This is a genomic window from Neorhizobium sp. T25_27 (genome assembly GCF_002968565.1).
GTDB lineage: Bacteria > Pseudomonadota > Alphaproteobacteria > Rhizobiales > Rhizobiaceae > Neorhizobium > Neorhizobium tomejilense.
In genome coordinates this window covers 221,156-277,775 of sequence record NZ_PVBJ01000001.1, presented here as the reverse complement: position 1 = coordinate 277,775, position 56,620 = coordinate 221,156, and the positions used below count along the sequence as shown (strand labels likewise).

The window sequence follows — 56,620 nt, the reverse complement described above, 5'->3', positions numbered from 1 at the left end:
GAGCCGTCGAGCGGCGGACGCTCGTCATCACCGGTCCGGTCAATCTGGTGCAAGGCGGCCAGGGGCTGATTGCCCGCTATCCGGTCTTCTCGCTTGCCAACGGCCGGTTCTGGGGTGTCGTTTCGGCTGTCATCGACCTCGACAGGCTCTACGCGGACAGCAACGTCAATACCCAGCGTCAAGCACTGGATATTACAATCTCGCAGCGGCCCATCCCCGCCGAGCGCGACATTTTCCTTGGAAAGGGCGCCATATTTTCGCAAGATCCCGTCAAGTCGAGGATCGAGCTCGGTTACGACACATGGTATCTCGCTGCAGTCCCGAAAGGTGGATGGCAGGGCTCGCCGCCGGACATGTTCAGCTTCCGGATCACCGCCCTTCTGATCGCCTTCTGCATCGCCGCCCCGCTCTTCTGGGCCGGATTGTTGATGAAACAGCGCCACGGCAACATCCTCACTCTGCAGCAGCGCGAGGAACAGCTGGAAACGCTGTCACAGCGCCTCGAACTGGCGCTTCAGGCCTCGGGCGTTGGCGTATGGGAATACGAACCTTCGACCGACACGCTGATCTGGGACCGGCGCATGCGCGAGCTCTACGACGCGCCGCCGGACAGCGATGTCCTCGAATACGTGGACTGGCGCGACGCGCTGCATCCCGACGACAGGGAAGCCGCCGAGATCTGCTTCCGCAAGGCGCTCAAGGATGAAACGGGCTACCGTACCGAGTTCCGCGTCGTCTCCCGGAGCGGCGAGATCCGCCACATCCGTGCGCACGGAGCCACCTACCGGACCGCAGGAGGCGTCAAGCGGGTGGTCGGTGCCAACTGGGACGTCACCAGGGACGTCACGTTGCATTCCGAACTGCGGCTGGCACAGACGAAGGCCGAATTGCAGAACGACGAACTGCGTTCGGCAAGGCGCACCCTCGAACACCGGTCGCTGCACGACGCCCTGACCGGCCTGCCGAACCGGCGCTTCCTCGACCAGTTCATGACCGCCGGAGAGAACCAGGCTGCGGGCCACCGGCTGGCATTCATCCACATCGATCTTGATCGCTTCAAGGAAGTCAACGACACGCTCGGCCATGCGGCGGGCGATGCGGTCCTGAAGGCTGCCACGTCCCGCCTGCTCGAACTGATCGACCACGACGAGTTCGCCTCGCGTATCGGCGGTGACGAATTCGTCGTCGTGACCGGCGGTGCGGAGCCGCAGCGACGGGCGGAATACCTCGCCCAGTCGATCGTCAACACCCTTGCCCGCCCCATCGATATCGGCGGGCATGAATGTCGCATCGGCTGCAGCGCCGGCATCGCCTGGCAGTCGGCAGCCGGCGAGGAGCTGAGCCAGTTGCTGATCAATGCCGATATCGCGCTCTATGAAGCCAAGAAACGCGGCCGCAACCGTGTCGAGGTTTTCTCGAAGGAACTGCGCTCGGCGGTCGTGCTGCGCAAGCGTATGTCCGACGAGTTCCTGAGCGCGCTCGAAGGCGACCAGATCATCCCGTTTTTCCAGCCCCAGTTCGATGCGCATTCGCTCGACATAGTCGGCGTCGAGGCGCTGGCCCGCTGGCTGCATCCCAAACGCGGCCTGCTGGCACCGGACAGTTTCCTGGCGATAGCCGAAAGCCTGCACCGGTCGGCCGATATCGATGCGATCATTCTCGAAAAGGCGCTCTTCCAATCGGTGAGATGGAGGGCGCTCGGCCTCGAGATCCCGCATCTTTCCGTCAACATCTCGGCCCAGCGCCTGAAGGACGAGAGACTGTTCAAACGGCTGGCCGAATTGCCGATCGCGCCCGGGACCCTGTCGTTCGAACTGCTCGAATCGATCTCCTTCGAAGATCAGGACAAGGAACTGAGGTCTGCCATTCTCGATCTCAAGGCGCTCGGGATCGATATCGAAATCGACGATTTCGGCACAGGCCATGCCTCGATCGTCAGCCTTCTCGAACTCGGACCCAAGCGGCTGAAGATCGACCGCAAGCTGATTGCACCGCTCGAAGCCGCCGGCTCGCAGCGCCGGCTGGTCGCCTCGATCATCGAGATCGGCCGCTCCCAGGGCATCGAGATTGTCGCCGAAGGGGTGGAGACGGCAGCGCATGTGGACATCCTGCGCAGCCTCGGCTGCCAGACCCTGCAGGGATACGTCTTCGCAAAACCGATGCCGGCCAACGAGTTCATCACTTTCGCGACGGACTGGCGGGCAGGCAACCACACGTGGTTCGCGCCATCGGTAGCGCTGGTCGACTGAGCGAACCGCCTTCGGAAAAAATCGAACATCGCAAGACAGAGCGACCGGCTCGACCACCAGACCGGCCTTTGAAACCTTCTGCAAGCTAATGTTATTGGTCAACCATTCGTCAAACCGGTAAGTTTGTGACAAACAGATGACACGGTAGAGCGATGAAAAACCTCAAAATTCGTGCCGAAGACATTGATGACGGTGCCACATCTACACCCTTGGATTTCCCCCATCTGCCTTCGCAGACCAGCCAACTTCGATGGCTCATATGGCCGTTGACGGTGGTCGCCCTCTGCACCGCTGGCAGTGCCTTGACGGCCGTTTTCGTACCAAGTGCCCGAGCCGTGCTTCTCGGGGAGGACGGCATCATCGAAACGGGTGGCGCCGTGTGCCTGGCAAGCGTTGTGCTGTTGGCGGGAGCAGCTACTGTCGTATCTGGCCCACGTGCGGCTCTGTCGTTGGGCGGCCTGCTTGGGCTCGCTGAGTTGATGGATGAGACAAGCTTCGGCGCTCGCATCCTTGGATTTCAACCGCCAGCTCTCTACGGTGGAGGCGAACTGGATGGATTCCATGATGTGCTGATCTTGGCCTACCGGCTTATGGACGAGCTCAGCCCGGGTCTTGGCTGGGCGTTCATTGGACTCATTCTTGCCATTTCCCTCGGCACATTGGTCTTTGCGTTGAGAGTTGTATGGAACATGCGCATTGATGCAGGATGGCCGTGGCTTTCGAACCACGTTCTGATTTTCCTTCACGTAGGACTGATCGGCATGGCGCAGGTCGTTGATGTAGCCACGACTTCCCGCACGCTCTCGGCGGTGGAGGAACTGCTGGAATTCAATGCCGCCGTCTTCCTGTTATTCTACCTCGCTCAGCAGGTCGTGGAGACCACCCGGCAATCGAGCTCGGCTTGATCGTACCGCTGCTCCCGTCGGCTCAATTTCAAGAAGGCCCCTGAACCATCGCGCCTAAATGAACACGCCGAAGGAAAAGTCCGCCGACTAAACCCTCTTTCCGTTGCGAACCGCCTTCGGAAAAAATCGAGCCTCGCAAAACAGATGTTGACCCGGCCCCTGGGGCTGCCCCGATAGGGGGAGCGGTCAACAACCGGCGAGGTGATTCCTTGAGTTCTTCCGCACGCTACCTGAACCCGTCCGACGCCGCCGAACGGCTCGGCATATCCCCGAAGGCGCTGCGCCTCTATGAACAACGCGGCCTGATCGCCCCGGTGCGCACCGCGGCCGGATGGCGGACCTACGGCCCGGTCGAAATGGCCCGCGCCGGCGAGATCGCCGCATTGCGAGCCCTTGGCCTCAGCCTCGCACAGGTGGCGCGGGTGCTGAAAGGCGAGGCGCAGGACCTTGCCACAGCGCTGGCCGCCCATCAGGCGCGGCTTGAAACGGAAGCCCGCCGGATCGCCGAGACGGTCGAAAAAGTCCGCGCTCTGCGCTCAGGCCTTGCCGGCGGCGAGCCGCCCCGGATGCACGAGTTGACGCGCCTGACGCGTCCGGCGGCCGAGATCGCCGCAGCGTTCGATCTCCCCTGGCCCTGGGGCGGCGAACGCTTCGAACTCAGGGATATAAGACCGCTCAACTACATCATCGGCCCGCTCGGCAGCGGCAAGACCCGGTTCGCCAGGGCGATCGCCGAACACCTCCCGGGCGCGGTCTTCGTCGACCTCGATCGCGCCGCCAACGATGCCGCCGAAGCCCGGGCACGAATGACAACCGATCCGGCGCTGAAGCTACGCGTCGAGCAGGCGCTCGCCTGGCTTGTCGAGGAGGGCGCTACGGCAACGCCTGCCCTTACCGCCCTCCTCGTCGCCATTGAAGCCGACGCGGACGGCATCCCGGTCATCGACATGATCGAGCAGGGTCTGGATCAGCCGTCGCAGGAAGCAGTCTCCGTCTATCTGCGCAATCGCGGTCCCGGCGCCCGTCCGCTCTTCATCATGACCCGCTCCTCGGCGATCCTCGATCTCGGCGCCGTCGGGCCGGACGAGGCGATCATCCTCTGCCCCGCCAACCACAGCCCGCCGAGCCGCGTAGCACCCATTCCGGGTGCACCGGGTTACGAGGCCGTCGCCACCTGCCTTGCCGCTCCCGACGTCCGCGCCCGCACGGAAGGCGTCATCGCCTGGCGTCCGCAGGTTGCCTGAACCGCATGGGCCCATCCGCGGGCAATGCGAGCCTGCAAACAACAAAAAGCCCCGCCGGCGGAACCGGCGGGGCTTTTTCAATTCAGATGGCGGAGAGCGATCAGATTTCGCTCTGCGACGTCACGATCCTCGAAACCAGGCCGTAGGTCTTGGCTTCTTCGGCCGACAGCCAATAGTCGCGGTCGGTGTCCTTGGCGATCTTCTCGACCGACTGGCCGGTTGCTTCCGCAAAGATCCTGTTCAGCCGCTCGTTCATCTTGATGATTTCGCGGGCCTGGATCTCGATGTCGGATGCCATGCCGCGGGTGCCACCGGACGGTTGATGAAGCAGGAAGCGGGTGTTCGGCAAGCAGATGCGGCGCTCCTTCGGAACGGACACGTAGATCAGCGCGCCGGCCGAGGCGACCCAGCCCGTACCGATCATCCAGACCTTCGGCTTGATGAACTTGATCATGTCATGGATCGAATCGCCCGATTCCACGTGGCCGCCGGGCGAGCTCACATAGACGCGGATGTCGTCGTCGCTGGCGGCGGCAAGCGCCACAAGCTGCGTGTTGACCTTCTGCGCCAGTTCCTGGGTAATCGTTCCATAGATGAAGATCGAACGCGACTTGAAAAGATTCGCTTCCGTTTCCTTGCCGAGCGGCAGTTCCTTGGTCTTGTCGTCCTTGTCGTCTTCGTCGTCGAGCACGCTGAGAGTCTCCTGCATCAGATTCATATACCGGACATAATGTGTTCGCCGCCGTAAAACAATGGAGCGCAGAGTCTAAGACGACACCTTCCACGGACTAAGGTGAATGACGTAGTACCGAGCCTCCTGCCGCGGCAATTGCCGATGGACAGCCACAAGGCGCTTGCCTATCTTCGCAGTCATTCCGCATGCACATAATTTCCAGGGGACCCAAATGCTGAAACGCCTTTCGCTCGCCGCCGCCATTCTTGCCGCCGCCACCGCACCCGCCTTCGCGCATCTCGACCCAGCCGCGCACGGCTCGTTTCTCGCCGGGTTTTCCCATCCGCTGTTCGGCGCCGACCATATCCTGGTCATGGTCGCCGTCGGCCTGTGGGCGGCACAGATCGCGAGCGGCAGCCGCCGCAATGCGCTGTGGATGATCCCCCTGGCCTTCGTCGGCACCATGGCGGCCGGCTTCCTGCTCGCGCTCGGCGGCGCCGGCCTCCCCTTCGTCGAACCGGCGATCCTCGCCTCGGTGATCGGCCTTGGCCTGCTCGTCGCAATGGCGGTGAAACTGCCGGTTTCGGCAGCAGCGGCCGTCGTCGGCGTCTTCGCCTTGTTCCACGGCCACGCCCATGGCGGCGAACTCGGCGCGGCAGGCGGGTTGCAGTTCGGCATCGGCTTCATGATCGCCACCGCGTTCCTGCATGCTGCCGGCATCGCGCTCGGCCTCGGCATTGCCCGCTTCAGCCCCTACATCGCCCGTATCCTCGGCGCCGCAACCGCGCTCCTCGGCCTTTCGCTGGCCTTCGCCTGAGCCCCCGGCCGCTGGCCAAGATTACCGAAATGTAAGGGATTCCGGCTTTGAAATGCCGGAATCCCTGCCTACCTTCCTGGTGACGGCAAACGCCTGCAAGGAGGCAAACATGTCACCGGAAGAACGCCAGCTCCTGACTGCCCTTTTCGACCGCATCCGCACCGCCGCCGCCACGCCGCGCGACGGAGATGCCGAGACCTTGATAGACCAGGCAACCCGCGAACAGCCCTACGCCACCTATTATCTGGCCCAGGCCGTGATCGTGCAGGAAAAGGGCCTGGAAGCCGCGGCCAACCATATCAAGGAACTGGAAGACCGCGTCCGCCAGCTCGAAGCGGAGACCAGCGATCATCACCGTGCCGAACAGAGCGGCGGGTTTCTGAGCTCGATCTTCGGCACCGGCCAGGCGCAGCACCCCGCCCCGCAGCCCGGTCTTCGAACCGGTCCCCAGGCGGGGCTCCAATCCGGCCCCCAGCCCGGCCCATGGGGTGCCGCCCCGCGTCAGAGCTACCGCACAGGCAGCGACTATGACGACGGTTATCGTGCGCCCCCGCCCTCGGCCGCCCCCTGGAGCGGCCAGACATCCGTCCCGTCAGCCGGCGGCAGCTTCCTGCGCGGCGCTTTGGGAACCGCTGCGGGCGTGGCGGGCGGCATGCTGCTCGCCAATTCGCTGTCGGGTATTTTCGGCACCCACATGAACTCGCTTGGCTGGGGCTCGCCGCTCGCCGGCAGCAACCCCTTCGGCAGCAGCAACGCCCCGGGCGAGGAAACCGTCATCAACAACAACTATTTCGGCGATGACGCGATCCGCCAGGCCTCGGATGACAAAAACACCGCCGCCAACACCAATGACGCAGCCAACAATTCCGGCCTGCAGCAAGCCGATTACGGCAACGACGACTTCTCCGACGACCAGGCGGATTTCGACAACAGCGATTTGGGCAGCGACGATTCGATGGACGTGTGAGCGGGGCGTTCTGCGGAGGCTAAAGCATCAAGCCTTTCGCGATGTGCGGGCGAAGGTCGAACTTCGACGTTAGAGTATGCCCGCCCCCTCTGCCCTGCCGGGCATCTCCCCCACGGGTGGGGAGATTGCCTGGGCGCTTGCTCCTCGCTTTACATGCGATGTCTCATCCTGCGCGCAGTCCGGCCGCACGACGTTTGCCGGGGAGCGGCGGTCGCGCCACTTGTAATCTCCCCACCCGTGGGGGAGATGCCCGGCAGGGCAGAGGGGGGCGGGCGGATTGCAACATCAAAGTCAGCCACGCGCCGCACTCGCTCGGTTTTGAAGCGATCGGATATGCTGAACCGCCCGGCGCTTCGCTTTGGCTCAGCGCGTTCGGCGCTCAAAACGCTCCACTGGAGCGTTTTGCCGGCAAGCCGTCGCGCCTCACCCACGTCCCCGATACGTCGCGACCCCCTGCTCCGGCAGCCATACGCCGGTCGGGGCCTCGCCCGTCTGCCAGAACACGTCGATCGGGATGCCGCCGCGCGGATACCAGTAGGCGCCGATCCTGAGCCACTTCGGGGCGAGCAGGTCGACGATCCGCTTGGCGATATAGATCGAGCAATCCTCATGGAACGCGCCGTGGTTCCGGAACGAATGCAGGAACAGCTTCAGCGACTTTGACTCCACCAGGAACCCGTCCGGAATATAGTCTATGACGATATGGGCGAAATCCGGCTGGCCTGTCATCGGGCAGAGCGAGGTGAATTCCGGCGCCGTGAAGCGCACCACGTAATCGGTGCCCTGGTTGCCGTTCGGCACCTTTTCCAGCACCGCGGTTTCGGGGCTCTGCGGAGCCTCCACCTGGGATCCGAGCTGCGAGAGCCCGGTGACATCGGTCATCGTCATTTGCCTGTTCCTTCAACGTCTACTTTCTGTCCATGGGCGCGCTCGCCTTCGGGCTCCACATGGATTGCCAATGTGGCGCCGGCAATACTCGCTTTGATCGCATCTTCCAAGCGGTCGCAGATCACATGCGCCTCTTCGACGGTCATGTCGGCCGGTACGACCAGATGAAAATCGATGAAGGCCGCAGCCCCGGCCCGGCGTGACTTGAGGTCATGGACGCCGAGCGCGCCGACCGAATGGGTGGCGATCGCCTCGCGCACTGCCGCCTCCTCGTCCGGCTCCAGCGCCCGGTCCATCAGCCCGCCGATCGAATGGGCGATCACCTTGTAGCCCTGCCAGAGGATGTTGATCGCGACCAGGATGGCGAGCACCGGGTCGAGGATCGCATAACCTGTTGCAATGGCCAGGATGAGGCCGGCGAACACCCCGGCCGAGGTGATCACGTCGGACATGATGTGCTGGCCATCGGCCGCCATTGCCGGAGAATAATGGGCGGAGCCGACCCGGATCAGGGTTGTTGCCCAGAATGCATTGATGACCGCCGCAAGCCCGTTGATCGCAAGGCCGAGCACCGGCGCATCCGGAAGTCTCGGCGCCAAAAGCCCGTCCCAGGCTTCGCTGATGATCAGGATCGCCGCAACGATGATCAGCCCGCCTTCGACCACCGCCGACATATATTCCGCCTTGTGATGGCCGAACTGATGGTCGTGGTCGGCCGGCCGCTGCGCATAACGGATGACGAAATAGGCGATGAAGGCGGCAACCACGTTGACGAAGGATTCCAGCCCGTCCGACAGCAGCGCGACGGAGCCCGTCACCCACCACGCCAGCATCTTCAAGGACATGACGCCGAGCGACAGCGGCATGCCCCACAAGGCCAGCCGCTCGACGATTTTGACTTCCCTCGGCACGGTGTCTTCCTTTTTGCGCGTGCGAATGATTTGCAGGACCGGAGGTCCAAAACGGCGAAACCGCCGGAGCGAGATGATTTCGCTCCGGCGGTTTCGAATAGCTGCATATCGCTCAGATGAGCGGGTTTGTCAAAGGGCCGGCTGGCCTAATCGCGCCTTGTCGGATTGCATCGCGGTGGCCACTTCCGCCTCCTCCTTGAGGTCCTCCACCCTCTCGCCTCCCCGCCCGAGGAAGAGGAACACCACCACTGCCGTCAGCGCCGTGATCCCGGTCAGCAGCCACAGGAGCGACGAAAACCCGTCGCCATACCCCTGCAGCAAAGCCGCCTGGTCGATCGACGGCAGAAGCTCCGCCGCATCCTGGAGGTCGCCGGTCACCAACCGCTGCGCGATCGCGCCCGCCTGGTCGCCGGTATCGCCGCCGAGGTTCGCGCTGGTGAGCGCCGAAAGTACCGCCGTGACCACCGCGAGTGCAACACCTTCGCCGGCCACGCGGGTGGTGCTGAAGATGCCGGTCGCCATGCCGGCCCTTTCCTTCGGCACGACGCTGACGGCAAGTCCGTCCATCAGGCCCCAGGGCAGGCTGATGCCGACCCCGATGGTCAAGAGCGGCGCAATCAGTGCCACTGGCTCGGAACCGACCGGAAACTGGCTGAGCCAGAACAGGCCGCTCGCCGAGATCGCCAGGCCCGCACCGCAGATCGTCGCCGGCGCGAACCAGCGGGTCAGCAGCCCGGCGGCGATCGGCAGGACGAGCAGCGGCCCGGACAGCGCGATCATCATCCGCCCGCCGGCGATCTCGTCCATGCCTTCGATACCGATGAACCGCACCGGCAGCAGGATGAGCAGCACCACGAACGCATAGGCCGGAGCGGCCGCCAGCAGTTGCACGCCAACGAAACGCGGATAACGGAACAGCGTGAGGTCGAGCATCGGCCGCGCCACACTCCGTTCGATCCGGCCGAAGGCCAGGAAGAACAGGACTGCCGCCAGCAGCATGACGATGACGAGCGGGTCGCCCCAGCCGCTTTCCGGCGCCTGCAGCACGCCGAAGGTCAGAGCGGTCAGCGCCGCCGTGAAGCTGAGCGCACCCTTCCAATCGAGGCCGGACGCGTCCGGATCGCGCGATTCCTGCATGAAGATCGCGCCGAGAACGAAGGCGATCACCGCAAGGGCGACCACCAATACGAAAATCGCCGGCCACCCGAACATGGCGATCATCCAGCCTGACGCGATCGGCCCGAAGGCGAGCCCGATGCCGAAACTGGCACCGACGATGCTGAATGCCCTGAGCCGCGCCGCGCCGTCGAATTCCTGGGCGAGCGAGGCCATGCCGCCGGAAAAGGCGGCTGCCGCGCCGATGCCCTGCAGCGCCCGCAGCACATCGAACCAGACGATATCACCCGCGAAGGCAAGACCTGTCGAGAACAGCGCGAAAATGCCGAGGCCGCTCAGGAAAATCCGCTTGCGCCCATAACTGTCGGCGAGCGCGCCGGCAGCCATCAGCGTGCTGCCGAAGGAAAGCATGAAGGCATTGGTGGCCCAGTTGAGGGCGATCGGGCTGCCGCCGAGCGCCCGGCTGATGGCGGGAAGGCCGACGGCCGTGCCGGTAAAGGTCAGCGGCATGGCAACCGCCGCGCAGCAGACTGCGATCAGAACGAACAGCCGTCCGGCTGCCGTTACAGCATGTGTGTTGTCTCTCATATCGGAGATTCCGCTGTGTTGGAGCAAAGGGGAAGGCGGGCGGCCCTTGGGAGAAGCCACCGCCTTGAACCCACCCGGCCGGAGGGCTTTATGTCACCAACACAAGATAAATCCGATACAATGCTTGGAAAATCCTCGACCTGTTCCTTATATGGCGGAAGAAAACGCTCGAATGGGAGACGCTATTGGATCGTCTGGGTGGACTGACGGCCTTCGTGCGCACCGCCGATCTCGGCAGTTTCGTCGCCGCAGGCCGCGTGCTCGGCCTGTCGGCTTCGGCGGTCGGCAAGGCGGTCACCAATCTGGAAAGGGAACTCGGCGTCCGGCTTTTCCAGCGCTCGACCCGCAGCCTGCGGTTGACGGAAGAAGGACGGCTTTTCCACGAACGGTGCCGCCGCGTGCTCGACGACCTAAACGATGCGGAAGCGTCGCTCGCGAGTGCCGTCGCCGTGCCGCGCGGAAAGCTCCGCGTCAGCGCCCCGATCGTCACCTATCATCTTCTGCTGCCGGTGCTGCCGGAATTCGTCGAGCGTTATCCTGAGATCGAACTCGATCTCGATTTCAACGACCGGATCGTCGACCTGATCGACGAGGAGGTGGACGTGGCGATCCGCAGCGGCAACCTGCCGGATTCGCGGCTGATGTCGCGGACGCTCAGGCCGTTCCGGATGCTCCTCTGTGCCGCCCCGACCTATCTCGACCGCCACGGCATCCCGCAATGCCCGCGAGAACTCGACGGCCATCTGGCGATCCTCTTTCGTTATCCGAACAGCCGCAAGCTGCAGGACTGGCCGATCACCCTGCCGCCCGAAGGCGCCGAGCCGCACCTGCGCACGGCGCTCACCTGCAACAACATGGAGGCGCTGCGCAGCACCGTCATCGCCGGCCTCGGCATCGGCTGCATGCCGGATTTCCTGGCAAGGGAACCGGTCGCGGACGGCCGGTTGCGGACCATCCTCGACGAACACCTCGACGCCCCCGGCCAGTTCCACCTCCTCTGGCCCTCCAGCCGCCATCTGTCGCCGAAAGTCCGGGTGCTGGTCGATTTTTTGAGCGAGAAACTGTTCGCGGAAACGTGCGAAAGGTTGCCGGCGGCGCCGGAAGCTTCGTTGCTCGCGGGTGCCGCTGAATAATGCCGAGTTAGCGAAACCGGCACGGTCTGCGAATGCCAAAGGCCACTATGCGGCCGCTTCGTATTCCGGAATATGCTCAAGTTCGTCCTTGAGGTTGTCGGCCTCGATCTTGAGATCGAAACTGTTCTGCAGATTCATCCAGAATTCCGGAGAGGTCTTGAAGAACTTGGCCAATCGCAACGCTGTATCCGAGGTGATTCCGGTCTTCTGCGCGACGATCCGCTCGATGCGGGTGCGTGGGACATTGAGTTTCTTGGCCAGCGCATAGGGCGTCATCTCCAGCGACTCCAGATAGAGATCACGCAGAATCTCGCCGGGATGGATCGGCGGAAGGTGGCTGATACTCATAGCGGTCTCCTGTGTGCCGAGCTGAACTTCTCAAAGCTATCACGGAGAGATACCAACGGAAATCGGCAGAGTTTCAGCCTCTTGATCCCGCCAGCTTGCGCCTGCCGGTCCTCTTAGGTTCGGTTTACCCGAAAACCACCGCCATCCCGATGCTGTCGATGTACCGCCCGTTGATCCTCACCGCATCGCGCGCCACGCCCTCGCGCACGAAACCGACCTTTTCATAGAGCGCGATCGCCCTCACGTTGTCGGCATGCACATGCAGCTCAATCCGGTGGAAACCGCGGTCTCGGGCCTGCCCGATTGCAGCACGGATCAGCCGCGTGCCGAGCCCCTTGTCGCGATAGCCGGGGATGATGCCCATGCCGAGCGTGCCGCAATGGGCGGCGGTCGGGCGGGGATGCCGGCGGATGTCGCACCAGCCGACTACTTCTCCATCGATGACGGCGACGACCTGCGGATGGCCGTTCTCGATGTTGTCGAGCACAAAGGGCCGCACGTCTTCAAGCGGCGGCGCCTCCAAGAAGCTCAGGTATTTTCGCTCCCGCGAGACCATGTCGAGCGCCTTGTGAAAGCTCTCGATATGCTCTTCGCGGATGGATTCGATCGGGATGGTCTCGGGCAACACCTTACGCCGCCTTGGTCTTTGCCCGCCGCGACAGATGCGCCACGACGTTTTCGATCATCCGCATGCCGGCATCGCCGCCGAGCGTCATGATCGATTCCGGGTGGAACTGCACCGCCGCCACCGGTTCCTTGACGTGCTCGATACCCATGATCGTGCCGTCTTCGCTTTCGGCGGTGATCATGAAATCCGGGTGCAGAGTCTTCGGATCGGCAAAGATTGAGTGGTAGCGCCCGACGGTGACTTCCCTGGCGAGCCCGGAGAAGACGATGCCTGGCTCCAGCACCCGAATGCGCGACGGCTTGCCGTGCATCGGCAGCGCCAGATGCCTCAATTCGCCGCCGTAGGCTTCGGCCAGCGCCTGCAGGCCGAGGCAGACGCCGAAGATCGGCAGGCCTTTCGAGCGCGCCATCTTGATGGTTGTCTTGCAGTCGAAATCCTTTGGATTTCCAGGCCCGGGCGAGAGCACGACGAGATCCGGATCGAAGCGGTCGAACACCTCTTCCGGCACCGGCGTACGCACGGTCGAAACCGTAGCCCCCGTCTGGCGAAAATAGTTGGCGAGCGTATGGACAAAACTGTCCTCGTGGTCGACGAGCAGGATCTTGACGCCCTGCCCCACCCGCGCCACGTCGCGGCCGGCCTTCGCCGCATTGCCGGCCTTTGCATCACGGATCGCTGTCAGCATCGCGGAGGCCTTCAGTTCGGTTTCGGCTTCTTCCTCGTTCGGATCGCTGTCGTTGAGCAGCGTCGCGCCGGCGCGCACCTCGGCAATGCCGTCCTTGATGCGGATGGTGCGCAGCGTAAGCCCGGTATTCATGTCACCGTTGAAACCGACCATTCCGATCGCCCCGCCATACCAGGCGCGCGGGCTCTTTTCATGGTTCTCGATGAACCGCATCGCCCACAGCTTTGGCGCACCGGTGACTGTGACGGCCCAGGCGTGGCTGAGAAAACCGTCGAACGCGTCCATGTCGGGCCGCAGACGCCCTTCGATATGGTCGACGGTGTGGATGAGCCGCGAATACATCTCGATCTGCCGGCGGCCGATCACCTTGACCGAACCCGGCTCGCAGACGCGGCTCTTGTCGTTGCGGTCGACATCCGAGCACATGGTGAGTTCGGACTCGTCCTTCTTGGAGTTCAGGAGCTTGAGGATCTGCTCGCTGTCGGCGATCGGGTCTTCGCCGCGCTTGATCGTGCCAGAAATCGGGCAGGTCTCGATACGCCGGCCCGACACCCGCACGAACATTTCCGGCGAGGCGCCGACCAGATATTCCTGATGGCCGAGATTGATGAAAAAGGAATAGGGCGACGGATTGATCGCCTTCAGCCGGTTGGAGATTTCCGAAGGCTTCGAGTCGCAGCGCTCCATGAACTTCTGCCCCGGCACCACTTCGAACAGGTCGCCGCGGCGGAAACTTTCCTTCGCCTTGGTGACGAGCGCCGCATATTCGCCGGGCCGATGGTCGCCCTTCGGCGGTATGGTATCGTTGCGCTGGAACGGGTCGGGCGCGATCTCCTGGTCCTTGCCTTCCGTCGTCACACCGTCCTTGGAAAAGTCGTAGCGGTCGATCCAGGCCTTGGCGGCATGATGGTCGACGACGAGAATCTCGTCGGGCAGGAACAGAACCATGTCGCGCTGGTCTTCCGGCCGCTGCATCGAAAGCTTGATCGCGTCGAACTGGAAGGCGATGTCGTAACCGAAGGCGCCGAACAGGCCGATCGCCGAATCCGCTTCCGAATGGAACAGGTCGACGATTGCCCGCAGCACGGAAAACACCGTCGGCATCTTCGAGCGCTCTTCCTCGGTGAACACGCGCGTCGGCTCGTTGACGGTGAGATCGAGACGCCGGGCCGTCCGCTCCCCGAGCGTCAGTTCGGCCACCGTCATCAGTTTGTCCGCGACGAAGCCGAGCAGCACCTCGCCGCGACCGTTGAAGGCCTCGATCCACACCCGGCGGCCATTCGAGGAAATCCCGAGCGGCGGATCGGCGATCGCGGTATCCCAGCGGGTATAGCGGCCAGGATATTCGTAGTTGGAGGAAAATACCGCGCCGCGCCGTTCGTCGAGCCTGTCGACATAGGAGGAGATCGCATCCGCATAGGGCGCTGCGCGCCGCTGGCGGCTGACCGCAATCCCGCCCCTCGTTTCGTAGACTTCCGAACCGTCATCCCGAATGATCGTTACCATTGTCCTGCCTCTCCAATGTCTTTGCCCGGGTGCCTGCGGCGGATAACAAAAAAGCCGCCTCGGGTTCCGGGCGGCTTGTGGTCTTGTCGATGGACATGACTGGTCAAGGCCGCGTTGAGCGAGCCGGCCACCAGTTAGCGATGTTCATCGAATTCATCATGGGCCGAATTGTTAGCTTGGGTTTTCGAGCCGCGCAAGCGAATTTCCATGACCGGGAAACGGAATTCTGGCGTCGGATGCGACCAAAACCGACGATCGGCGTTTATAGTCCCTCAAGGACCGAAGAAACGCATCCGAGAAGGATACGGCATGCAGCATTCGTGGATCGCAATTCTGGCAGGCCTGCCCCTGATCGTCGGGGCGGGTGTGCCGCCCGAAAGGCCGATACCGCAGGCGCAGCATTCCGGTGCTCCGGCGGGCGTCGTGGAGGTGAATTTCCTGACCCGCATTCTGCAGGACGGCGGATCGCGTGACCGCGCGGCTCGCCGCCGTGCGCCTTCGCGACAGCAGGGGCGCGGCGTAATACCCCAACCGCCGGCACTGGCTGACGTTCCCCTGCCGATCCCGAAGCCCGGGGGAGAGCTGGGGAAGACGACCGAGGCACCTCAGCCGGCGGAGCGCCCGGCCGACAAGCCGGTCGTCCCCGAAGCCCAGCCGCCCGTGGCCCCGAACCGGCTGAGTGAGAACCCGCAAAACCCGCCTCCCACTCCGCCCGTCGTCGAGCAGCCCGGCACCGCCTCCGAACCGGCTCATGAGGCGGAAGTTCCAACGCCACTGCCGAAACCGGGTACTGCGGCTGCCGACGCGCAGGCGGCCGACAAACCAAACCAGGCGGCCACCCCCGGAACGGATGCAGCCAAGCCGGAGGGGACCACGGAAGACGGCAAGCAACCGGACGAGCAGAAGGCCGAAGCCCCGCCACCGCCACCACCGCCTCCGCTTGTCAAGGAAGAGCCCGAAGAGCTGAAGGCCTGCCTTGCCGAACTCACTTCGCTCGGCGCGAAATTCGAACCCACCGATCCGATCGACGAGGGCAATGGCTGTGGCATCGAAAGCCCGATCGACGTCGCCGCAGTCCTGCCGGGGGTCGAGGTCGGCGGCGCGACGATGCGCTGCAAGACGGCGGTCAGCCTGGCGCATTGGCTGAAGGACACGGTTCAGCCGGCGCTCGACATCGCCATGCCGGGCCGCAGGATCACCGGGCTGGTGCCCGGCTCCACCTACGCCTGCCGCCTGCGCAACAGCGCCTCGACGGGCAAGATTTCCGAACACGCCCGCGGCAACGCCTTCGACGTCGCCGCGTTCAAGCTCGACAACGGCGAGAAGTTGGAGATGAAGCCTCGGGCCGAGGACTCGACCATGGAAGGCGCCTTCCAGCGCACCGCCACTGCCGGCGCCTGCCTCCACTTCACCACCGTCCTGTCACCGGGCAGCGACGCCGCCCACCAGAATCATCTGCATCTCGACGTACTGGAGCGGAAGGACGGGTATCGGTATTGCCGGTAGGCGGCATGCCGTCGTCAGGGCCGCCACCCCACCTCGATCATCACTCGGCCGGGCGCCAGGCAATAGAACAGGTACCCGCCGCGCATCTCGCGTGGCTCCCCAACCAGCTCGGCATCGCTCGCCTGGAGTTCCCCATAAAGTCTGTCGACCTCGGCTCTCTCGGGCTGGATGAAGCCGAGATGGTAGGTGACGACCCCGAGCGACCGCTGCTCGGCGCCGCCGAATTTTTCGACCGGGTGGCTGACGACGATTTCGAGGCCGGCATCGTCGTTGAGAATGGCAAGGCCGTTCGCGCCGCGCATCTCACGCAGAGTCAGGCCGAAATGCCGGACGAGGAAGGCAGTGGTTGCCGCAACGTCGGGCACGTGGATATCGATATGGTTCATACGCATCGTTTTCTCGCAAGGTTACCCCGGCGGAACGCGACGCTAAAAAGCCACGAGAATCCGCCGAGAGCGGCACGGGATGTGCCGTTTCTCGTCGCGGGTTCTCAACGGTGGACCGAAGGATCAGAGCTTCCTTGCGGAAGGGGCCGTGCTTACCATATCCGGCCCTGCCTTTTTCGACGGATGAGCTTTAACACAAGGCGGTTCGGGCGCTCAAGCCCTCAGAACAGCCCCTCCACGAAGCCATCTTCGTTCAGAAAGATGCGTTCCGCAGACGGCACGCGCGGCAGGCCAGGCATGGTCATGATCTCGCCGGTGATCGCGACGACGAAACCGGCGCCGGCGGAAAGCCGCACTTCGCGCACATGCACGATATGGCCCTCCGGCGCGCCACGCTGGGCGGGATCCGTCGAGAAGGAATATTGCGTCTTGGCGATGCAGATCGGCAGGTCGCCGTAACCCTGCTCCTCCCAGGCCTTCAGCTGGTCGCGCACGCCCCGGTCGGTGGTGACTTCGCCGGCATGATAGATCTTCGAGGCGATGATCTCGATCTTTTCGAGGAGCGGCAGGTGATCGGGATAAAGCGGCTGGAATTTCGCCTGGCCGCCCTCGGCAAGCTCGACCACCTTGAGGGCAAGCTCCTCGATGCCGGCGGACCCTTCCGCCCAATGCCGGCAGACGATGCCGTCCGCACCGTGCCGCGCCGCGTAGTCCTTGATGGCGGCGATCTCATCCTCCGTATCCGAAGTGAAATGATTGATGGCGACGACCACCGGCACGCCGAATTTCCGCACATTGGCGATATGGCGGCCGAGATTGGCAGCACCCCGCTTCAGCGCCTCGACATTCTCCTGGCCCAGATCCTCTTTTCTCACCCCGCCGTTCATCTTCAATGCCCGCACGGTGGCGACGATGACGGCCGCATCCGGCTTCAGCCCCGCCTTGCGGCACTTGATGTCGAAGAATTTTTCGGCGCCGAGATCGGCCCCGAAACCCGCTTCCGTTACCACATAGTCGCCGAGCTTCAGAGCCGTGCGGGTAGCGATCACCGAATTGCAGCCATGGGCGATATTGGCAAACGGCCCGCCATGCACGAAGGCCGGATTGTTTTCGAGCGTCTGCACCAGGTTCGGCTGCATCGCGTCTTTCAGCAGCACCGTCATCGCCTTGTCGGCCTTGAGGTCGCGGGCGAAAACCGGCGAGCGGTCGAACCTGTAGCCGATGACGATGTCGCCGAGCCGCCTTTCCAGGTCCTTGAGGTCGGCCGCCAGGCACAGGATCGCCATCACTTCCGAGGCGACGGTGATATCGAAGCCGCTCTCGCGCGGAAAACCGTTGGCGACGCCGCCGAGCGATACGACCGTCTGGCGCAGCGCCCGGTCGTTCATGTCCATCACCCGCCGCCAGCTGATCCGCCGGGTATCCATGTTCTCGGCATTGCCCCAGTAGATATGGTTGTCGATCATCGTCGACAGCAGGTTGTGGGCAGACGTGATGGCGTGGAAATCGCCGGTGAAATGCAGGTTGATGTCCTCCATCGGAATGACCTGCGCATACCCGCCGCCGGCCGCTCCACCCTTGACCCCGAAGCACGGCCCGAGCGACGGCTCGCGCACGCAGATCACCGCCCTTTTTCCGATCCGGTTCAGCCCGTCGCCGAGGCCCACGGTGGTCGTCGTCTTCCCCTCGCCCGCCGGCGTCGGGTTGATGGCGGTCACGAGGATCAGCTTGCCGTCCTTCTTTCCCGAAAGCGACGCGATGAATTCCGCCCCGACCTTCGCCTTGTCGTGGCCATAGGGAGCAAGCGCCTCGACGGGAATCCCGAGCTTCGCGCCGATCTCCGTGATCGGCTTCTTTTTCGCGGCGCGTGCGATTTCGATGTCGGATCTGACCTCTGCCATAGCTTCGCTCCCCCAAGTGCTTTCGGATCAAACATGTCCTTGCGGTTATGGTTAGCGAAGGAAAGGCTATGTGAATAGCCGCAACCGGATAGCCGCCCGGAGCGTGCACAAGGAAAAGGGCGGCGCGATCGCTCGCACCACCCTTCTCAGGCGCCCCCGCCCCTTGCCTGGATCAGAACCGCTGGGTCAGCGAGAGTTTGAAGGTGCGGCCGGGTTCGGAGTAGAATTCGCGCGATTGCACGGCGCTATTCTGCCTCACTGTTGCGTAATCGTAATAAGTCTGGTCGAACACGTTATAGATGCCTGCGTTGATCTTCAGGCCCTTGACCTGCTCCGGCTCCCACCATGCGGTCAAATCGACAATTCCGTATCCCGGGGTCTTGAAATATGTGCCGCCGAGACCGTCGTTGCTCAGTGAAGACAATACCCCGATCCAATCAAGCCCGACGCCCCATGTTTCGGTATCGTAACCCACGCTTCCAACCGCCTTGAGCGGAGCCACAGAACGCAGGAACGTATGGTTGACCAGATCGTTGCCACGGGCAAAAGCAAGTCCGCCGCCAATCCGGAAACCGTTGTCGAATGTCTTGTGAACGCTGGCCTCCACGCCGAAGATTTCAGCACGGGCAATATTTTGGTAGCCGGTTACACCAAAGGGGAACTGGGCCGGATCGTAGCCTGCAGCAATGGTTTCAGCATCGCTGAAGCCGCGCGCATCGATGAAGTTCTTGTAACGGTTGTAGAAGAGGTTGACGCGACCGCCGAACCTTTCGTCGCCAAGGTTTGCGCCCAGTTCAAAACCATGGCTGGTTTCGGCCTCCAGATCCGCGTTGCCAAGCCGCAAGTAAGTGCCTGGTCCACCGAAGACGCTGTAGAGTTCACCAGCCGTCGGCGCACGGAAGCCCATCGCCCACTGGGCGAACAGTTCGACATCATCATTCACATCGTAACCGAGCCGGAGCTTCGGAGACAGCGCCCAATCCTCGAACCCCGCGGGAAGCGCGGGATTGCTGGCATTGTCGTCGTAGGCTGCGGTCATCTTCGGCGCATGGCGAACCCAGTCGAACCGGAGACCTGGCGTCAGGGTGAAGGCGGAATTTTCGAAACCGATCTCGTCCTCGAGATAGAAGCCGATGCGGCTCGTCTCGACCTTTGGCGTATCGGCCTGATTGGTATGCAGGTTAGCGCAGGCTGAGAAGCCAGGCGGATAGACGCCGGGGCTGATCTCCGGCGGGCAATTGTCATAGCCTGCGGAATATTGTTCCGAGATTACGCGCGCCAGATCGAAGCCAAAGGTAAACTTGTGGTCAAGAGTACCGGCATCGACGTTCTTTTCCAACGCGCCGATCAGGCCGAAGCTATCCACTTCGTACTCATTGCGGCGGCTGATCGGCCCCACCACCGAGTTCGAGCGATATCCGTCATAGCCGTCTACGGTTCGCTGGTTCATATAGTAGAGTGAGGCCCACGCGCTATCGATAACACTGTCATCGCTCTGCGATTGGTACTTGTAGTCAAGTGAAACGCGGTCGCGGTCGGTTTCCTTGACACCGTCGTAGTCTCCCGCCCGATAGTTGCCAGCTGCCGACTGCGAGGTACGTAAGTCCGTATCCCTGTCCCGACGGAAACTCTCGGCGGTAAGGCCGAAAATATGGCCGCCCTCGAATTCGTGGCGCAACTTGAAGAGCAGATTGTATTGGTCGTATTCGGAAGGATTTGCCTCGGTGCGTGCGGTACTGAGAGCGTCCACGCTGCCATTCGTCTTCCGCTCCTGCCCCTTCTTGTATCCGCCCTGAAAAAGGATCGAGGTATTCTCGATCTTCTTCGCGACACCGACCGAACCGAAGCCGCTCGTATCAGCGCTGTCATAGCCGGTCCGAGCGATGCCGCCCCAATCACGGCCCTCGCCGATGAGGTCTTCCGGCTCCAGCGTCCTGAGACCTAGAACTCCGCCGAGGGCACCCGGGCCGGCTCGGCTGGAATCAGCGCCACGCACGACATCAACGCCCGAAAGCGAGCCGAAATCGAAAGCATCGACGCCGCCGGTCGCGCCACGCGTGACATCGTCGATGAACGGCGTCGGGATGCCATCGACCGTCGTCAGCACGCGGTTTCCTTCAAGGCCGCGGATGTTGATGGCGCCGGTGGTGCGGTTGAAGTTGACGCCGGGTTCGGCCACGCGACCGAGATCCTCGACATTGGTGATCTGCTTGTTTTCGATCTGCACCTGTGTGGTCGTAGTCGCCAAAGGCGTATCCGCGACACCACCTGGCTGCGCTGTCCTCGCACCCTTGAGCACGATCGGCTTCAGCGTCGTGTCCGTCTGGGGCTGTGCGGCCTGTTGGGCGGCCGCGCCACAGGCGAGGGAAAGCACCGCGAGCGCGGTGCAGGTGGCAAGGGTGGATCGCAGACGTCGCGTGACCATGACTGTCCTTTCAACAGGGCACACGAAACCGTCGGCGCGCGCGAACGCACCGGAAAGGCGGCGGCCCTTTTTCAATTCTGGCAAGAATGTGGCGGGAGGCAGGAAATGCCTTATTCATGCCATTAGAAAACATGAGTGTTATTGTCAATTATTAAAACATGACTCTAATCATCATATTTAAGCGAGCCTGATCCGATGGCAAAAATACAACAGGCGGAATGCAAGAAGGCCCGGATCGCTCCGAGCCTTTTGGTTCTGGGTAGTCGTGCCGTCCTCGGGGTTAGTCTAGAAATCCCTTGCTGCGTCCGGCCCTGAAAGTTGGCCCCGGCGCCTCGCTTTCGCTCGGCGCGTTCGTCACTGCAATCGATTCACTGGATCGATTGCTCCGGCTGCGCCGGACCGTTCCTCACCCCTCCCCGATTGCGATCAGGCTGGCGTTGCCGCCGGCGGCGGCGGTGTTGACGGAGATCACCTGCTCTTCGGCAAACCGCATCAGATAGGCCGGGCCGCCAGCCTTGAAGCCGGTGCCGGAAAGGCCGGAGCCGCCGAAAGGCTGGGTGCCGACCACGGCGCCGATCATGTTGCGGTTGACATAGACGTTGCCGGTATCGAGCGCCTCCGTCATCTTGCGGATCGTCGACTCGATGCGGCTGTGGATGCCGAGCGTCAGGCCGTAGCCGGTGGCGTCGATCGCCGAAAGCACCTTGTCGAACTCCTTTGCCTTCCAGCGCACCACGTGCAGGACCGGGCCGAACACTTCCTTGGTCAGCACCGCGGCGCTGTCCAGTTCGATGATGTGGGGAGCGAAGAAATTGCCGGTCGCCGGTGCGCCTCCGGCATAACGTATCTTCTGTTTTCTGGCCCGCATGTCCGAGATGTGGTCGGCCAGCGTTTTTTTCTGGTTCTCGTCGATGATCGGCCCAACATCGGTATTCTGTTTTGCCGGATCGCCGAGATTGAGTTCGGCCGCCGCCCCTTCGATCATCTTCAGCATGCCGTCGGCGACATCCTCCTGCAGGAAGAGGATGCGCAGTGCCGAGCAGCGCTGGCCGGCCGAGCGGAAGGCGGAAACGACCACGTCGTCCGCCACCTGTTCCGAAAGCGCCGTCGCATCGACGATCATCGCGTTGATGCCGCCGGTCTCGGCGATAAAGGGCACAATCGGCCCGTCCTTGGCCGCCAGCGCCCGGTTGATCGCATGCGCCGTCTTCGTAGAGCCCGTGAAGGCGATACCGGCGAGCTTGGGATGCGCGGTGATCGTCGAGCCGACATCTGGGCCGCCCGGCACCAGCGCCAGCACTTCGGCCGGAATGCCGGCCTGGTGGAACAGCTTGATCGCCTCATAGGCAATCAGCGGCGTTTGCGGCGCCGGTTTTGCGACCACCGTATTACCGGCCACCAGCGCCGCCGAAATCTGGCCGAGGAAGATCGCCAGCGGGAAGTTCCACGGCGAAATGCACCCGAACACCCCGCGCCCGCGCCAGAAATGACGGTTGTCCTCGCCGGTCGGTCCCGGCATCGTCGTCGGCATGGCGAAGAGTTCGCGGCCCTTGTCGGCGTAGTAGCGGCAGAAATCCACCGCCTCGCGGATTTCGGCGATCCCGTCATCCAGCGTCTTGCCGGCCTCGGCGGCAAGCAGCGCCAGCAGCCGGTCGCGGTTTTCCTCCATCAGCCCGGCGGCCCGCTCCAGGCACGCGGCGCGGATTTCCACCGGCTGGCGCGACCAGGCCCGGAAAGCCTTGGCCGCAGCAGTGAAGGCGGCATCCACATCGGCCGGCGTCGCGTCACGCACCGTGCCGATGATCTTCGAGCGGTCGGAAGGAGACCGCACCGGCTTTTCTTCCGTGTTGGAGGCGACGCCCGCCACCAGTGGCCCCGCCTTCACCTCGCCCCATGACCTGGAGACGCTCGCCATCAGCCGCTCGAGCTCGACCCGGTGGCCGAATTCGAAACCGGCGCTGTTCTTGCGGCGACCGTAGATGTCGGAAGGCAGCGGGATCTGCTTATGCCGGGCGCTGATGCCGTCGTCGAGGCCGAGCCGCGCCGATGGCCGTTCCAGCAGCTTTTCGACCGGCACCTGTTTGTCGCCCGCAACCGCCACGAAGGAGGAGTTGGCGCCGTTTTCGAGAAGCCGGCGGACGAGATAGGCAAGCAGGTCGCGATAACCGCCGACCGGCGCATAGATGCGGCAGGCGATCCGGTCGTTGCTTTCGAGCAGGTCGTCGTAGAGCGCCTCGCCCATTCCGTGCAGCCGCTGGAATTCGAAGCCGGTGCGGTCGGGGCCGGCAAGCTCCAGAATGGTCGAGACGGTCAGCGCGTTATGGGTCGCAAACTGCGGAAAAATCCGCGCCCGCTTGGCGAGAAGCTGCTGGGCGCAGGCGAGATAGGCAAGATCCGTTGCCGGCTTGCGGGTCCAGACCGGATAGTCCTCGATCCCCCGCTCCTGCGCCCGCTTCACCTCTGTGTCCCAATAGGCGCCCTTGACGAGCCGCACCATCATCCGCCGGCCATGCGTGGTGCAGAGCTGGTCGATATAATCGATCACTGTAGGCGCCCGCTTCTGATAGGCCTGGATCGCCAGCCCGAACCCGTCCCAGCCGGCAAGCGACGGGTCGGAGAAGGTAGCGGCAATCACGTCGAGCGACAGTTCCAGCCGGTCGGCCTCTTCCGCATCGACGGTGAAGTTGAGCTGGTGTTCCTTGGCCATGCGGGCAAGGTCGAGAAGGTCCGGCACCAGTTCGGCCATCACCCGGTCATGGTGCGTGGCGAGATAGCGCGGATGCAGCGCCGAGAGCTTGACGGAAATACCCATCCGGTCGGGAAGCTGCCTGCCCTTGCCATACTTTTTCATATGCGCGCCGATCGACTGGATCGCGTCGGCATAGGAGCGGAAATAACGCTTGGCATCTTCAGCCGTGCGGGCGCCCTCGCCCAGCATGTCGAAGGAATGGCGGTACCCTTTCTCCTCGCTCTTGGCGGCCCGGACAAGTGCATCCTTCATCGTCTCGCCGAGCACGAAATGGTGGCCGAGGAAACGCATCGCCTGCTTGGTGGCGGTGCGCACGGTCGGCAGGCCGACGCGCTTGACGAGGCCGCGCAGGATTCCCTCGGGCGTCTCGCCCGGGCCGATGACGCGCGCCGAAACCGCAAGCGCCCAGGCCGAGGCCGACACGAACCAGCTTTCGCCGGAGGCCTCATGAGTACTCCAGCCGCCTTCGCGCAGCTTGTCCTCGATCAGCCGGTCCTGGGTCAAGGCGTCGGGCACGCGGAGCAGCGCCTCGGCAAGCACCATCAGCGCCAGCCCTTCCCGGGTCGAAAGCCCATACTCGCGCAAGAAGTCCTCGACGCCGCCGACCTTGCCGGCCCCGTCGCGGATGGCATTGACCATCCGCCGCGCCCGCTGGTCGATCGCCGCGTCCTGCGCCGACGTGAAGCTGGTGCGGGCGGCAAACTGCCGGATCAGCCGGTCGTCGTCACCGGCATAGGGCGCATTGAAGGGAATGAAGGGCTCGGTCAGAATCTGGCTCATACGCATCTCCGTTTCATTCTCTCCATAGCGGGAATTTCCTGGTGATTTCGGCGGATTTTCATGGCATTAACGAAATATCTCACGGCAACTCTGACAAAACGTAGCGAAACATGAAGGACATCGACCGTCTCGACCGAAAAATCCTCCGCGCGCTCCAGAAAGAGGGGCGCCTGAGCAATCTCGAACTCGCCGATCGCGTCTCGCTTTCACCCACGGCGACCGCCGAACGGGTCAAGCGGCTGACCCGCGAAGGATACATCACCGGTTATAGCGCTTTGCTGTCGCCGGAAAAGCTCGGGCGCAATCTGCTCGTCTTCGTGCAGGTCAAGCTCGACCGCACCACACCCGATGTTTTCGACGCCTTCGCCGCCGCGGTGAAGCGCAGCGACGACGTGATGGAATGCCACATGGTGGCAGGTGGGTTCGATTATCTGGTGAAGGCGCGGGTCGCCGGAATGGAGGCCTATCGGCAGTTCCTCTCGGAGGTGATTCTCCCGCTTCCGGGGGTCAGGGAAACCCACACCTATGCCGTCATGGAGGAAATTAAGGGAACCGGATATATCCCTGTATAAATCTTGAGCCGGTAACTCCATGAATTCATGGAAATAAAGTGAGCCTGTATCGGAAAATGTGCCAATTTCTGCTGCAGCGCAGGAAATTTCGCTGGCTATTCAAATCGATTTGTATATTTGTTAACGATCACATAACTCACCTGTCTGCTCGCCCGCATGATCACTTTGGAACGGCAATCGATTCTGAACAGCGAGATTTCCGCCGCGGATTCGCGGGTGGAAATATTTGCTGCTCTGAAGCGCGTTGCCCACGAGTTCGGGTTTCGGCACATCACGCTTTTCGCCGCCACCAGAGCGGATGAGACGCTTTTGTCGAGGATGATCGTCGAGACGACGCTGCCCCCGAGCTATGTCCAGGAATTTGACCGCCGCCGCCTTTTGAAGCTTTGTCCGGTTGCGCCGATCATCTCGAAATCCGCCCTTCCCTACTGTTGGTCGATCGACGATCCCGAAAGCGTGCGCGGTTTCCCGGTTCCGGTCGAGACGGACGAATTGCAGCGCCGCTACGACATCATCACCAGCGTCGCGATGGCGTTACATTCGATCGATGGCGGCCGTTTCATGCTGCGCTTCGACGGTGTCCGGCATCGGCTGAGCCAAGTGGAGCTCAACGAGATCGGCATGATCGTGCTGCATGCGTTCGATGTCTTCGACAAGCTCCGCCGCAGTGCCAGGACCGGTACCGCAGGCCCCCTCACCACCCGCGAACTGGAGGTCGTCCGCTGGACGGCGCAGGGCAAGACATCCTCGGAAATCGGCCGGATTCTTTCCCTCTCGGATCATACCGTTAACGCATATATGACCAATGCCATAAAGAAACTGGATTGCGTCAACCGCACCCAGTTGGTAGCTAAGGCATTGAGATTGAGACTCATAGTGTAAGGTTGGGGCGTTATCTCCCGGCCTATGGGAGAAAAAGATTGACGTTTTGGGTCGAACACACCGAAAAACGCGTCAATACTCAATACCGGGAAATGGGACTCTCTGCAGACGAGGTGGTTGAACTCGCCTCGGCCTTTCGTTTTTACGGTTATTGGCGAATCGATCTGGACACCGGCCACTTCTTCGCGACGGAGGATGTCTGTCGCATCCTCGGCCTGGAACCGAAGGACGGTCCCCTGAACATGGTCGCCATCATCGCGCGGATCCATCCCGACGATATGCCGCAACTGATGGAAACCTTCGAGCGCGCCAGCGGCGAACGCCTGACCTATCACAACATCTACCGCGTCAAGGCCGATGCCGAGCATTACAAATACGTTCGCAGCGTCGGCAAGTTCCGCGACAAGCCGGGCACCAGCGGCGAGGTCGTTGGCATGACCTACGAGTTCTTTGCCGAACGTCCAGGCGTGACGTTCTTTCTCGACGAACCAGATCTCCCGAAAACCTGACTCCTTAAAAACCCAACCGGTGCCGGCCGGCTTAGCGGTCCAGCACCGAGCGCAATTCCACCAGGTTCGAGCGGACCCGGAGAGTGTAGAAGCCCATCACCGCCAGATGGCTCGGCATGATCCAGCCGTCTTCGCGGCCGTTGGAAATGATCGCCGGCTGGATGCGCAGCGCCGACTTGAACTGCGACAGCGTGTCGGTCCAGAGCGGCCCGATATTGCGCTCGCGGATCACCTGGGAGAAATCCGCGCCTGCCGCCGAAAGCACCGCATAATAGCCGTAGAGCTGGCCGTAGGCGAACCAGAAGCGGTCGTCGGCACGCGTATCGAACCAGCCGGCATTGTAGTTCTCCGAACGCTCGCGCAGGATCGCCGACGTGCCGCCGAGATCGTTGGCGATCCGGTCGATGAACTGGATCAGGTTGTCGGCGCGGCTGTCGAAGGTCGCGTTGCAGGTGGTCAGATCGGTATTGAAAGCCCTCAGCTTGCCGATCGCCGCGCGATAATAGCTCGGTGTCGGGGTCTTCGGCCCGAAGGGGCTGAGCCCGAAATACCAGGAATATTCGTCGAACTGCAGGTTGCCGCGGGCATCCTGGAGATTGTTGTTGATGCTCGACGTTCCGCGCACGCGCCCAAGCGAATCGACGAGTTCCGTCGATGTGCGCCGCACCGCCTGATTGACGCCGCGCTGGAACGAGGCCTTGTTGTCGAGGAAGGGGGTATGATCCCAGTCGATGCCGAAGAACCCGAGCCGATAGAGCAGCATCGAGGAAATCCAGGCATTCTGGTTGACGTTCATGTCGGTTAGATCGGCGGCCGCATCGACGATCGCCGACGACTGGCACTGCCTCGCCCCGGTCGCCGGAGCGGTCGCATTGGCGCTTGCCGGAGCCGTTGCCGGCAATTCCTGGCCGGCCGGCACGTTACGCTCCGACCAGCGATAGCTGTCGACGAAATTCGGATTGAAATTGGTCCAGACCTGCGTCTGCCACAAGAAATAGCCGTAGAGCCCGAACATCAGCACCAGGAAGGCGAGGATGGGGCCCTTCACCATCCAGTGGCGCTGACGGTACCAGCCGTGTGCGGCCATGAACGGCCAGACGATCCAGGCGATCAACAGCCCTATGCCTCGCCCGACGGCCTGGCCGATTCCTTGAAAGAAGGCGGTAATCCGGTCGAGCATCGCTGTCTCCTTGTGAGGCGGGGTGCATCCGATTTGGCTTGGCTCACACATATGTGCTCGGCGTCACAAGCACAACGGGGGCGCAACGTTTCGCCGCAACCGCTGGAAACGGCCGCGTAGCCGACCCTCGGCAACCCTATTGGGACCGGATGAGCTTGAAGCCGAAAACGGCCGGCAGTCGAAAGCCGCCCGTTCCGCCGTCAGCTTCGGCCGCCTCCCCCGCCGCCTCCGCGGGAAATCGTTCGGCGAATGCCTGATCGGCGCGATGCCGCCGGCGGTCGAGGCCGTGCAATGTCAGCAGCCCGCTTGAGAAGCGCTCGACCTCGGGGACCAGATGCGGAAAAAATTCGGGCTTCAGGCCGGCATCGCCACGCCCGCTGGCATCGGCGACAATCCGGTAGAGGATCAGAAGGTTTTCCGTGTCGGTGATCAGCTTGTGCAGAAGGATGTTGCAGATGCCCACCCGGGCGTTGAGCCCGGCGACGAAATCCTGGAAGACCTTGATCGCGGGTTCGGTGCGGCCGATCACGTCCAGGCCGGTCATCGCGGCACCGTCCTCGCCGCGCAGCTTTTCCATGATCTCCGGTCGGTGGTCGATAAGCGTCACCAGATCGCCCTCGCTCTCCTTCCGCTGCCCGATCAGGAAGTCGCGCTCCTGCCGCACCAGACCGGCCAGCAGATCGGCACGCCGCAGAAGTTCCGCAAGCCGGTTGAGCGGCACGGGGCTGCGCCAGCGCGCCTGCTGACGGCGGTGTCTGGCAGCCCCGGAAACGTAGCCGATCAGCGTTTCGAAACGGGTCGGCGTCTCCCGAGCGTCGAATTCCCGGGCGCAGATACCGATCTCGTCCGCCAGCCTCGCGACCAACCGGGCAGTTGCCGCGTCGACCGCCTGCCGCTCGGGCATCTCGGCCCTCAGCCGCTCGGCTTCCGCGGCCAGCTTCTCCTCATCCGGCAGGGCGAGATCCTCCGCGATTTCGGCAAGCAGGGACGAGACCGGGCCGAGCGCGTCGCGCATCGCCGCCAAAAGGCCGCTGATCCGCTCGATCTCGCCGTCGAAATTCTTAAAAGCCGCCACGCACATACTCCCGCCACCGGAAGAGAAGATAACGCCCCCGCAAAATTATGCCACGCCGTCCGGCCTCTATTGCCGGGAAAAATTGGGAAAGTCCGGTAAATCAAAGCCCGAGTTTGGCGATTTCCGCATCAAGGCGGTCCTTCGCCTTTTTCGGCATCTTGGCGCCCTTCACCGCGTCGAGATTGGCCGGGGCGTCGCCGACGACGATCACCGCGACCATGCCCATGCCGAAATGCGGCGTGCATTTGAAGACGTAGGCGCCCGGCTTGTCGGGTGTGAAGGAAATCTCCTGGCTGATCTTGCCTTTGATTTCGGCGGCGCCTTCCGGCATCAGGCCGGGCATCGAAACGACGTCGTGCCCCTTGTCGACCGGCACGAACCTGATCGTATCGCCCGGCTGCGCCTTCACGGCCGCCGGCTCGAACACCATGGCCTCGCCATCGCTGCCCTTGTTGAGCATCTTCACCTCGATTTCAGCGCTGAACGCCGGCAGGGCGAACAGGGCGAGGCTGGTGGCAAGGCTAAAGGTCTTGGTGGTCTTGCGCATGCGGCGAACTCCTGCTGGGAACCACCGCCCGGTCGGGCCGGGACGTTTCGGATGTGATACTTGGACATGTTTTCCAGCCGCAGACTTTGACTAGAATCAATTTCGCCACGTCGCCGCCGGTTTCCGCTCCGTACGGTGAACGGCGGCTTAAAATCCGGGCATCACTCGCAACGCAGCTGATCTTCCCAGTGCCGCCGGCAGAGCGAGACATATTTCTCATTGCCGCCGACATCCACTTGGGCGCCTTCGCGCACCAGCCTGCCCTCCTCGTCGAGCCTCACCACCATGGTCGCCTTGCGCCCGCAATGGCAGATGGTCCGCACCTCGCGCAGCTCGTCGGCGATCGCCAGCAGTTCCAGCGAGCCGGGAAACAGCTTGCCTTGGAAATCCGTCCTCAAGCCGTAGGTCATCACCGGGATGCCGACCCGATCGGAGATCCGTGCAAGCTGCCAGACCTGTTCGGGCGACAGGAACTGCGCCTCGTCGACGAACACGCAGGCGACCGGCTCCTCCGCATGCATCGCCTCGATGTCCGAAAAGAGGTCGTCGGATGGCCCGAAGGGGATGGCATCGGAGGAGAGCCCGATCCTCGAGGCGACCCGCCCCTGCCCGGCCCGGTCGTCCAGCGATGCGGTGAAGATCGCGGTGCGCATGCCGCGCTCGCGGTAGTTATAGGATGCCTGCAGAAGCATCGTCGACTTGCCGGCATTCATGGTGGCGTAATGGAAATAGAGCTTGGCCATATCTGCCTTCTGATCGCGATCGGGATTCGGGAAAAGCCGTCTTTGCCGAAAACCACAGGAAACTGTAGACTGCGCAATGCTGGGGGAGAAAGTCATAAATGTCGCAAATGCCCCCCCTCCTCCGCCGCGAATGCGCGCGCTTGCCTCGGCGCAGCATATATTGATAATGGCGGGAACCAAAAAAACGGGAGCAGCCCATGCGCATGACTACCTCACTGAAGACCACGCTCGCCGCCGCCGTATCGATCCTCGCGATCGTCGGCACCGCATCCGCCGCCGAACCGGAAGCCTGCAAGACCGTCCGGATCTCGGATGTAGGCTGGACGGACCTCGCCTCGACCAACGCCTCGTTCATCCAGGTTCTCGAAGCGCTCGGCTACAAGGCCGACGTCAAGACGCTCGGTGTTCCGGTCACCTATTCTTCCATGAAGAACAAGGATATCGACATCTTCCTCGGCAACTGGATGCCGGCCCAGCAGGGTGCCATCCAGCCCTATCTCGACGACAAGTCGATCGAGAGCATCGCCGTCAACCTCGAAGGCGCCAAGTACACGCTCGGCACCAATGCCGCCGGCGCCAAGCTCGGCATCAAGGACTTCAAGGACATCGCCACCCATAAGAAGGAACTCGACGGCAAGGTTTACGGCATCGAGCCCGGCAACGAAGGCAACGGCATGATCGTGTCGCTGATCGAAGCCAACACCTTCGGCCTCAAGGGCTTCGAGGTCGTCGAATCCTCCGAGCAGGGCATGCTGACCCAGGTCACCCGCTCTGACAAGGAAGGCAAGCCGATCGTCTTCCTCGCCTGGGCGCCGCATCCGATGAACGTCGCCCACCAGATCACCTATCTCGCCGGCGGCGACGCCACCGTCTTCGGTCCGAACTACGGCGGCGCGACGGTCTATACCGTGGCGCGCGGCGGTTACGCCGCCCAATGCCCGAACGTCGGAAAACTCCTCAAGAACGTGAAGTTCTCGCTCGACATGGAAAACACCATCATGGGCAAGATCCTCAACGACGGCGAGGACGCCGACGACGCTGCCAAGGTTTGGCTGAAGGCCAATCCGAAGGTCATCGAGCCCTGGGTTGCCGGCGTCACCACCTATGACGGCAAGGACGGCCTCGCCGCCGTCAAGAAGGCACTCGGTCTCTAACAGTCCTGAAAATGTTTCCGGGGCGGCGGATCGCCTGCCCCGGAGCCCGCCCTTTCTCTCCCTATGGACGGCAGTTTTCTCGTGGATTGGATCGCAGATCATCGAATACCTATAGGTTCCTGGGCGAAGGCGGTCGTTGACTGGTTGACGGCGAATGCCGACTGGTTCTTCGACTGGCTTTCCTCCGTACTCCTGGGAGTGATCAACGGCCTTTTGTGGTGTCTGACGACGCCGCATCCGCTGATCGTCATGGCCGCCATGACCGGGCTTTCCTTTTGGCTGCGCCGCTCCCTCGTGCTCGCGGCCTTCACCTTCTGTGGCCTGCTCCTGATCTTCAACCAGGGCTACTGGAAAGAGACGACCGAAACCCTGGCGCTGGTGCTCGCCTCGACGGCCGTCAGCATGGTGGTCGGCGTGCCGCTCGGCATCGCCGCTGCCCGCCGGCAATGGTTTTACGAAGCCATGCGGCCGGTCCTCGACCTGATGCAGACGCTGCCGAGCTTCGTCTACCTGATCCCGGCGCTGATTCTCTTCGGCCTCGGCATGGTTCCGGGCCTGATCGCCACCGTCATCTTCGCGATCCCGGCACCGATCCGCCTCACGCGCCTCGGCATCGTCTCGACCCCGAGTTCGCTGCGGGAAGCGGCCGTCGCCTTCGGCGCCACTCCGTCGCAGATCCTGCGCAAGGTGGAACTGCCCTTTGCCATGCCGCAGATCATGGCCGGCCTCACCCAGACGATCATGCTGTCGCTGTCGATGGTGGTCATCGCGGCGCTGGTCGGCGCCAACGGCCTCGGCGTGCCGGTGCTGCGCGCACTGAATACCGTCAACGTGGCGCGCGGCTTCGATTCCGGACTCTGCATCGTCATCCTGGCGATCATCCTCGACCGCATGTTCCGCACATCGACGGGAGACGGCCAATGACGGACTGCGTAGTCTTCGACAATGTCGACATCGTCTTCGGCGACAAGCCGGAACGTGCGCTGGCCATGGTCGACCAGGGCAAGACCCGCGACGAGATCAGTGCCGCGACCGGTATCGTCATGGGTGTCGCCAACGCCTCGCTCACCATCCACGAGGGCGAAATCCTCGTGCTGATGGGCCTCTCCGGTTCGGGCAAGTCGACGCTGCTGCGTGCCGTCAACGGGCTCGCCCCCGTGGTTCGCGGCAATGTCAGCGTCGCAACCCCCTCAGGTCCGGTCGATCCCTACAAGTCGACCCCGAAAGTGCTGCGCGACCTGCGCATGCACACCGTCTCGATGGTCTTCCAGCAATTCGGCCTTCTCCCCTGGCGCACGGTCGCGGAAAATGTCGGCTTTGGACTGGAGCTCGCCGGCGTTCCGGATGCCGAGCGTGCCAAGCAGGTCAACGAACAGCTCGAACTGGTCAACCTGACGAAATGGGCGGGCCGCAAGGTCGGCGAACTCTCCGGCGGCATGCAGCAGCGCGTCGGCCTTGCCCGCGCCTTTGCCACCGGTGCGCCGATCCTGCTCATGGACGAGCCCTTCTCGGCGCTCGATCCGTTGATCAGAACCCGGCTGCAGGACGAGCTTCTCGAATTCCAACGGCGGTTGAAAAAGACCATTCTCTTCGTCAGCCACGATCTCGACGAAGCATTCCGGATCGGCAACCGAATCGCCATCATGGAGGGCGGACACATCATCCAGTGCGGCACGCCGCAAGAGATCGTCCGCGCACCTGCCGACCAGTACGTCGCCGATTTCGTGCAGCACCTCAACCCGATCAGCATGTTGACCGCCGGCGACGTGATGCGGACCGGGGTGGGCCCCGTGGCAGGCGCCACGGCCGTCTCCGCCACCGCGCTGCCGACGACGCCGCTCGTCGATATCCTGGATGCGCTGTCGCGTCAGCCGGGCGCCATCGGGGTGGTCGACAACGGCACGATCATCGGCAGCATTTCCTCCGATGACGTGATTGCCGGCCTCACCCGCCATCGCCGCCGCGACGCCTAATAAGCCGAGCCACGAAGTCACCTTTCGTTTCGCCGCGCCGGATGCTATGCCGACGCCGAATGCGGCCGCCTCGCGGCGGACGAACAGGAGATCGACGAATTGGCCGACGAACGGCAGACCGACAAGCCGCAGGTGCTGCGCGATACGGATGACGACGCCCGCCGGCTTGCCCGCACGCTGGTGCGCGGCGCGCGTTACATGGCGCTGGCGGTCCTCGATCCGGAGACCGGCTTCCCCTCCGCCAGCCGCGCGCTCACCGGCACCGATGTCGACGGCGTGCCGGTCATCCTCGTCTCAGGCCTCTCCGGCCATACGAAAGGCCTGGTCGCCGATCCGCGCTGCTCGCTTCTGGCCGGCGAACCCGGCAAGGGCGATCCGCTCGCCCATCCCCGGATCACCGTCCAGTGCCTTGCCGAGAGCGTCGTGCGCGATACGCCCGGACATGCGCGCGTGCGCCAGCGTTTTCTGGATCGCCATCCCAAGGCTGCATTGTATGCAGATTTCGGTGATTTCCGGTTTTTCCGAATCACCCCGCAGGCAGCCTCCTTGAATGGAGGATTCGGCCGTGCATACATACTGACCGGATCGGACCTGGTGATTCCCGAGCCGGGGATGACAGCGGAATGGCTGGACCTGCAAGAAAAGTTAAAAAATATTCCGGAGCAAGCGCAAAAAATTGCAGCTCGTCTCGGCACGGAAAGCGGGAAAAACTGGCGCTTCGGAGGAGTTGACCGAGCTGGAATCGACCTTATCGCGGGAGATTTTCAACTCAGGCACGAATTCGACTTTCTTGCGGAGTCTCCCCAGGCCGTTCTTGATTATGTTTTTGAGATCGCTAACATACGATAACTGGTTACCTGAAATTTAGGGATATACAATCCCTTTTGCTCCTTGCTAATTTTCACCCATAGGACGATGGCCGAATTTTTGAGCGGGGGGCCGCTTTGGAATACGAGGGGAATTTAAGACATATGGATACGATGGCACTTTCTGAGCATTCCAACGCAGCCGCAGGCCTGCTGTCTGCCATGGCCAACCCGAAACGGTTGATGATCCTGTGCTGCCTGGTCAAGGGCGAAGTCGCCGTGGGTGCGCTTGCGTCGCAAGTGGGCCTCAGCCAGTCAGCACTGTCCCAGCACCTTTCCAAGCTGCGGGCCCAAAAGCTGGTGAAGACCCGCCGCGATGCGCAGACCATCTATTACTCCAGCTCGTCGGAATCGGTGATCAAGGTCCTCGAGACCTTGGAAGAAATCTACTGCGCTCCGGTACAGAAGAAATCAGCAGCCGCGTGAGAATGACAGCGCTGACATGACGTCACGCTGCCCTGCCCCAACCCCCGCCATGACGGCCGGGGGCTGGGGCATTTCCATGCCGGGCCGGCCGACGGGGTATCGAGCCTGCAGGCGCAAGGTCCGGGCATTCACGTGTCAGTGCCTGGCCATGCGACGCAGCGTGGCGGTCACTTTCTGCCAATCGTAGGGTTTGGAAAAGAACACGCTACGCTCCGGCAGATCGGCCTCGCTCAGACGGACCTGCCCCGACACGATGATGATCTCGATCGGCGGCCAGCGGTCGCGCACGGCGGCCGCCAGCTTCATGCCGTTCATGCTGCCGGGCATGTCGATATCGGTAAAGACGATGCGGATATCGGTGCGTGTTTCAAGGATCGTCACCGCCTCGTCGGCATCGGCCGCCTCGACCGCTTGGAACCCCGCGTCCTCCACCAGGTCCATTGCCATCATGCGCAGAAGGGGCTCGTCCTCGACAACGAGGACCGCCTGCTTTGTTGGCGGTGTGGATTGTCCCATCCGGTCAGTCTGCCTGTGCTAGCTGAAGGAGCACAGCTGTCATCTCAGCGCTGAACCCCGGTTGATCATAACTAACGAGGACACCGCCGGTTCCGATCAAACCCATCCGAATAAGCTTGGATCCGAAACCCTTGCGCTCCGGCTCGCGTGGAGGCGGGCCGCCTGTCTCCCGCCAGGAAAGATAGAAGATCGCGCCGTCTCCGGTGCCTTCGATGCGCCAGTCGATCGCCACCCGCCCTGTATCGTTGGAGAGCGCCCCATATTTCACCGCATTCGTCGTCAACTCGTGCAGGAGCAGGGAAAGCGAAAGCGAGCCTTTTGGCCCGAACCGCACGTTGGGACCCTGCGCGTCGATCCGGTCAGGCATGCCGATCCCGTTCATCGTCCGGTCGACAACCGCGTAGACAGAGGCGCTCGTCCAGTTCTGCTCGAACAGGATGTCGTGGGCGGTGCTGAGCGCATGCAGGCGCTTTTCGAAGGCCTCCACGAGGCCCCGCTCCGCTACCGGCCGGAGCGTCTGGGTGGCGATCGCCTGCACCATCGACAGCGTATTCTTCAGCCGATGGCTCATTTCCCTGTTGAGCATCTGCTGCTCCAGCTCGGCCTGAACCCGCGACATCGCGATCTGGATGCGATTGCCGAAGCTGCGGACGAAGGAAATCTCTTCCTCCATCCAGGGGTAAGGCTGGTCGTGATGGATGAAGGCGACGAGCCTGAAGCGCCCGAGTTCGAAGATCGGCACGTTGACGAGCACACGGATGCCAAGCGCAAGCAGCGCCGGCGCGTGGTCGCGGGTGCGCAGGTCGGTGGCGACGTCGGCGATGACAACGGCCTCGCCGCGCTTCAGGTCGTCGACAAAAGACCCGTAGTCCCGGAAGTGGTGCAGCCCGGCAAGGCTCTTGACGCCGGGCGCGCACCATTCGGGCGGCACCGACACCGTCTCGTCCGCCGCGTTGACGATGCCGAAACCGGCGCGCGTCGCATCAAGCGCCCTGGCCATCAGGTCGCCGGCAGCGATCGCCATCGATTCCATGTCGCTGAGGTCGCGCAGCCTGTCGCCGACATCGAGCAGGGCCTGCACCCGGGCGGCCTCCCGTTTGGCGGCGGTCACGTCCCTGACCGTGCCGATCATCTTGACCGGCCGACCCGCCTCGTCATGGCGGAAGCTGGCATTGCGCGCGATCCAGCGCACGCCGTATCCCGGCACGCGAATGCGATATTCGACGTCGAGCGGCGCATCCCCCTGCTGCCGGGACGTGTCGTCGGACTGCAGGCCCTTGTCCTGCGGCAGCACCATGTCCTCGAAAATCCGCGTCGGATAGGTCTCGGCGATCGGCACGTGGAATATCCGGCAGAACTCCCGCGAGACCCGCATCATCGAGGTGGCGATATCGATTTCGAATGTGCCGATCCTTCCCGCCTCCTGGGCCGCGAGGCTCGCATTGACGCTGGAGCGGATATTGGCGCTGATGGTCTTCTGGCGCCGGAACAGGTCGTCCTTGCGCTGCGAGATGCGGCGCATTTCGAGAAGCGCGACGACCTGCCGCGCAAGCGCCTGCAGCGCGGCCTTCTGCCCCTCGTCGAGCCCCTGCGGCCGAGGCTGCACGTCGATGACACAAAGAGTGCCGATCACCACCTCGTCCGGCGTGATCAGCGGCGCGCCGGCGTAGAAGCGGATATGCGGTTCGCCGGTGACGAGCGTATTGGCGCGGGTGCGCTGGTCGAGCTGCAGGTCGGGGATGACCAGCACGTCGGAACTGCCGAGCGCATGGGCGCAGACAGACTGCTCGATCGGCGTCTCGCATGCCTCGAAACCGACGCGCGCCTTGAACCACTGCCGGTCCCTCTCGACCAGGCTGACGAGCGCCACGGGCGTGCCGCAGAGCGTGGACGCGACAAGCACGATATCGTCGAACTCCGGCTCCGGCTCGGTGTCCATGATGTTATAGGCATCGAGCGCTTCCAGCCGCTCGATATGCATGTCTTCGTTGGGATCGGGATCGGCCAATGAGGGGTCTCGGAATTGAAGTTTAACGCGATATTGGCAGCTTTCGCCAAAAGACCAGAGAGGCGCAATCAAATTTCACCACCGGTGGAAACCGCGTTGAAATCTTGAGCCTTTATCGAAATCCGTACCGATCGCCCCACCCAGCAACGCCAGCCCGAATCGATTTCGCTCCAACGCAGGAATTCGCAGCGGTCCTTTGTTCGAAGGCGGTTGACGCCTCTGATCCCCCTGATAATTTGACCATGCAGTCAAAACTTGGTGCAATGACGCCGACCGGGAAATGGCCACCCGAAGAAACCGAATGGCCATGGAGAATGTCATGTCCAACCGCCTGAATACCACGCCCAACGATCTTCGGGCGTTCTGGATGCCGTTTACGGCAAACCGCCAGTTCAAACAGGAACCCCGCCTCTTCGTCGCTGCCAAGGATATGCACTACACGACCCATGACGGCCGCCAGGTGCTCGATGCCACCGCCGGCCTCTGGTGCGTCAATGCCGGCCACTGCCGCCCGAAGATCACCGAGGCGATCCGCGAACAGGCCGGCGAGCTGGATTATGCGCCCGCCTTCCAGCTCGGCCATCCGAAGGCGTTCGAACTGGCCAACCGCCTCGTCGATATCGCGCCCGAGGGCATGAACCACGTTCTCTACACCAATTCCGGCTCAGAATCGGTCGAGACGGCGCTGAAGGTGGCGCTCGCCTACCACCGCGTGAAGGGCAACGGCTCGCGGTTCCGCCTGATCGGCCGCGAGCGCGGTTATCACGGCGTCAATTTCGGCGGCATCTCGGTCGGCGGCATCGTCTCCAACCGAAAGATGTTCGGCACGCTTCTGACCGGCGTCGACCACATGCCGCATACCCACCTGCCGGGCAAGAACGCCTTCACCAAGGGCGAGCCGGAACATGGCGGCGACCTTGCGACCGAACTCGAGCGCATCGTCACCCTGCATGACGCCTCGACCGTCGCCGCCGTCATCGTCGAGCCGGTCGCCGGCTCCACCGGCGTGCTGATCCCGCCGAAGGGCTACCTCCAGAAGCTGCGCGAGATCTGCACCAAGCACGGCATCCTTTTGATCTTCGACGAAGTCATCACCGGTTTCGGCCGCCTGGGCGCGCCGTTCGCGGCACAGTATTTTGACGTCAAGCCGGACATCATCACCACCGCCAAGGGCCTCACCAATGGCGTGATCCCGATGGGTGCCGTGTTCGTCACCTCCGAGATCCACGACGCCTTCATGACCGGCCCGGAGCACATGATCGAGTTCATGCACGGCTATACCTATTCCGGCAACCCGATCGCCTCTGCCGCCGGCCTGGCGACGCTGGAAACCTACAAGGAAGAAGGCCTGTTCGACCGCGCCCGCGACATCGCCCCCTATTGGGAAGCGGGCCTGCATTCGCTGAAGGATCTGCCGAACGTCATCGATATTAGAAACCTCGGCCTGATCGGCGCGATCGAACTCGATCCGATCGCCGGCGAACCCACCAAGCGCGCCTTCACCGCCTTCCTGAAGGCCTACGAAAACGGCCTGCTGATCCGGACCACCGGCGACACGATCGCCATGTCCCCGCCGCTGATCGTCGAAAAGCATCATATCGACGAAATATTCGGGAAGCTGCGCGATATCCTGACGAGCAATATCTGAGCCTTTCATCTCGACACGGAAAAGGCGGCCGGGACGCCGCCTTTTTTCTTTTGTCATTACCGTGCCAGACATGGGCCTCAATCAGCCCACACGACCCGCATGTCCGCGATGATTCCGGCTATCGCCGATTGGCGCTCGGCGGCAAGGTCGGAGCCGTCGGCCGCGAAGTAGTTGATCAGCATCGGGATCTTTTCCACCATCGTATAGGCACTGACGCCTGAAACGGCGATCTTTCCCCGTTCCCGCAATGCCCGCTGTCCCAGATAGACGGCACGCTTGTCGCGTCCGAAAAATGGCGTTCCCTCCACCGGCGGATCCTGCCAGAACCGTGGCGTGAGTGGCCCCCTTTTCTCGTAGCGCTTTTGGAGGAGGTCAAGGTAAGAGGCCAGGTTTCCGGGAAGAGGCTCCTTGCCGCTATAGAATCGCATGACCGAGAAGACATGCTTGGGTCGGGTCTCCCGGCCGGCCTCGGACGTCTTCAGCGACTCGCAATCGATATCCAGCGACTGCAGTTCAGCAGCCCGTTTTGGCGGCGGGGTCAATGACTTCCAAACTTTTTCATGATAGCCGCCGCGCTTCGGATCAATCGCGCAAAACCCTTCCGGCACCCTCATGCCGACCTTCACAGGGCCGAAATCGAAGACCCGCACGCGCGGATCGTCCTTCTCGAAATCCTTGGCTGCCTGTTCGCCCCTCAGCCGTTTTGCATTTGCATCCGGTAGGGCTCTGGTCGGATCGGGATGGAACGTCGTCTCGAATTCCAGCTCGCCATCGACCTTGTAGGGACTGCATCTCCGCACCGCCCTGAGAGCCGATTGAGCGAAGGCCTCGTTGAGAGGCCCCTCGCCCCGGCTTTTGATCACCGCGTCCCCATCGAGGCTGTCGTCTGGCTTCAGTTTGAAAGCAATAGTCGCCGGCGTGTCGGCGCCCGTCGGCGTGGACCAGCAGCGTTGGATCTGCGCCTTGAAAGGCAGTTCCTCATCGGGAGCCGGCTGGGCCGCGTAAGCGCCAGCTGCCGCAGACAGTACCCAAAGCAGACAAGCAAGAAAAAGACGCACGAACCACCCCCATCCCATGGCCGGCCGCAGGCACGCCTGGCCGCCGAAGACAGTCCAAGAGCTAGGGTCGTGACGCATCGCTTCAAGCCTCGCAAGGTCCGCCGTCCGAAACTATTGCCCGGTGCCCATATGCGGGAAAGGCGGCCCGAGGGCCGCCTTCTAGGTTGCATGCCGGCAGATCATCCGGCCTTCGGCCTCAGCCCTTGAAGAAAGTCAGAAGATCCGCATTGATGACGTCTGCATGCGTGGTCGCCATGCCGTGCGGAAAACCTTCATAGACCTTCAGCGTGCCGTTCTTGAGAAGCTTGACCGCAAGCAGGGCCGAGTCGGCGATTGGGACGATCTGGTCGTCGTCGCCATGCATGACGAGAACCGGCACGTCGATCGCCTTCAGGTCTTCGGTGAAGTCGGTTTCCGAAAATGCCTTGATGCAATCGTAATGAGCCTTGGTGCCGCCCATCATGCCCTGCCGCCACCAATTGGCGATGACGCCTTCCGAAACGGTCGCGCCTTCCCGATTGAAGCCGTAGAACGGGCCGGCCGGAACGTCGCGGAAGAACTGGGCGCGGTTGGCAGCAAGCGCTGCGCGAAAACCGTCGAAGACTTCGAGAGGCAGGCCGCCCGGATTGTTGTCCGTCTTCAGCATGATCGGCGGCACGGCGCCCATCAGCACCGCCTTGGCCACCCGGCCGCCGCCGCCATACTGGGCAACGTAGCGGGCAACTTCGCCGCCGCCGGTCGAATGGCCGACATGGATGGCGTTTTTCAGATCGAGATGGGCGGCGAGCTCGGCAACATCGGCAGCATAGGTATTCATTTCGTTGCCGGTTTCGGTCTGGGTCGAACGACCGTGGCCGCGGCGATCATGGGCGATGACGCGAAAACCCTGGTGCAGGAAAAACAGCATCTGGGCGTCCCAATCGTCGGCCGAGAGCGGCCAACCGTGATGGAAGACGACCGGCTGGGCGTCCTTCGAACCCCAGTCCTTGTAAAATATCTGCGTGCCGTCCTTGGTGGTGATGAAATTGCTGGTCATGGTTCTCGTGTCCTTTCGAAACTGATTTTTCAATGACTGCGACATGAATGGCGGGCGCGGCTGTAAAAATGGCCGGCCGGACATTGATAGTACCGTTGCGTGTCGTTCCTTTGAACCGCACCCTTCGGATTATCGCGATCTCCATACCTCGATATTTGTTATCGCGATAGACATATGGGTAGCGGCACTCTCCGATCTTGTCTACAAAAATATTTATCGCGATATCAAAATTGTGCTATATGTCGGGAAGAACCTGGAACAGCACCGGAGCAAGCATGCCCATCTCCCCCCTTCCGCCGCTCGACGAGCAGCTCTGCTTTTCGCTCTATGCGGCCCATATCGCCATCAATCGCGCCTACAAGCCGATGCTCGACGAGATGGGCATCACCTATCCGCAGTACCTCGTCATGAGCGTGCTCGGCGAACAGGACGGCTCGACAATCGGCACGATCGCGGAAAGGCTGGGCCTGGAATCGAGCACCATCACCCCGCCCGTCAAGCGGCTCGAACAGGCCGGGCTGCTGGAGCGCCGCCGCAGCAAGACCGACGAGCGCCAGGTGCATGTCTGGTTGACCGACGCCGGCCGCATCCTGATCGCGAAGAGCACATGCCTCGGCGAAACGCTGATCGAACGGTCCGGCATGCCGCCGAAGGAATTCCAGGCTTTCAACCGTCAGGTCCGCGCCTTCCTCGGCGCTCTGGAGCGCAAGGCCTAGTTTCGCAAACGTCGCTGAATCTGGGCGGATTCCGGAATTTTGACGCGCTCCTTGGTGAAAATCACAAAAATCCATCCCGTTTTGTTATCTTCTTGCGGAATCCCGGCGAAATTCATACAGAATTGGCTGCCGACCGCCGAAAGCCAAAAATGGCTCGGCACGGTATCGACCGCATTGCTTTCCGTCCTTGGCACGACCGCGCCCGGCGCGATATCGAAGACGGAAGGTAGGGGTGCGGCGTTCACCGCGGGGTTGAAGCCCCCATCCAAGGAGACCAAGATGAACCTCAAGACGCTTCTGGGGGCAACGGCACTCGCCTCCCTGACTTTCGCTCCGCTTGCCCAGGCCGACATCGTCATCGGCCTGATCGCCCCGCTCACCGGCCCGGTCGCGGCCTATGGTGACCAGGTCAAGAACGGCGCCGAAACCGCCATTGCGGAAATCAACAAGAAGGGCGGCATTCTCGGCGAAAAGGTCGTCCTGAAGGCCGCCGACGACGCAGCGGAACCCAAGCAGGGCGTTTCCGCGGCCAACCAGCTGGTCGGCGAAGGCATCCGTTTCGTGGTCGGCCCGGTGACGTCAGGCGTCGCCATGCCGGCTTCCGATGCGCTTGCCGAAAACGGCGTGCTGATGGTCACTCCGACAGCGACCACCCCGGCCCTCACCAGCCGCGGCCTCACCAATGTGTTCCGCACCTGCGGCCGCGACGACCAGCAGGCCGTGGTTGCCGCCAATTACGTCCTGAAGGCCTTCAAGGACAAGAAAGTCGCGATCATCAACGACAAGGGTGCCTATGGCAAAGGCCTCGCCGACGCCTTCAAGGCAGCGCTGAACGCCGGCGGCGTCAAGGAAGTGCTCGACGACGCAGTCACCCCGGGCGACAAGGATTTCAGCGCGCTGACGACCCGCCTCAAGTCGCAGAATGTCGACGTGATCTATTTCGGCGGTTATCATCCGGAAGGCGGCCTGCTCGCCCGCCAGCTCGCCGATCTCGGCGTCAAGGCGACGATCATCGGCGGCGACGGCCTGTCGAACAGCGAGTTCTGGAACATCGGCACCAAGGCAGCGGCCGGCACCGTCTTCACCAACGCCTCCGACGCCACCAAGAGCCCGGATTCCAAGGCTGCAGCCGAAGCGCTCGCCGCCCGCAAGATCCCCGCCGAAGCCTTCACGCTCAACGCCTATGCCGCCGTCGAAGTGATCAAGGCCGGCATCGAAAAGGCAAAGAGCGCCGAGGATACGGAAGCGGTGGCCGCGGCCATCAAGTCCGGCGAACCGATCGCCACCGCCATCGGCAAGCTCACCTATGGCGAGACGGGCGACCTGACCTCGCAGAGTTTTTCCCTGTTCAAATGGGAAGACGGCAAGATCGTCGCCGCCGAGTGACATCTTTCAAGTCGCATCACCGGCGGGCGCCTTCGGGCGCCCGTTTGTTTTTGGCGAACGCGCCTAGATGCGTCGAAGCCGGCCCCGATAATGAACGACCTTGCCAATCAGCGGCAGCGCGATCGGTACGTCGAAGCAGAAATCACCACCCTCCGCCCATTCCCGCGCCTCGCTTTTCGGCGCAAGAACCAGCGGCATCGGAACTGAGAAGACCGACCACCTACGCATCACCATCATCAGCCCGGAAGCGTCCGAAGGCAGATCGAAATAAAATCGCATCGGCCCGAAACGCTCGGAGATATAGCGCCCGCGTTGGCTAAGCTCGCTGCTGAAAACATGCCCGCCGAAATCGCGCGTCCAGCGTTCGACGCCATCGTTTTCCGAGAAAGCGACATGTAGCGCATGCTCTCCTTCTGGCGGAAAACCCATGATTGCCGCGACAAGTCGCGCCGGAAATGACCGCCCGCGCTCCACCGTGGCGGTGCCCGCCGCTCCCATATCTCCGAAAACGCTATGCATTTCCCGCACCGGCCCCGGCACCATATGGAACGCCTCGCCCATTACCCGCAGATAGAGCGGCAGATAGGGGGTGCTCTCGATCTCCCGGCAGATCGAGAGCCGGTCGAATTGCGGGATGAACGCCGCCAATGACAGCTCTCCCGCGGCCGATCGGGCACCGGGAGCTACCGTCCCCTCCGCTATCGCATTCGCGATCAACTGCGCCGCCATCGTCGGAATTTCCGGCCCGCAGCCATCTTCGGCGATCAACGTCCAGCGCCGGCTTTCGAACGCACCGCCAAGTGAGCCCTTGACCTCGATTGCCATGGCCGAACGATCCGTCCCGAACCGTGTGCTGAGCTTCTGCAGCGGCAGCAGCCAGCGGGCAAGCGGTCCGAGCGACGCGAACCATCCCCATTTCACCGGCCAACTCAGAATCCAGAGCGTCAGCAGTTGAAACGAAAACTCCGGCCCGGCACGGAAGATGGTTGCAGGTCGGCCCGGCACCCTTGCCGGTACGAGATCATGATCCGGCACATCCGACAGCGCGACCAGCCGCGAAATGGGCGCCTTGCTACGTATGCGGTAGTGTACGCGCTTCAACCGATGCCAGCCGGTCTCTTGCCGCCAGCGCCGGCCGTGCCAGAGCCGCACGGGCTTGCCCACATAGCTGAGGATCGCCGCCGCGACGGATGAGCCTGCCGTCGCTCGGTTCGAGGCGCTGATCGACATCTCGACGGAGCGCACGTCCTCCATGTCTTGCGCCAGTTCATCAATCACGGCACCGGACATGGCTGGCACGCTGGAAGCACCGGCCATCGCCACGACGCCGCGAGCACGCGCCGTCTCGTCCAGCACCGAAATGCCGTTGACGAAATCCCGCGCATCGGCCAGATCGATGTAATGGACCCCGCAGGCGATGCACGCCTGCGCCACCTGATAGCCGCTGCCCTGAAACGGCCCGGCTGCATCGATGAGTAGAAACGGGCAATGTTCCTCAAGGATCGGCGTCAGATCTCGGTTCCGATCCGCCACAAGCGGCATCGCATTCGGTAAGTTCTCTGCAAATCGCTTGGCAGCCTCGCCATTCCGGCCAGCCACCAGCACCATCCAACCATCAGCGGCGAGCCGCCGCGAAAGCCGCGCGCCGAAACCGCCATATCCGCCGAGAACAATGACCGTTTTCACAGGACGCGATCTGCATAATCCGCCGGAGGAACCCAGCAGGTCTCGCGCTGACCAAAAATCCGATAGCGGTTGCGGGCAATCCAGAGATAGAGCGGATTGCGCAGGAAAGGCGGCACCAGCCTCAAAACGGAAAACACCTTCCATGGCCAGCCAAGCCCGGCATAGATCGCAAGCACCGCATCGCTGTCGCGCAGCGCCTCGTCACCCTGCACCAAGATCAGCGTTTCCGGATTGGCCGGATCGATGCCGAAGCGGCGATAAAGCGTAGCTCCCGTTTCGTTCTGCATCGAGGCGAGACTGAACCACCGCGCCCGGTCGTGACGCAGCACGAACTGGGCGTTGGCCGAACAGAGAATGCATTGCGCATCGAAAACGATAATCGGTCCGGACAGGTCGTTGGCGCTCATGGCGCCACCTTATTCCGACAAATCAAAACCAGGCAATCGATATCGGTTTGCAGGCTTGACGTTGCTTCCTCACTCGACATGCACCGCCAGCGTCCGCTTCAACGTCTTCAGCACGACGCTTGTCGTGAATTTGCGGATATTCGGGTTCATCTCCATCATCCGGTCCGCCAGCACATCAAAATGCTCGACGGACTGGACCAGGATCACCAGCGTGAAATCGCCCCGGCCCGATGTCCCCCAGGCCTCCTGCACCTCCGGCGTATCCGCCACCCAGCGCAGGAACGGCGGCATGAGCTCCGGCCGGTCGCGCTCCAGCTCCACCTCGACCAGCATGGAAACGGCCATGCCCACCTTTTTCGGATCGACGATCGAAACGTCCCGCAGGATCACCTTGTCCTCACGAAGCTTCTGCAGCCGCCGCTGTGCCGAGGACGGCGACAGACCCACCCGCTCGGCAAGCTCGTTCAAGGTGATGGTCGCATCCCGCTGCATGAGCTTGAGGATTTCACGGTCGGCTTTCGTCAGGGCCATGAGAGGATTTCCCGTCTTGAAATCAAATCCGGGAAATATTCCTGGTCATGAGTATGACTTCAGGAATCCTGCCGGCTTTTCGTTGGCATCTTAACGCCATGACACAGAACCAGCCACACCCTTCCGCTGACGGTATCCTCGCTGCTTCGAAAAGCATCGATCCCGTCTTCACCAACAGCCCGCTGATCGAGCAACAGACGGCCAATACGGCTCTCGGCCTTCGCCTGCTGGCGAAAGTGGAGACGCTCAATCCGATCCGCTCCTTCAAGGGACGCGGCACCGACTGGTGGATGCAGAACGAATCGGCCGGCGACCACCCCGTCATCTCCGCCTCCGCCGGCAATTTCGGCCAGGGGCTCGCCTATGCCGGCCGGGCGCGCGGACGCAGGGTGGTGATCTTTTCCGCCACCACGGCCAATCCCGGCAAGGTCGAAGCAATGCGCCGGCTCGGCGCCGACGTGCGGCTGGAAGGCAGTGATTTCGACGCCGCCAAAGCCGCCGCGCGTGCCTATGCGCAAGCGAATGGCTGCCCCTTTGTCGAAGACGGCGCACTGCGGAGTATCGCCGAAGGGGCAGGCACGATCGCGCTGGAAATCACCGAGCGTCTCTCCCGGCAAGGCGTCGAACTCGACGCCATCCTCGTGCCACTCGGCAATGGCGCGCTTCTGACCGGGATCGGCACCTGGATCCGTGCCAAGGCACCCAACTGCAAGGTCATCGGTGTGGTCGCCGCCAATGCGCCCGCCATGAAGCAATCTCATGAAACCGGCCGGCTCGTCACCACGGAGACTGCAGCAACCGCAGCCGATGGCATCGCGGTTCGGGAATGCGTCCCTTACGCACTGGACTGCATGAGGACGACTGTCGATGAGGTTTGGGAAGCCAGCGAAGCGGCCATCCGCCAGGCGCGGGATTTCTGCCGCATCCACTACGGCCTCATTGTCGAGGAAGCCGGCGCCGCCGGCATTGCCGGTCTCCTGGAAAACGGCGCGAACCTCAAAGGCCGAACCGTCGCCACCATCCTCTGCGGCGGCAATGTCCGCACGGATATCGCATGACGTCTCGCCTGCATCGATCGCCCCTCCCCGTTTCCCCATTGAACGGTTAGGTTAGGCGACTGATTCAGCGCGAGGAGCCCGCCATGACCACCCGTCTCGAAACCCTCATCGACCAGGGCACCGGCCGCGAACCCGCCGATATCGTGCTGAAGGGCGGCAAATTCTTCGATCTCGTCACCGGCGAACTCGTCGCCTCCGACATCGCCATCAGCAGTGACCGTGTCGTCGGTACCTGCGGCGACTACGCCGGCAAGATTGAAATCGATATTTCCGGCAGGATCATCGTTCCGGGCTTCATCGACACCCATCTGCACATCGAATCGTCATTGGTGACGCCGCACGAGTTCGACCGCTGCGTCCTGCCCTACGGGGTGACGACGGCGATCTGCGATCCCCACGAGATCGCCAACGTGCTCGGGACCGAGGGCATTCAATTTTTCCTGGATTCCTCGCTGGAAACGATCATGGACATCCGCGTCCAGCTTTCCTCCTGCGTGCCGGCTACCCATCTGGAGACGGCCGGCGCCGACCTGCCGATTGAAAAGCTGCTGCCCTTCCGCGATCATCCCAAGGTCATCGGCCTTGCCGAATTCATGAATTTCCCGGGCGTCATTTATAAGGACCCGATCTGCCTCGCCAAGCTCGAGGCCTTCTACGGCGACCACATCGACGGCCACGCACCGCTGCTGCGCGGCAATGATCTGAACGGCTACCTCGCAGCCGGCATCCGCACCGAGCACGAATGCACGACCGCCGAGGAGGCGCTCGAAAAGATCCGCAAAGGCATGCATATCCTGGTGCGCGAAGGCTCGGTGTCGAAAGACCTCCACGCCCTGATGCCGCTCCTCACCGAGCGGCTGTCACCCTATCTGGCGCTCTGCACCGACGACCGTAACCCGCTCGACATCGCCGAACAGGGCCATCTCGACTATATGATCCGCACCGCCATCGCCCATGGCGTCGAGCCGCTCGCCGTCTACCGCGCCGCCTCGATTTCCGCCGCCAAGGCGTTCGGCTTGCGCGACCGCGGCCTCGTCGCCCCCGGCTGGCGGGCCGATCTCGTCGTCGTCGACAGCCTCGAAAACTGCAAGGCCGAGATGGTGTTCTCCGCCGGCCGCAAGGTCACCGACGAACTTTTCGCCACCCGCAGACCCGTCGCCCCGGTCGGCCTCGACAGCGTCAAGGCACGCCCGGTGCAGGCGATGCATTTCGGCATGCCCTCCACGGAGGGCGAAACGCCCGTCATCGGCGTGATGCCAGGCAAGATCATCACCGAACATCGCCGCTACCGCCTGCCATCGGCGGGCAACCAGACCGGCGTCGATCTCGACCGCGACATCATCAAGGTCGCGGTCATCGAGCGGCATGGCAAGAACGGCAACCATGCCAATGGTTTCGTTCAGGGTTTCGGATTGAAGAAAGGGGCGATCGCCTCGACCGTCGGGCACGACAGCCACAATATCTGCGTCGTCGGCGTCAGCGAGGACGACATGGCGATGGCCGCCAACCGGCTCGGCGAAATCCACGGCGGCTTCGTGGTGGTCGAGGACGGCAAGGTCACCGGGGAAATCGCCCTGCCCATCGCGGGCCTGATGAGCCTCGAACCCTATGAGGTGGTGCGCGACACCCTCCACCACCTCCGCCAGGCCGCCTACGCGCTCGGCACCACCCTCCAGGAACCCTTCCTCCAGGTCGCCTTCCTGCCGTTGCCCGTCATCCCCCACCTGAAAATTTCGGATAAGGGCATGGTCGATGTGGATAGGTTTGCGCTGATCGGGTGAGTTTGCAAATTCTCGACCGACGATTATCTTACTCGGAAATGAGGTGATCCATGACCAAGCTCGAGCAGATTGAAAAATCAGTGGCGCAACTTGACCCGAAAGAGCTGGAAGCATTCTCGCTCTGGTTCGAAGAGTTTCAAGCCGAACGCTGGGATCGGCAGATCGAAAAAGACGATGCGGAAGGCAAATTCGATCGCCTTGCCGAGGAAGCCCTGACCGAATTCCGTGCCGGCAAGACAAGATCGCTGTGAAGCACTATGCGACCGCAGGCTTTTGGGCCGCCTATGCAAAGCTACCCAAACAGGTGCAAAAGCTTGCCGACGAAAACTTCGAACTCCTGAAGCTGTATCCGAAGCATCCATCATTACATTTCAAGCGCATCGGCACACGTTGGTCGGTTCGGGTCGGAAAATCCTGGAGGGCGCTGGCCATCCAGGATGGGGAGGATTTCATCTGGTTCTGGATTGGCTCGCACGCTGACTACGACAAGCTGATCGGTTAGCTCACCGCCGCCTCAGCACCATCCCCCCATGATAGAGCACTCCGTCGCGGAAATCGCCGTCGGCGGTGAAACCGGTGTCGTCCTTGTAGTCGATATGGTCACCGGTCACCCAGTAGCGGCCCTCATAGGCCTTTTCGCGGGTGCCGCGCGCTTCCACATAGCGGCCGTTCGGCAGCAGTTTGTGGCGGATGTGGTTGTCCTCGGTCACCCACATTCCGGCATAGGGATGTTCGGTCATGGTTTTCTCCTCTTGCCTGATGTCGTGTGCAAGCGCCGTAAACGTCGCGACCAAGGTGAAGGCGGCGGCAAACGCCAGCGGGGCTCGGAAGCCCGAGGGCGCGCGAAAATATCGTTCAGCCATTGAGATATTCCCTCCTGAGCATCCGTTCGCGGCGGCGTCTTTCCGTGCCGCGGGAGCGTTTGAGGAAGCCGCCGGCAAAATCGGCGGCCCAATGGAAGGGGCTTTCAAGTAAGCGCTGAAAATTGCTCATCACCATCTCCATTTGCGTCCGGGCTGGTTTGATCGGACCAGCCGAATATGGTGCAAGGCAGCGGGCGAGCGGTAGACCAGTCCTCCGGCATGATTGCACGATCCTCCGAAGCTCATTTGAAATCGCCGGCAGCGCCACCATATGATGTCCACACCAAACCGCACGAATGCCGTATTCCGGGACATTCACACCTCCGCACGAGGCCTAAGATGGAAAAACTCGATCAACTTGCCCGGCTGATTGCACAAAACACCGATGGCGACGGCGTGTTCGAGACAGTGATCCCGCGCCTGTCGGTGATCCGGATGTCGAAGCCGACCGAACCGCTGCACGCCATCCATCAGCCGGCTGTGTGCATCATCGCCCAAGGGGCGAAACAGGTCATGCTGGCCGACGAGATCTTTCGCTATAGCCCCGGCCAGTATCTGGTCGTCTCGGTCGACATGCCGGTCACCGGCCAGGTCATTGAGGCTAATCAGGAAGAGCCCTATCTCTGCCTGCGCCTCGATCTGGACCTGAAGCTGCTGAGCGAGATGCTGGTGGACATGCCGGCAGCAGCAGGTGTCCCGGCCATGCGCAAGAAATGCATCGGCCTCAGTCACACCACGCCGGAATTCCTGGATGCCGCACTCCGCCTCGCCCAGCTTCTCGAGAAGCCCGACGAGATCGCCTATCTCGCGCCGCTGATCGAGCGAGAACTGATGTTCCGGCTGCTGCGTGGCGATCAGGCCGAGATGATCCGTCAGATCCTCGCCCCTGAAAACCGGCTGCAGCAGGTCAACCGGGCGATATCCTGGATCCGCCAGAACTTTTCCGCCCCCTTTTCGATCGAGCAGGTGGCGATCGAAGCGCGCATGAGCACGTCCTCGCTGCACCAGCATTTTCGCGAGGTGACGGCGATGAGCCCGCTGCAATACCAGAAGCAGCTGCGCCTGCAGGAGGCCCGCCGCCTCATCCTCGGCAATGCCATGGATGCCGCCACCGCCGCCCATCAGGTCGGCTATGACAGCCCCTCGCAGTTCAGCCGCGAATACCGCCGCCTGTTCGGCGCCCCGCCGATCCAGGATATCACCAAGCTCAGAAGCGAACCTGCCCGCTACGCCGAGGCCTGATCCGCCCTAATCTCTCCTCCCGAAAATTATTCAACCGATCGGTTGACAATAAAATCCTGTGCGCGCATATTCAACCACATGGTTGAATTACAAACACATCCAATCGATACGGTCTTTCACGCCCTCAGCGACGGCACGCGCCGGCGCATGCTCCGCGAGCTGGCACAGGGCGAGCGCACGGTCAGTCAGCTGGCCGAGCCGCACGACATGTCGCTCGCGGCGGCCTCGAAACACATCAAGGTGCTGGAAGGCGCCGGGCTGATCCGCCGCGAAATTCACGGCCGCACCCATCTCTGCCGCCTCGAACCCGGCCCGCTTGCGACCGCCCATGAATGGCTCACCTTCTATGAGCGCTTCTGGACCAGCAGGCTCGATATCCTGGAACGCCTTCTCAGGGAGGAGGACGCTCAAAAGAGTGCCCGGGACGAAATCCGGAAGAGCCCGCTGAAATCCCCTGCCCCACGGAAATCTGACACTGAACCTGAAACGGGAGAAGACCAATGAACGACATGACATCGTTGAACAAATACGGCGCTGTAGCCGAACCTTTCGCCTTCGGCATCCAGCGCCGGCTGCCTGGCCCCATCGAGAGAATCTGGAATTACCTCACCGACAGCGATCTGCGCCGCCAGTGGCTCGCATCGGGCATCATACCGGCGCAGGCAGGCAGTTCCTTCGAACTCACCTGGCGCAACGACGAACTGTCCGACTCGTCGGAAGGCAAGCCTGAGGGCTTTCCCGCCGAACACAGCATGCAGAGCGAGGTGATCGCGTTCGAGCCTCCGCATCGCCTGGTCTTCTCCTGGCCGCCACGCGGCGAGGTCAGCTTTGAACTACAGCCGGCCGGCAGCGAAATCCTGCTCACCGTCACGCACCGGCGGATCTCCGATCGCCGCAACATGGTCATGGTCGGCGCCGGCTGGCACATGCACCTCGATATCCTGGTTGCCCGGGCGACCGGCGCCAAGCCGGAACCGTTCTGGGAAGGCTGGAGTCGCCTCAAGGAAGAATACGACCGCCGCATCCCGGCCTGAAGCATCGTTGTCGCCTCCGCCCCATGGTCCCGAGGACGCCTCGGACCCGGGCGGAGGTCTCAGCCGAACCCTTCCGTCCGCGGTTGGCGCCATCCCCATGGAGACAAGATATGAGCACCTCTTTTACGGGCGGATGCGCCTGTGGCGCACTTCGTTATGAGATCTCTGCCGAACCGGCGGTCATGGTCGATTGCCAGTGCCGCCAGTGCCAGCGCGAAAGCGGCACCGGCCACGCCTCCCACCTCACCTTCCCAAGCGCTGCCGTCAAGGTCGAGGGTAAGGCGACCCATTGGGAGGCGACCGGCGACGGCGGAACGGTCAAGAGGCGGGCCTTCTGCCCCACCTGCGGTTCGCCGGTCTACATGACGTTCCCCGCCATGCCGGACTATTTCGTCATCCGCGCCGGCAGCCTCGACGATCCGGGCCGGTACAAGCCGCAATTCGTGACCTGGCACGCTGCCGGCCACGCCTGGGACCATCTCGATCCGGCCCTGCCGAAATTCGAGAATATGCCACCGACTTAAAAAGCCTTCACACCCGGGCGCAGAACACGTCGAGGGCGTCGAGCTGCACCACGCCCTTCTCGAGCCGCGACATGAAGCCCGGCAGGTTGACCGGCAGGATCTCGCTGAGCCGCTTCGGCAGGGTGAAATCCTGGGCCCTGCGGGTCAGGTTGAAGATGAACAGCAGTTTTTCGCCGCCCTTTTCGCGCACGAAGGCGAGCAGGTCCTGGTTGGTATCGAGGAAGGTCATGTCACCGTCGACGAGCGGCGGATGCGCCTTGCGGAAGGCGAGTGCCGCCCGGTAATGGTGCAGCACGGACTCCGAAAGCCCCTCCTGCGCATCGACGGCTCGCGCCGCATGTTCGCCCGGAACCGGCAGCCAGGTCTTCGAGCCCGTGGTGAAGCCAGCATGCGGTTCGCTTGCCTCCCACACCATCGGCGTGCGGCATCCGTCGCGCCCCTTGAAGGCCGGCCAGAAGCGGATGCCATAGGGGTCGCGCAGGTCCTCGTAGGAAAGCTCCGCCTCGGTCAGCCCCAGCTCCTCGCCCTGATAAAGGCAGATCGAGCCACGCAGAACCGAGATCAGTGTGATCGACAATTTGGCGACGCGATCCTGCTCTTCCGGAGCCTCGATGAAGCGGGTCACGTGCCGCATCACGTCGTGGTTGGAAAAGGCCCAGCACACCCAGCCGTTGGTCACCGTGTCCTGCACGGTCGTCATCACCTTGCGGATGTAGGCGGCATTGAAGGCCGGGCCGAGCAGGTCGAACGTGTAGCACATGTGCAGCTTATCATTGCCGCTGGTGTAGATCGCAAGCGTCGTCAGCGAGCGCGGGCCGTCGCCCACCTCGCCGACCGTCGCGCGCCCCTCGTAGGTGTCGAGCAGCGCCCGAAGCCGCTTCAGGAACTCGATGTTCTCCGGCTGGCTCTTGTCATAGAGATGGTTCTGCATGGAATAGGGATTGGTATCCGTCTCCATGCCGGCGCCGTCCGTGTCGTAGACCATCGGCGGGTTGTTGCGCAGCTGCTTGTCATGAAAATAGTAGTTGACCGTATCGAGCCGGAACCCGTGCACGCCGCGGTCGAGCCAGAAACGCACCGTGTCCAGCATGGCGTTCTGGACATCGGGATTGTGGAAATTGAGATCCGGCTGGGCGATCAGGAAGTTGTGCATGTAATATTGCTTGCGCACGCCGTCCCATTCCCAACCCGGCCCGCCGAAGATCGACAGCCAGTTGTTGGGCGCCGTGCCGTCCGGCTTGGGGTCGGCCCAGACATACCAGTCCGCCTTCGGATTGGTGCGGCTGGATCGGCTTTCGACGAACCACGGATGCCGATCGGAGGTGTGGGAAATCACCTGGTCGATGATCACCTTCAGCCCCAGGCGATCGGCTTCCGCCATCATCTCGTCGAAATCGGCCAGCGTTCCGAACATCGGGTCGACATTGCAGTAGTCCGAGACGTCGTAGCCCATGTCGGCCATCGGCGAGGTGAAGAAGGGCGAAAGCCAGATCGCATCGACGCCAAGCGAGGCGACATGCGGCAGGCGCTCGGTGATGCCCTTGATGTCGCCGATCCCGTCGCCGGTCGTGTCCTGAAAGGAGCGCGGATAGATCTGGTAGATCACCGCGCCGCGCCACCAGTTTGCATCGACCGCCTTCACCGCCTGCGTCGCCATCTTTGGACTCTCCTTCCGTCAAATGTTCCAGGCCAACCTAGTGCCCCCGGCTTAAAAGACAACGCAAAAGCAAGGCTCTGCCAAGTTCCGAGACTGCTCCCTTGCCACGGCTGAAACTTCGGCCTATGCGAATTTCAAAACACGGGAGAGATGCAATGGGCGGACGGCTTCTTTCGATCGGCGAATGCATGGTGGAGCTGTCGCAGGCGGGCGAAGGCCTGTTGCGCAAGGGCTTTGCCGGCGACACCTTCAACACCGCCTGGTACGCGCGGGCCTGCCTGCCGGCCGAATGGTCGGTGGATTATTTCACCGCGGTCGGCGACGATCCGCTGTCGACCGAAATGCTGTCGATGATGAGGGATGCCGGCATCGGCACGAGCTTCGTCCGCCGCATCGAAGGCAAGACGCCCGGCCTCTACCTGATCACGCTCAAGAACGGCGAACGCACCTTCAGCTACTGGCGCGATACCGCCGCCGCCAGGAAACTCGCCGACGATGCCGACCATCTGCGCAGTGCCATCGAGGCTGCCGACATCCTCTATTTCTCCGGCATCACGCTGGGCATCCTTAGCCCCGAAGCGGTCGAGACGCTGCTGTCGGAACTGCGCCGCGCCAAGGCTTCCGGCAAGATGGTCGCCTTCGACCCGAACATCCGCCCCCGCCTCTGGCCGAACGGGGATTATATGCTGCAGACGATCGAGGCAGGCGCCCGCGCGGCCTCGCTGGTCCTGCCGAGCTTCGACGACGAGACCACCCATTTCGGCGACGCGACGGTGGCCGACACCATCGCCCGCTACCATGCGCTCGGCGTCGGAGACGTCGTGGTCAAGAACGGCGCGGATGGCGCAACGCTGAGCTTCGCAGGCACCGCTCCCGTCCATGTCCCTTCGGTCAGGACCGCTGAGCTCGTCGACACCACCAGCGCCGGCGACAGCTTTAACGGCGCCTTCCTGTCACGCCTCGTCCGTGGCACCCCGCCGGCACAGGCCGCGGCCTACGGCGCCTCGGTCGCGTCCGTCGTCATCGGTCACCACGGCGCCCTCATCAGCCCGGCGCTGCTGCCGGGCTGAACACCGACGGACACAGCCGACAGCGACCGACGGCAGAGATCGAAACCGGCGAAAATGTCCGGCTGATTTCCTCGCTGCGTCATAAATCAATTCTCAGTCATTATGTGACAGGGTTGGGATCGATGAAACGATCGCTCTCAACGAGGAACAGAAAATGCGTATCGCGCTTGCCTTCCTGACCGTCCTGGCCCTCTCCCCGGCCGCACACTCCGCTCCGATCGATGCCCTGACCAAGGCCGAAACAAAGACCTACGAGGCATGGGGAAAGCTCGGCCTGACGGAGCGTCTGGTGACCTTCGTCACCGCGCCCTCCACCGGCTACGGCATCTATCAGGAAAAGCAGTCCAGCATTTTCAAGCCGGGTGAAAAGGTCATCACCTATGTCGAGCCGATCGGATTTGGGTGGAAAGAGCTTCCCCACGACATGTACGAACTCAACTTCGTGTCGGACCTGAAGATCAAGGCGGCGAACGGCGAGGTCATGCTCGACCAGAAGGCCTTCTCCACCAATGTCCTGCAGAGCCACAACGCCAACATGGAATTCTCCATGGATTTCACCCTGACACTGACGGGCGCGCCGGCTGGCAAATATACCCTGACCTACACGATCCACGACATGAGCAGCGGCCAGACCTCGACGTTCGATCAGGAATTCACCATCGCTGCCAACTAACGTCCCGGCGTCGGCTGCCCTCGCTCGAGGGTCAGCCGGCAACCCGGAACGATACCGGAAATCCGCGCATCACCGAATTGGCGACCGTGCAGACGCTTTTCGCGCGTTCGATCAGGGCCCTGGTGTCGGCACCGTCGCCCGAGGTGCAGATGACGTCGAGTTCGGCGCCGACGGCGACCAGCGGCGCGCCCTCGAGCTGAAGGGTGACGCTGACGGCGATATCCTCGATATCGATGTTCATCTCGTGCGCCGCATATCGGAGGTCGTTGCAGAAACACCCGCCGATCGCCAGCGCCAGAAGCTGCGCACCGTTGAACCCGAGATTGCGCCCGCCGGCCTTGCCCTCCGGCCGGTCGACGACGATCGTATGGCTGCCGGCCCACCCCAAAGCCGCCTCGGTTCCGGCCACATTGCGAAGCTCGACGATCGACGTAATCATGGGCAATCCTCCTCAGCTGATCTGATGATGCTACCTATCTGAAATTCGTTCAACCTTTGCCCGACACGCCCCCTTCATCAGCCTGTAACAAACTTTTCCGATAGAGGGCCGACAACGCTCCGTCACGCGCGAGTCGTGGACGGATCGGCAACCGGGTTCGGCCTTCCATGACAAGAATAACCATCGTGACGGATGCCTGGTACCCTCAGGTGAACGGCGTCGTCCGTTCGATCGAGAATACCAACCGCGAACTTGCCCAGATGGGCGTCGACGTGACGATGGTGACGCCGCAGGATTTCACCAGCGTTCCCTGCCCCACCTATCCGGAGATCCGCTTGTCAGTCGCCACCTACTGGCAGATCGCCAGTGCCATCCAGGCGTCGATGCCGACCGCCGTTCACATCGCCACCGAGGGCCCGCTCGGACTGCTCGCCCGCCGCTGGTGCCTCAAGAACAACATCCCCTTCTCGACCAGCTATCACACCCGTTTTCCGGAATACGTGTCGGCGCGCTTCCCCATCCCGGTCCGCTGGCTGCATGGCTTCGTGCGCTGGTTCCACAATGCCGGCAATGGCTGCATGGTGGCGACCGCCAGCCTCGAGCGCGAACTCGCCAAGCTCGGCCTCAAGAACCTGCTGCGCTGGAGCCGTGGCATCGACCAGACCATGTTCCACCCGATGGATCTCGACGAGCGTCCCTTCGACCTGCCGCGCCCGATCTTCATGACCGTCGGCCGCGTCGCGGTGGAGAAGAACCTGCCCGCCTTCCTCGATCTCGACCTGCCCGGCTCCAAGGTCGTGATCGGCGACGGCCCGGCCCGCGCCGACTTGCAGAAACGTTATCCGAACGTGCTGTTCACCGGTATCAAGACCGGCGAGGATCTCGCCCGCGCCTATGCGCAGGCCGACGTCTTCGTCTTCCCCTCGAAGACCGACACGTTCGGCAACACGATCCT

The 56,620-nt window shown here is 62.6% G+C and carries 56 protein-coding genes (2 of these 56 cut by a window edge); 29 read left to right on the top strand and 27 right to left on the bottom strand.

Annotated elements, in window-relative coordinates; genetic code table 11:
- The 3 genes from C5J24_RS01455 to C5J24_RS01445 form a co-directional block, all read left to right on the top strand.
- Positions 1-2,249 carry the 3' portion of an EAL domain-containing protein gene (locus tag C5J24_RS01455; RefSeq protein WP_105415064.1) on the top strand. 448 nt of this gene lie to the left of the window's left edge, so only the last 2,249 of its 2,697 coding nucleotides appear in the window; its start codon lies beyond the left edge, outside the window; its stop codon occupies positions 2,247-2,249.
- A 152-nt stretch (positions 2,250-2,401) separates the two neighbouring features.
- Complete coding sequence (locus tag C5J24_RS01450; RefSeq protein WP_105415061.1) at positions 2,402-3,154, top strand: hypothetical protein; 753 nt, start codon at positions 2,402-2,404, stop codon at positions 3,152-3,154.
- A gap of 209 nt (positions 3,155-3,363) precedes the next feature.
- Positions 3,364-4,398 carry a MerR family transcriptional regulator gene (locus C5J24_RS01445; protein ID WP_105415059.1) on the top strand — a complete coding sequence of 345 codons (1,035 nt, stop codon included), beginning with the start codon at positions 3,364-3,366 and terminating at the stop codon, positions 4,396-4,398.
- A gap of 100 nt (positions 4,399-4,498) precedes the next feature.
- On the opposite strand, the gene C5J24_RS01440 is transcribed toward C5J24_RS01445, so the two are convergent.
- The gene (locus C5J24_RS01440) at positions 4,499-5,107 is read right to left on the bottom strand and encodes an ATP-dependent Clp protease proteolytic subunit (protein ID WP_046633751.1); all 609 of its coding nucleotides are present in this window, start codon (positions 5,105-5,107) and stop codon (positions 4,499-4,501) included.
- A gap of 196 nt (positions 5,108-5,303) precedes the next feature.
- On the opposite strand from C5J24_RS01440, the gene C5J24_RS01435 reads away from it, so the two are divergent.
- A complete protein-coding gene (locus C5J24_RS01435) occupies positions 5,304-5,888 on the top strand; it encodes a HupE/UreJ family protein (protein WP_105415057.1) in 585 nt (194 codons plus the stop codon).
- A gap of 109 nt (positions 5,889-5,997) precedes the next feature.
- On the top strand, positions 5,998-6,855 hold the full coding sequence (locus C5J24_RS01430) for a DUF2076 domain-containing protein (protein ID WP_105416549.1): 858 nt from the start codon (positions 5,998-6,000) through the stop codon (positions 6,853-6,855).
- A 423-nt stretch (positions 6,856-7,278) separates the two neighbouring features.
- Here the strand turns inward: C5J24_RS01430 and queF are convergent, their stop codons facing one another.
- The 3 genes from queF to C5J24_RS01410 all read right to left on the bottom strand — a co-directional run bounded on the left by queF (position 7,279) and on the right by C5J24_RS01410 (position 10,358).
- The gene (gene queF / locus C5J24_RS01420) at positions 7,279-7,743 is read right to left on the bottom strand and encodes a preQ(1) synthase (protein ID WP_105415056.1); all 465 of its coding nucleotides are present in this window, start codon (positions 7,741-7,743) and stop codon (positions 7,279-7,281) included.
- Positions 7,740-8,654 (bottom strand): cation diffusion facilitator family transporter, encoded by a 915-nt coding sequence (locus C5J24_RS01415; RefSeq protein WP_256427111.1) that lies wholly within the window; start codon positions 8,652-8,654, stop codon positions 7,740-7,742. The genes queF and C5J24_RS01415 overlap by 4 nt, the downstream gene beginning before the upstream one ends.
- A gap of 129 nt (positions 8,655-8,783) precedes the next feature.
- Positions 8,784-10,358, bottom strand: coding sequence for an MFS transporter (locus tag C5J24_RS01410; RefSeq protein ID WP_105415052.1), 1,575 nt, complete (start codon positions 10,356-10,358; stop codon positions 8,784-8,786).
- A 185-nt stretch (positions 10,359-10,543) separates the two neighbouring features.
- On the opposite strand from C5J24_RS01410, the gene C5J24_RS01405 reads away from it, so the two are divergent.
- Complete coding sequence (locus C5J24_RS01405) at positions 10,544-11,491, top strand: LysR family transcriptional regulator (protein WP_105415050.1); 948 nt, start codon at positions 10,544-10,546, stop codon at positions 11,489-11,491.
- A 45-nt stretch (positions 11,492-11,536) separates the two neighbouring features.
- On the opposite strand, the gene C5J24_RS01400 is transcribed toward C5J24_RS01405, so the two are convergent.
- The 3 genes from C5J24_RS01400 to C5J24_RS01390 all read right to left on the bottom strand — a co-directional run bounded on the left by C5J24_RS01400 (position 11,537) and on the right by C5J24_RS01390 (position 14,658).
- Entirely contained in the window at positions 11,537-11,839 is a 303-nt protein-coding gene (locus tag C5J24_RS01400; RefSeq protein ID WP_105415048.1) for a HigA family addiction module antitoxin, read from the bottom strand.
- 124 nt (positions 11,840-11,963) lie between these two features.
- Positions 11,964-12,467: an N-acetyltransferase family protein gene (locus C5J24_RS01395; RefSeq protein ID WP_371673513.1), complete on the bottom strand. Its 504-nt coding sequence runs from the start codon at positions 12,465-12,467 to the stop codon at positions 11,964-11,966.
- 1 nt (position 12,468) lies between these two features.
- A complete protein-coding gene (locus C5J24_RS01390) occupies positions 12,469-14,658 on the bottom strand; it encodes an anthranilate synthase (protein ID WP_105415046.1) in 2,190 nt (729 codons plus the stop codon).
- Between the two features lie 309 nt (positions 14,659-14,967).
- Between C5J24_RS01390 and C5J24_RS01385 the strand changes: the two genes are divergently transcribed.
- A complete protein-coding gene (locus tag C5J24_RS01385; RefSeq protein ID WP_105415043.1) occupies positions 14,968-16,164 on the top strand; it encodes an extensin family protein in 1,197 nt (398 codons plus the stop codon).
- Between the two features lie 14 nt (positions 16,165-16,178).
- Here the strand turns inward: C5J24_RS01385 and C5J24_RS01380 are convergent, their stop codons facing one another.
- The 4 genes from C5J24_RS01380 to putA form a co-directional block, all read right to left on the bottom strand.
- Positions 16,179-16,556 carry a VOC family protein gene (locus tag C5J24_RS01380; protein WP_105415041.1) on the bottom strand — a complete coding sequence of 126 codons (378 nt, stop codon included), beginning with the start codon at positions 16,554-16,556 and terminating at the stop codon, positions 16,179-16,181.
- A gap of 215 nt (positions 16,557-16,771) precedes the next feature.
- Positions 16,772-18,451 carry a formate--tetrahydrofolate ligase gene (locus C5J24_RS01375; RefSeq protein WP_105415039.1) on the bottom strand — a complete coding sequence of 560 codons (1,680 nt, stop codon included), beginning with the start codon at positions 18,449-18,451 and terminating at the stop codon, positions 16,772-16,774.
- A gap of 172 nt (positions 18,452-18,623) precedes the next feature.
- Positions 18,624-20,876, bottom strand: a complete 2,253-nt coding sequence (locus tag C5J24_RS01370) for a TonB-dependent hemoglobin/transferrin/lactoferrin family receptor (protein WP_105415037.1) — start codon at positions 20,874-20,876, stop codon at positions 18,624-18,626.
- 406 nt (positions 20,877-21,282) lie between these two features.
- Positions 21,283-24,405: a bifunctional proline dehydrogenase/L-glutamate gamma-semialdehyde dehydrogenase PutA gene (gene putA, locus C5J24_RS01365; protein ID WP_105415035.1), complete on the bottom strand. Its 3,123-nt coding sequence runs from the start codon at positions 24,403-24,405 to the stop codon at positions 21,283-21,285.
- Positions 24,406-24,515: 110 nt separating this feature from the next.
- Between putA and C5J24_RS01360 the strand changes: the two genes are divergently transcribed.
- The 3 genes from C5J24_RS01360 to C5J24_RS01350 all read left to right on the top strand — a co-directional run bounded on the left by C5J24_RS01360 (position 24,516) and on the right by C5J24_RS01350 (position 26,368).
- A complete protein-coding gene (locus C5J24_RS01360; RefSeq protein WP_038544317.1) occupies positions 24,516-24,977 on the top strand; it encodes an Lrp/AsnC ligand binding domain-containing protein in 462 nt (153 codons plus the stop codon).
- 216 nt (positions 24,978-25,193) lie between these two features.
- Positions 25,194-25,859, top strand: coding sequence for a LuxR family transcriptional regulator (locus tag C5J24_RS01355; protein ID WP_245441043.1), 666 nt, complete (start codon positions 25,194-25,196; stop codon positions 25,857-25,859).
- A gap of 38 nt (positions 25,860-25,897) precedes the next feature.
- Positions 25,898-26,368, top strand: a complete 471-nt coding sequence (locus C5J24_RS01350) for a PAS domain-containing protein (protein ID WP_105400458.1) — start codon at positions 25,898-25,900, stop codon at positions 26,366-26,368.
- Between the two features lie 31 nt (positions 26,369-26,399).
- On the opposite strand, the gene C5J24_RS01345 is transcribed toward C5J24_RS01350, so the two are convergent.
- The 4 genes from C5J24_RS01345 to C5J24_RS01330 form a co-directional block, all read right to left on the bottom strand.
- On the bottom strand, positions 26,400-27,548 hold the full coding sequence (locus C5J24_RS01345; RefSeq protein ID WP_105415032.1) for a DUF2333 family protein: 1,149 nt from the start codon (positions 27,546-27,548) through the stop codon (positions 26,400-26,402).
- A 136-nt stretch (positions 27,549-27,684) separates the two neighbouring features.
- Positions 27,685-28,623 carry a hypothetical protein gene (locus C5J24_RS01340; RefSeq protein ID WP_105415030.1) on the bottom strand — a complete coding sequence of 313 codons (939 nt, stop codon included), beginning with the start codon at positions 28,621-28,623 and terminating at the stop codon, positions 27,685-27,687.
- A gap of 100 nt (positions 28,624-28,723) precedes the next feature.
- Entirely contained in the window at positions 28,724-29,170 is a 447-nt protein-coding gene (locus C5J24_RS01335; protein ID WP_046666567.1) for a pseudoazurin, read from the bottom strand.
- A 161-nt stretch (positions 29,171-29,331) separates the two neighbouring features.
- Positions 29,332-29,913 (bottom strand): thymidine kinase, encoded by a 582-nt coding sequence (locus C5J24_RS01330; protein ID WP_105415028.1) that lies wholly within the window; start codon positions 29,911-29,913, stop codon positions 29,332-29,334.
- 197 nt (positions 29,914-30,110) lie between these two features.
- On the opposite strand from C5J24_RS01330, the gene C5J24_RS01325 reads away from it, so the two are divergent.
- The 5 genes from C5J24_RS01325 (at position 30,111) to C5J24_RS01305 (ending at position 34,332) form a co-directional block, all read left to right on the top strand.
- On the top strand, positions 30,111-31,067 hold the full coding sequence (locus tag C5J24_RS01325; RefSeq protein WP_105415027.1) for a choline ABC transporter substrate-binding protein: 957 nt from the start codon (positions 30,111-30,113) through the stop codon (positions 31,065-31,067).
- 81 nt (positions 31,068-31,148) lie between these two features.
- Entirely contained in the window at positions 31,149-31,991 is an 843-nt protein-coding gene (choW, locus tag C5J24_RS01320; protein ID WP_046633742.1) for a choline ABC transporter permease subunit, read from the top strand.
- Positions 31,988-33,040: a choline ABC transporter ATP-binding protein gene (choV, locus tag C5J24_RS01315; RefSeq protein ID WP_105415025.1), complete on the top strand. Its 1,053-nt coding sequence runs from the start codon at positions 31,988-31,990 to the stop codon at positions 33,038-33,040. Before choW ends, choV begins: the two co-directional genes overlap by 4 nt.
- Positions 33,041-33,139: 99 nt before the next feature.
- Positions 33,140-33,889 carry a HugZ family protein gene (locus tag C5J24_RS01310; protein ID WP_105415023.1) on the top strand — a complete coding sequence of 250 codons (750 nt, stop codon included), beginning with the start codon at positions 33,140-33,142 and terminating at the stop codon, positions 33,887-33,889.
- Positions 33,890-34,011: 122 nt separating this feature from the next.
- Positions 34,012-34,332, top strand: a complete 321-nt coding sequence (locus C5J24_RS01305) for a helix-turn-helix transcriptional regulator (protein WP_037076453.1) — start codon at positions 34,012-34,014, stop codon at positions 34,330-34,332.
- Positions 34,333-34,467: 135 nt separating this feature from the next.
- Here C5J24_RS01305 and C5J24_RS01300 read toward each other — a convergent pair whose 3' ends face one another.
- Complete coding sequence (locus C5J24_RS01300) at positions 34,468-34,848, bottom strand: response regulator (protein WP_105415021.1); 381 nt, start codon at positions 34,846-34,848, stop codon at positions 34,468-34,470.
- A 4-nt stretch (positions 34,849-34,852) separates the two neighbouring features.
- Positions 34,853-36,856 carry a GAF domain-containing protein gene (locus tag C5J24_RS01295; RefSeq protein WP_105415019.1) on the bottom strand — a complete coding sequence of 668 codons (2,004 nt, stop codon included), beginning with the start codon at positions 36,854-36,856 and terminating at the stop codon, positions 34,853-34,855.
- 319 nt (positions 36,857-37,175) lie between these two features.
- Between C5J24_RS01295 and C5J24_RS01290 the strand changes: the two genes are divergently transcribed.
- Positions 37,176-38,504, top strand: coding sequence for an aspartate aminotransferase family protein (locus C5J24_RS01290; protein ID WP_105416545.1), 1,329 nt, complete (start codon positions 37,176-37,178; stop codon positions 38,502-38,504).
- A 77-nt stretch (positions 38,505-38,581) separates the two neighbouring features.
- Here C5J24_RS01290 and C5J24_RS01285 read toward each other — a convergent pair whose 3' ends face one another.
- Both C5J24_RS01285 and C5J24_RS01280 read right to left on the bottom strand, forming a co-directional pair.
- A complete protein-coding gene (locus tag C5J24_RS01285) occupies positions 38,582-39,562 on the bottom strand; it encodes a hypothetical protein (RefSeq protein ID WP_172723808.1) in 981 nt (326 codons plus the stop codon).
- A 196-nt stretch (positions 39,563-39,758) separates the two neighbouring features.
- On the bottom strand, positions 39,759-40,598 hold the full coding sequence (locus C5J24_RS01280) for an alpha/beta fold hydrolase (RefSeq protein ID WP_105400449.1): 840 nt from the start codon (positions 40,596-40,598) through the stop codon (positions 39,759-39,761).
- Between the two features lie 275 nt (positions 40,599-40,873).
- Here C5J24_RS01280 and C5J24_RS01275 point away from each other — a divergent pair, with 275 nt between their 5' ends.
- Entirely contained in the window at positions 40,874-41,314 is a 441-nt protein-coding gene (locus C5J24_RS01275) for a MarR family winged helix-turn-helix transcriptional regulator (RefSeq protein ID WP_105415015.1), read from the top strand.
- Here C5J24_RS01275 and C5J24_RS01270 read toward each other — a convergent pair.
- Positions 41,311-41,592, bottom strand: coding sequence for a hypothetical protein (locus C5J24_RS01270; RefSeq protein ID WP_105415013.1), 282 nt, complete (start codon positions 41,590-41,592; stop codon positions 41,311-41,313). The genes C5J24_RS01275 and C5J24_RS01270 overlap by 4 nt on opposite strands.
- A 1-nt stretch (position 41,593) precedes the next feature.
- Here C5J24_RS01270 and C5J24_RS01265 point away from each other — a divergent pair, with 1 nt between their 5' ends.
- On the top strand, positions 41,594-42,700 hold the full coding sequence (locus tag C5J24_RS01265; RefSeq protein WP_105415011.1) for a branched-chain amino acid ABC transporter substrate-binding protein: 1,107 nt from the start codon (positions 41,594-41,596) through the stop codon (positions 42,698-42,700).
- Between the two features lie 63 nt (positions 42,701-42,763).
- On the opposite strand, the gene C5J24_RS01260 is transcribed toward C5J24_RS01265, so the two are convergent.
- The 3 genes from C5J24_RS01260 to C5J24_RS01250 all read right to left on the bottom strand — a co-directional run bounded on the left by C5J24_RS01260 (position 42,764) and on the right by C5J24_RS01250 (position 45,324).
- The gene (locus tag C5J24_RS01260) at positions 42,764-44,386 is read right to left on the bottom strand and encodes an SDR family oxidoreductase (RefSeq protein ID WP_105415009.1); all 1,623 of its coding nucleotides are present in this window, start codon (positions 44,384-44,386) and stop codon (positions 42,764-42,766) included.
- Positions 44,383-44,793 carry a thiol-disulfide oxidoreductase DCC family protein gene (locus tag C5J24_RS01255; protein ID WP_105415007.1) on the bottom strand — a complete coding sequence of 137 codons (411 nt, stop codon included), beginning with the start codon at positions 44,791-44,793 and terminating at the stop codon, positions 44,383-44,385. Before C5J24_RS01255 ends, C5J24_RS01260 begins: the two co-directional genes overlap by 4 nt.
- Positions 44,794-44,862: 69 nt before the next feature.
- Positions 44,863-45,324 carry an Lrp/AsnC family transcriptional regulator gene (locus tag C5J24_RS01250; RefSeq protein ID WP_105415005.1) on the bottom strand — a complete coding sequence of 154 codons (462 nt, stop codon included), beginning with the start codon at positions 45,322-45,324 and terminating at the stop codon, positions 44,863-44,865.
- Positions 45,325-45,371: 47 nt separating this feature from the next.
- Between C5J24_RS01250 and C5J24_RS01245 the strand changes: the two genes are divergently transcribed.
- The 4 genes from C5J24_RS01245 to C5J24_RS01230 all read left to right on the top strand — a co-directional run bounded on the left by C5J24_RS01245 (position 45,372) and on the right by C5J24_RS01230 (position 48,665).
- A complete protein-coding gene (locus tag C5J24_RS01245; protein ID WP_245446481.1) occupies positions 45,372-46,382 on the top strand; it encodes a threonine/serine dehydratase in 1,011 nt (336 codons plus the stop codon).
- A gap of 83 nt (positions 46,383-46,465) precedes the next feature.
- Positions 46,466-48,163: an adenine deaminase gene (gene ade, locus C5J24_RS01240; RefSeq protein ID WP_105415001.1), complete on the top strand. Its 1,698-nt coding sequence runs from the start codon at positions 46,466-46,468 to the stop codon at positions 48,161-48,163.
- A 50-nt stretch (positions 48,164-48,213) separates the two neighbouring features.
- Complete coding sequence (locus C5J24_RS01235; RefSeq protein ID WP_105414999.1) at positions 48,214-48,414, top strand: hypothetical protein; 201 nt, start codon at positions 48,214-48,216, stop codon at positions 48,412-48,414.
- Positions 48,411-48,665 carry a hypothetical protein gene (locus tag C5J24_RS01230; RefSeq protein ID WP_105414997.1) on the top strand — a complete coding sequence of 85 codons (255 nt, stop codon included), beginning with the start codon at positions 48,411-48,413 and terminating at the stop codon, positions 48,663-48,665. The genes C5J24_RS01235 and C5J24_RS01230 overlap by 4 nt, the downstream gene beginning before the upstream one ends.
- Before the next feature lies 1 nt (position 48,666).
- On the opposite strand, the gene C5J24_RS01225 is transcribed toward C5J24_RS01230, so the two are convergent.
- Together C5J24_RS01225 and C5J24_RS31690 are read right to left on the bottom strand one after the other, a co-directional pair.
- Complete coding sequence (locus tag C5J24_RS01225) at positions 48,667-49,026, bottom strand: Atu4866 domain-containing protein (RefSeq protein WP_105414995.1); 360 nt, start codon at positions 49,024-49,026, stop codon at positions 48,667-48,669.
- Complete coding sequence (locus C5J24_RS31690) at positions 49,019-49,156, bottom strand: hypothetical protein (RefSeq protein ID WP_172723807.1); 138 nt, start codon at positions 49,154-49,156, stop codon at positions 49,019-49,021. The genes C5J24_RS01225 and C5J24_RS31690 overlap by 8 nt, the downstream gene beginning before the upstream one ends.
- A gap of 209 nt (positions 49,157-49,365) precedes the next feature.
- Here C5J24_RS31690 and C5J24_RS01220 point away from each other — a divergent pair, with 209 nt between their 5' ends.
- The 4 genes from C5J24_RS01220 (at position 49,366) to C5J24_RS01205 (ending at position 51,826) form a co-directional block, all read left to right on the top strand.
- On the top strand, positions 49,366-50,268 hold the full coding sequence (locus C5J24_RS01220; protein WP_105414993.1) for an AraC family transcriptional regulator: 903 nt from the start codon (positions 49,366-49,368) through the stop codon (positions 50,266-50,268).
- A gap of 78 nt (positions 50,269-50,346) precedes the next feature.
- A complete protein-coding gene (locus tag C5J24_RS01215) occupies positions 50,347-50,772 on the top strand; it encodes a helix-turn-helix transcriptional regulator (RefSeq protein WP_105414991.1) in 426 nt (141 codons plus the stop codon).
- On the top strand, positions 50,769-51,302 hold the full coding sequence (locus C5J24_RS01210) for an SRPBCC family protein (protein WP_105414989.1): 534 nt from the start codon (positions 50,769-50,771) through the stop codon (positions 51,300-51,302). The genes C5J24_RS01215 and C5J24_RS01210 overlap by 4 nt, the downstream gene beginning before the upstream one ends.
- Before the next feature lie 110 nt (positions 51,303-51,412).
- Positions 51,413-51,826, top strand: coding sequence for a GFA family protein (locus C5J24_RS01205; RefSeq protein ID WP_105414987.1), 414 nt, complete (start codon positions 51,413-51,415; stop codon positions 51,824-51,826).
- A gap of 7 nt (positions 51,827-51,833) precedes the next feature.
- Here the strand turns inward: C5J24_RS01205 and C5J24_RS01200 are convergent, their stop codons facing one another.
- On the bottom strand, positions 51,834-53,483 hold the full coding sequence (locus C5J24_RS01200; protein WP_105414985.1) for an alpha-glucosidase: 1,650 nt from the start codon (positions 53,481-53,483) through the stop codon (positions 51,834-51,836).
- 155 nt (positions 53,484-53,638) lie between these two features.
- Here C5J24_RS01200 and C5J24_RS01195 point away from each other — a divergent pair, with 155 nt between their 5' ends.
- Complete coding sequence (locus C5J24_RS01195; RefSeq protein ID WP_105414983.1) at positions 53,639-54,553, top strand: sugar kinase; 915 nt, start codon at positions 53,639-53,641, stop codon at positions 54,551-54,553.
- A 154-nt stretch (positions 54,554-54,707) separates the two neighbouring features.
- A complete protein-coding gene (locus C5J24_RS01190; RefSeq protein WP_046633729.1) occupies positions 54,708-55,226 on the top strand; it encodes a hypothetical protein in 519 nt (172 codons plus the stop codon).
- 31 nt (positions 55,227-55,257) lie between these two features.
- Here C5J24_RS01190 and C5J24_RS01185 read toward each other — a convergent pair whose 3' ends face one another.
- Positions 55,258-55,665 (bottom strand): OsmC family protein, encoded by a 408-nt coding sequence (locus tag C5J24_RS01185; protein WP_105414981.1) that lies wholly within the window; start codon positions 55,663-55,665, stop codon positions 55,258-55,260.
- Between the two features lie 167 nt (positions 55,666-55,832).
- Between C5J24_RS01185 and C5J24_RS01180 the strand changes: the two genes are divergently transcribed.
- Positions 55,833-56,620: the 5' portion of a glycosyltransferase family 1 protein gene (locus C5J24_RS01180; RefSeq protein ID WP_105414979.1), read on the top strand. It continues 274 nt past the right edge of the window; 788 of the gene's 1,062 nt are visible here — the first part of the coding sequence; it begins with the start codon at positions 55,833-55,835; its stop codon lies off the right edge, out of view.

Bases quoted from the DNA above. Each gene is read 5' to 3' on its own strand.
- C5J24_RS01225 (WP_105414995.1), bottom strand. From the start codon at position 49,026: ATGGCTGAACGATATTTTCGCGCGCCCTCGGGCTTCCGAGCCCCGCTG.
- C5J24_RS01245 (WP_245446481.1), top strand. From the start codon at position 45,372: ATGAGTATGACTTCAGGAATCCTGCCGGCTTTTCGTTGGCATCTTAAC.
- C5J24_RS01440 (WP_046633751.1), bottom strand. From the start codon at position 5,107: ATGCAGGAGACTCTCAGCGTGCTCGACGACGAAGACGACAAGGACGAC.
- C5J24_RS01345 (WP_105415032.1), bottom strand. From the start codon at position 27,548: ATGCTCGACCGGATTACCGCCTTCTTTCAAGGAATCGGCCAGGCCGTC.
- C5J24_RS01380 (WP_105415041.1), bottom strand. From the start codon at position 16,556: ATGCGTATGAACCATATCGATATCCACGTGCCCGACGTTGCGGCAACC.
- C5J24_RS01190 (WP_046633729.1), top strand. From the start codon at position 54,708: ATGCGTATCGCGCTTGCCTTCCTGACCGTCCTGGCCCTCTCCCCGGCC.
- C5J24_RS01370 (WP_105415037.1), bottom strand. From the start codon at position 20,876: ATGGTCACGCGACGTCTGCGATCCACCCTTGCCACCTGCACCGCGCTC.
- C5J24_RS01330 (WP_105415028.1), bottom strand. From the start codon at position 29,913: ATGGCCAAGCTCTATTTCCATTACGCCACCATGAATGCCGGCAAGTCG.
- C5J24_RS01390 (WP_105415046.1), bottom strand. From the start codon at position 14,658: ATGGTAACGATCATTCGGGATGACGGTTCGGAAGTCTACGAAACGAGG.
- C5J24_RS01410 (WP_105415052.1), bottom strand. From the start codon at position 10,358: ATGAGAGACAACACACATGCTGTAACGGCAGCCGGACGGCTGTTCGTT.
- C5J24_RS01235 (WP_105414999.1), top strand. From the start codon at position 48,214: ATGACCAAGCTCGAGCAGATTGAAAAATCAGTGGCGCAACTTGACCCG.
- C5J24_RS01210 (WP_105414989.1), top strand. From the start codon at position 50,769: ATGAACGACATGACATCGTTGAACAAATACGGCGCTGTAGCCGAACCT.
- C5J24_RS01335 (WP_046666567.1), bottom strand. From the start codon at position 29,170: ATGCGCAAGACCACCAAGACCTTTAGCCTTGCCACCAGCCTCGCCCTG.
- C5J24_RS01300 (WP_105415021.1), bottom strand. From the start codon at position 34,848: ATGGGACAATCCACACCGCCAACAAAGCAGGCGGTCCTCGTTGTCGAG.
- choV (WP_105415025.1), top strand. From the start codon at position 31,988: ATGACGGACTGCGTAGTCTTCGACAATGTCGACATCGTCTTCGGCGAC.
- C5J24_RS01450 (WP_105415061.1), top strand. From the start codon at position 2,402: ATGAAAAACCTCAAAATTCGTGCCGAAGACATTGATGACGGTGCCACA.
- C5J24_RS31690 (WP_172723807.1), bottom strand. From the start codon at position 49,156: ATGAGCAATTTTCAGCGCTTACTTGAAAGCCCCTTCCATTGGGCCGCC.
- C5J24_RS01200 (WP_105414985.1), bottom strand. From the start codon at position 53,483: ATGGCGACGCAGGCGGTGAAGGCGGTCGATGCAAACTGGTGGCGCGGC.
- C5J24_RS01360 (WP_038544317.1), top strand. From the start codon at position 24,516: ATGAAGGACATCGACCGTCTCGACCGAAAAATCCTCCGCGCGCTCCAG.
- C5J24_RS01430 (WP_105416549.1), top strand. From the start codon at position 5,998: ATGTCACCGGAAGAACGCCAGCTCCTGACTGCCCTTTTCGACCGCATC.
- C5J24_RS01275 (WP_105415015.1), top strand. From the start codon at position 40,874: ATGCCCATCTCCCCCCTTCCGCCGCTCGACGAGCAGCTCTGCTTTTCG.
- putA (WP_105415035.1), bottom strand. From the start codon at position 24,405: ATGAGCCAGATTCTGACCGAGCCCTTCATTCCCTTCAATGCGCCCTAT.
- queF (WP_105415056.1), bottom strand. From the start codon at position 7,743: ATGACGATGACCGATGTCACCGGGCTCTCGCAGCTCGGATCCCAGGTG.
- C5J24_RS01375 (WP_105415039.1), bottom strand. From the start codon at position 18,451: ATGGCAGAGGTCAGATCCGACATCGAAATCGCACGCGCCGCGAAAAAG.
- C5J24_RS01205 (WP_105414987.1), top strand. From the start codon at position 51,413: ATGAGCACCTCTTTTACGGGCGGATGCGCCTGTGGCGCACTTCGTTAT.
- C5J24_RS01255 (WP_105415007.1), bottom strand. From the start codon at position 44,793: ATGAGCGCCAACGACCTGTCCGGACCGATTATCGTTTTCGATGCGCAA.
- C5J24_RS01280 (WP_105400449.1), bottom strand. From the start codon at position 40,598: ATGACCAGCAATTTCATCACCACCAAGGACGGCACGCAGATATTTTAC.
- ade (WP_105415001.1), top strand. From the start codon at position 46,466: ATGACCACCCGTCTCGAAACCCTCATCGACCAGGGCACCGGCCGCGAA.
- C5J24_RS01385 (WP_105415043.1), top strand. From the start codon at position 14,968: ATGCAGCATTCGTGGATCGCAATTCTGGCAGGCCTGCCCCTGATCGTC.
- C5J24_RS01325 (WP_105415027.1), top strand. From the start codon at position 30,111: ATGCGCATGACTACCTCACTGAAGACCACGCTCGCCGCCGCCGTATCG.
- C5J24_RS01400 (WP_105415048.1), bottom strand. From the start codon at position 11,839: ATGAGTATCAGCCACCTTCCGCCGATCCATCCCGGCGAGATTCTGCGT.
- C5J24_RS01250 (WP_105415005.1), bottom strand. From the start codon at position 45,324: ATGGCCCTGACGAAAGCCGACCGTGAAATCCTCAAGCTCATGCAGCGG.
- C5J24_RS01265 (WP_105415011.1), top strand. From the start codon at position 41,594: ATGAACCTCAAGACGCTTCTGGGGGCAACGGCACTCGCCTCCCTGACT.
- C5J24_RS01185 (WP_105414981.1), bottom strand. From the start codon at position 55,665: ATGATTACGTCGATCGTCGAGCTTCGCAATGTGGCCGGAACCGAGGCG.
- C5J24_RS01305 (WP_037076453.1), top strand. From the start codon at position 34,012: ATGGATACGATGGCACTTTCTGAGCATTCCAACGCAGCCGCAGGCCTG.
- C5J24_RS01220 (WP_105414993.1), top strand. From the start codon at position 49,366: ATGGAAAAACTCGATCAACTTGCCCGGCTGATTGCACAAAACACCGAT.
- C5J24_RS01195 (WP_105414983.1), top strand. From the start codon at position 53,639: ATGGGCGGACGGCTTCTTTCGATCGGCGAATGCATGGTGGAGCTGTCG.
- C5J24_RS01435 (WP_105415057.1), top strand. From the start codon at position 5,304: ATGCTGAAACGCCTTTCGCTCGCCGCCGCCATTCTTGCCGCCGCCACC.
- C5J24_RS01290 (WP_105416545.1), top strand. From the start codon at position 37,176: ATGTCCAACCGCCTGAATACCACGCCCAACGATCTTCGGGCGTTCTGG.
- C5J24_RS01215 (WP_105414991.1), top strand. From the start codon at position 50,347: ATGGTTGAATTACAAACACATCCAATCGATACGGTCTTTCACGCCCTC.